This window comes from Oscillibacter sp. MSJ-31, from assembly GCF_018918025.1.
Lineage (GTDB): Bacteria > Bacillota > Clostridia > Oscillospirales > Oscillospiraceae > Hominicoprocola.
Map to the genome: position 1 here is coordinate 1 of NZ_JAHLPT010000021.1, position 40,435 is coordinate 40,435.

Consider the following 40,435-nt stretch of genomic DNA (forward strand, 5'->3'; position numbering starts at 1 on the left):
CATCCCCTCTGTCTCCGGCTTCGTGCCGGCCTTGGAAAAGTGGACGGGGCTGCTGTGCCATGTTCTGCCGCACTCCTGACAGCGAAGGAGAAATCGAAACTCCCCTATGGTAGAGCAATCTCCCATCGCCTCCTTTATGATCTGCTTCATGTGTAGTCCCTCCTCTCCGGCAGTTCTCCCGATTGCGGCTCTGTTGACTCTATCTCTACCAATTTTCGCAGGGAAAAAATATAGGCCTGAGTCCTGTTTTGGGGCAAAACCCGCAAAAGCAGGACTCAGTCATAGACGGAACGCACAAAAACCATCGGTATATGCTGGATATTTTCAACAAGGAAAAGACAGAGGACGGTTTTTCCGTCCTCCGTCTTTTGATAGAGATGTTCGCCCTTTGGACAGGCTCTGCGGCACGGGAAAAACACCCCCTGTCCGTTATTGATATGAAAAAGGCTGCCAACCGGCAGCCTTTTTCATCGGTACGATCATTTACCGCCGCCCTGCAGCAGCTCCTCCAGCCGCTCACAGCGCCGGAGAATATCCAGATAAGCTTTCAGGCTGTCGTAGGAATCCACTCCCAGCTTGCTGTAGATGTGGCTGTTGTGACCCTTCACCGTCCCCACGCTGATGAACAGCAGGCCGGAGATGTCCTTGACCGCATAGCCCTCGGCATAGTAGCGCAGGATCACGCGCTCCGTACCGGTCAGCCCCTTTGCCCGGTCGATCAGCTCGGACACAAGGCTTTCTACCTGCCGGGGCAGGGCGGCCTCGGGCTGGCTTTCCCGCAGACGGCTGTGGAAGTAGGCCGTCAGCTCGTCGATCTCCCGGATCCCCGTAGGCTGCCAGTCCTGCGCCTGGCTTCTGGCCGCCGCAAAGCCCTGGGCAATGGGCGTGGCAAAGCGGCGGGAAAGGGCGGCGGCCAGCACCAGCATCCCCGCAAGGAAGCCCAGGGAGCCAAGGATCCAGCCGATACGGGCGGTCTGGGCACGGTGGCGGTAGCCGCTCTCCGGTATCAGCGTCACCGCCGCCAGCGGATAGCCATCCGCCAGCCGTCCGGGGATGATCTGGTACTTTCCGAGATAGGTCATATCGTTCCAGATAAAGGTATCGTAGTCCCGGCCGCTTTGGATCCTCATCTCGCCGGAGGCCGACAGGTCCGTCCCCTCTGTGCTGCCCAGCATGGCCTTATCCAGAAGGAGGGTATCCCCGTTCATGGGAGCCAGCAGCATCAGAAAGCTGCCGTAGGAGCTGGGGACCGTGCTGTGGGACAGGCCGAAGTAGAGCTCGCTGAGCTCCATGCCGCAGACGCCCCGCACCGTTCCGCTCCCATCCCGCACGGGAACACACAGCAGTGTCACGCTCTCCCAGGTATCCGGCAGCGGCACCCGCCCCGTCCAGAGGCAGCCGCCGGAGAGCCGCTCGCCCTCCCACGCCATGACCTGCCGGTAGCCGGGGAGCAGGGACGTGTCCAGCTCCGGATTCCAGCGGTTGTGCAGCTGCAGGCCGTTTTTCCGGGCAGCATCCACCGTTCCCCGGAAATAGGCTGTGATGCCGCTGGGATGGGCAGAGCGCAGACCGGAATAGCGGAGATACACCCCCATGCGGGAGGTTTTGGATTCCGGCAGCGTTGTATTGGCTGTGGCATCCAGACAGAAATATACGCCGCTGCAGGTGCTGCCCGCCATGGTGGTTTCCAGAGCGGGGATCATCAGGGATTCCAGCTCTGCGATAAGCGCCGGATCGTCATTCAGCGCGTCAAAGGAGAGACCGCGGTGGGCAAGAAAGCTCTCCAGCTCTCCGCCGACCGTTTCGGAAAGCTCAATGCCCTGCGCAGCGAGGGCGTCCATCTGGGCAGTAAAAAGTGCGGCGGTGTTGCTCTGCTGCAAAGCCGCCGTCTCTCCAAATTGGCGTGCTGTACGGGAGAGGACCCCCGTCACGCTCAGCAGAAGCAGCGCGGCAGCCAGCATCGCCAGCACCATGCAGAGCCAGTACAGCACCAGACTGCCGCCAATGCTGCGGTTGCCCGCTGAACTGTCAGTTTTGGACAGACGCCCGCTCAAAAGCAGCACGGAGCTCCCTCCCTTCCCGTTTTTGTCACTTGCCATAGCTTTTTTGGAGCTCCTCCCGCACGGTACGAAGCAGCGGCTCCAGCGCGTCCGCGCCCTGCTCCAGGTACTGGGCCCGCCCGGCCGCCAGGCGCAGACGCACCGTCTTTTCAAAGTGGGTCTCAAGATTGAGATAATCCTCCCGCTGGGGCGGCACATAGAACGTGTAGTCCTGCCGCGTTTTCAGAAAGGCTTCATAGAGCGAAACATACATGGGATCGCTCAGCGTCTCGATGGCGGCAGGCAGGTAGCGGTCAAAGCCCTCCTTCGTCACCGGCATGTATCCAAGAGATGTAACGAAGTCCACGTTCCGCTCCGGCTCGGTCAGCCACTTCAGGAAGGTCATGCAGGCCTTTTCCCGCTCCGGCGTGGACTTTACCGTGCAGACTCCCACGCCCCGCTGCATGACCAGCTTTTCTCCGTCCTCAAAGATGGGGCAGGGCAGCGAGACGATCTCCACCTGCTCGGTGCGGTTGTCCTCATAGGTCACCACATCGGAATAGTACAGCACGCTGGCGGACGAGGCGACGGACGCGATCGCGTCGCCGGTGCGCAGCGGCTCGGTGGCATAGCCGCTGCCCAGCCAAAGCCCGCCGGTCAGCGCAGCTCTGGCGTAAGGCTCCCATGCGTAGGCGAATTTGGGGCCGAAGGCAATTCCGTTTTTGTCGAAAAAGTCCTCGCCCAGCGATTCCACCCCCACCTGGAAATAGTTGAAGTGGTAGTCGTGAACGAAGAAGCACTTGCCGCCCGACCAGTCCGCATACCGCTCCGCCATGGCGTACAGCCCCTCCCAGGTGGCCAGTTCGTCCAGGCTTGCGCCGGTTTCGGCGGCGAAACGGTCAAAGGCCGTTTTGTTCACAAAGAGGATCTCCGTGGATTTTGCCAGCGGCAGAATGACCAGCCGGTCATGGATCGTTCCTTCCTCAACAAATTCAGGGAGGTAGCGCTCCAGCTCTTCGTCGGTAAAATAGTCCCGGTAGTCCGCCAGAATGTCCTCATCCGGCAGCGCCAGCACGGTCTTTGGGTAAGACACGAACAGGTCCGGCAGCTCGGGCGCTCCGGGGTCCTTGTAGGCGGCGGCCAGCACGCTCTCGTGGATAACGCCGCTGTTGCTGACGCTGTCCACCCGCACTCGGATGCCCTGCTCCTGCCCGACGGTGCGGTTGAACTCATCCACCAGCGCGTTCATGGGTGAGTTCACCTCACCTCCGTAAACATGCCAGAGGGTGACGGTGACGGGGTCTCCGTTGGTTTCCCCGCAAGCGGCGAGGCACAGCACAAGGCCGGCGGCCAGCGCCGCCAAAAGGAAGATTCGTTTTTTCATGGATATGCCTCCTCGCTCAGTGGGAAAGGGTTCCGCCCGCCCGTTTTCGATCTTTGGGAAAAGGCGCGGCGGCATGGCCGCCGCGCCTTTCTGTGCTTTGCTTGCGCGTTATGTCCGGAGGATCACTTCACACTGCGATAGAGGAAGGTGACGATCTGGGCTCTCGTGCAGTCGTTGTCGGAGCCGAACAGACCGCCGCCGATGCCGCTGGTGATCTTGTTATTCTCCGCCCATGCAACTGCATCAGCGTAGTAGGCAGTTGCCGCCACATCACCGAACGCACAGCCGCCGCCGACTGCGGGGCTGCCGGAGGCACGATAGAGGAAGGTCACCGCCTGCGCACGGGTGCAGGTAGCGTCGGGGCTGAACTTACCGTCGCCGGTGCCGCCGGTGATGCCATTCTCCACGGCCCACGCAACTGCCTTGGCATAGAAGGCGTCAGCGGGAACATCCGCGAAGCTGCTCATGTGCTTGGGAGCGGGAGAACCGGCAGCACGCCACAGGAAGGTGACGATCTGCGCACGGGTGCAGGGCTGGTTGGGAGCGAACAGGCCGTTGCCGACGCCGCCCGTGATGCCCTTCTCTGCCGCCCACTTGACCGCTTCATAGTAGTAAGCGTCCACGGGAACATCCTTGAAAATCTGCACCGGAGCCTCTTCAACGAAGCTGCCCTTGACTGTGACCTTGCCCGTAGGCATGGTGAAGGTGTACTTGCCGTTCTTCTCGGTGAGCTTCAGGGCATACAAAGGTGGTGGTGTATGGCGTTTCCTTTTCGCCTTTGACGGTCTCGCTGCCAAAGACCACATCCACCGGCGTTTTTTCCGCCGCCTGGGCGGGCGCGGTCAGCGCCGGCAGGGCGGCCACCGCCAATACAAGGGTCAAAAGCCAGAGTGTCAGGCGTTTATTGATTGTTTGCTTCATGGTTGTTCCCCCTTTCTCAAATCCCTCTGGCGGCGTTCCTGCCGCCCCATCGCTTCTGAAGTTTCTGCGATCCACGCCCGCATCTGCCGGGCGGTCAGGTCGCCGATAAAATATCCGTGGATGAGCTTCAGCTCCACGGCCTTGTCTAAGGCGGGCAGCTTCTCCGGATGGCCCGCCGCACACACCAGGTAGACCCGGCACTCCGGCCGCAGCCGCCGCACCTCGATGGCGATGTCGCAGCGGGCGGAGATGTCCTTGTCCTCCACGCCCTCGGTGAAGTCGGTCTCCAGCAGCAGAAGGTCCGCCTGTTCAGCTACGCACTGCCACACCACATCGGCATAATCGTCTGAGAGAATGGCCATAGGCTTGCAATCCCCCAGCTTCCCCAGCCAGTCCACAGCATAGCGGGTCATGGCGGGCGAATTGAAGCACACCGCCGCTTTCAGCAGCAGGGGCGGCTCCCGTCTCCGGAAGAGGCTCATACCGCCGCCCCCTTTCTCCGCGTCACGCCTGCCTTCGGCAAGCGCGTCCCGCATTCGGGGCAGTACCGCGCCACGTTGGTGACGGCCACGCCGCAGCCGGGGCAGCAGCGGTGGCGGGAGAGGTAGAAGTCATAGAGGGTCTTTTCCGGCAGCGCCGCGCCGCAGTCGGTGCAGTCCGTCCGGTCGGCGCTGTTGGCCTTGCCGCAGCTGGGGCAGATCTTGCGCCGCCGCAGCGTCTCCGGCCCGCAGCCATACTCCAGCAGCGTCACCTGCCGCAGGGCTTTCCGGGTTCTCAGGTCATAGTTTGTCATTCGGCGGCTCCCTCCTTTCCGTCTGTGCCGCCCACCTGCAATCTTGCTCCACAGATGGGGCAGAAGCAGGCGTCCGGTTCCTGGAGGCGGACGCCGCAGTGATGACAGAACGAGGGGTACTCGTCCTCCCATGGCGCGCAGTCCAGACACAATCCCGCGTTGACATTGAACATAGCGGAGGACACATACTTCCCGCATTTGGGGCAGAGGTTGAACTCCCACTTGCCCTCCTGTTCCCACGCGATCTCCAGCGCCGCTTCCTCCGTGTCCGCCTGAACAGGCTTGGTCACGCAGCACAGCTCACCGGAGATGTCGCAGTAAAAACGGAAGACTCTGCTGCCTCCCGAGTCGGTGACGACACGAAAGGCTGCCGTTTTCTTCGCCTGCTCCATCCGTATTCCTCCTTTCTTTTTTTCATTTCGTCTTGTAAATCTGTCGTAGAATATGCTACAATGCCTAACGAGGCGGTCGGCTCGACAGGATATAGAGCGTCGAGCGATCTTTCGGTTGGAGCTTCGCTCCAACCGAAAGGGGTACCCCTTTCGCGATTCTCTGTTCATTTGACGGGGCCGAACGGCGATCTCGCCTCCCCGTCTGCCTGTTTTGTACCATAGATTTAAAATCTTGTCATACCCTAAAACCTCGATTTAGGGTAGACGGACGGAAAAAAATTTTCAAAAATCGCCGGAAAACAACGTTTTCGCGGACAAGTGTTTGTATGTGGAGGACATAGCGGTGAAAAAACAAGGTTACGCCATTCTCATGGCAGTTATCATGGTATTTGCCCTGACGGGCTGCGGAAACAAGTCCCTTCTCTCGGCCAAGGAGCCGGTGGAGCTGACGATGTGGCACGTATACGGCGAGCAAGCCGGTTCCCCGATGGACACGCTGGTGGAGGAATTCAACCGCACCGAGGGGAAGGAGAAGGGCGTCCGCGTCAAGGTGACGGAACTGAGCAGCGCCGCGAAGATCGGCGGCTTTCTGTTAGAGACGCAGAGGGATTCCGCGCAGGAGATGCCGGACCTCTTTACCTGCCACATCGTGGACGCCATCGCCCTGGGCGAGGATAATCTGCTGGACTGGAATGACTGGTTCACGGAGCAGGAGCAGAGCGAGTTTGTGTCCGGCTTCCTGGCGGACGGTAAAGCAGATGATGGCAGGCTGCTTGTATTTCCCCTGTCCAAATCCACGCAGCTGCTCATGCTCAACGGCACGGGCTTTGCCCGCTTTTCCGCCGCCACCGGCGTGACCTATGACGATCTCTCCACCTGGGAGGGATTCTATGACGCTGCCGGGCGGTTCTATGACTGGACGAACGGCACGGAACCCTTCTGCGCCATGGACTATCCCATCCGCGCCGTGGAGCTGAACGCGCTGGAGCATGGGGCAGAGGATTTTTACACGGAAGACGGCTGGTACGATTTTGACAACGCCGTTTTCAAGGAGAGCTGGATGCAGTTTGCCCGTGCGCTGGCGCAGGGGCATATCGTGGTGTCCGACCTCTATTCCAATACGCAGGTGATGACCGGCGAGGTTCTGTCCGGCCTTGGCTCCTCCGCGGCGATCCTTTATTATAATGATACCGTCACCTATGAGGACGGCCGCAGCGAGCCGATGGACCTGCAGGTGGTCCCCCTGCCCATGACAGCGGGGGCGGAGCCGTTGATGACGCAGGCGGGCGTGGGCCTGTGCGCCTATAAGACCACCGAACAGAAGGCGGAGGCTGCCAGCCTGTTCGCCCATTGGCTGACGGAGAAACAGCGCAATCTGGACTTTGTGACCTCCACTGGCTATATGCCCGTGCGGAACGGGGCCTTCGATTCCATCGATGAAGTAGAATTTGCCGATCAGGGCTATGCCAATCTCTACGCCGCCCTCAAGACCATGCAGGAAACCTATACCCCGCTGGCCGAAGTGCGCTTCACGGACTACTATCCCAAAGTCCATACCCTGTATGACGACCTGCGGCAAATGCAGCAGGAGCTGCCCTGGCGGGCCGCTGCCGGTGAGGATGTGGAGGCGCTGGCGGAGGAGACATGGGCGCTGTTCCGCTCCATCCAGTAAATCACTTTTCCGTAACTTTCCATCAAGGCAGGTGAAGGCCTCATGCAGGTATCATCCTATCTGAAAAACGCGCGGCGCTCCATGCGGCATAAGCTCATCGGCTACATGATCGTGCTGGCGGTGCTGCTGGTTGCGGCGCTTTATGCGGGACTCACCCTGTTTGGCCGGTTGAGCAGTCCCAAGGCCGAGATTAAAAAGGCGCTGGATCTCCAAATGGAGATCTTTCAGAACGATATGGAATCCCTGTGGCACAATGTCTCCGTTATGAGCATCCTTCTTTCCGAGGATATGACCGCGCTGCTGGAGGACACGCTGCAGCAGCAGGGCATCTCCTTTGAGGAGTTGGACGGGAATGTGGAGGCGACCAAAGCGGTAGAGGACGCTATGCTGGAGCCGCTGAGCCAGTACGTCCGGCAGGCGGACTGCTCCGGCGCGTTCGTCGTTTTGGAGAGCTCCATGAGCGACGGGGATACGCCAGACGCCCGCAGCGGCCTCTATGTGCAAAGGGCAAACGCGGGGCGTGTGACCAATAACCTACTGCTGTTCCGGGGCATCGCCAGCGTGGGCAAAGCGCACAATGTCATGCCGCACCGGAAGTGGGCGCAGGAGTTTCATATTGCGCAGTTCCCCAATTACGCGGAGCATACCGTACAGGCTGCCGCCCCGATTGCCGATTCCCGCCGCACCACAGACCCGCTCACGCTGCCGGGGACCTCGGAAAAGGCAATCCTGCTGACGATCCCCATGATCGGGGCAGACGGCACGGTCTATGGAATGTGCGGCTTCTCCATCAATCAGTCCTACTTTTCCGCGTGCTATGACCAGCCCTCCAACCTCAGCCGCCTCGCCTGCCTGCTGACCACGGAGAGCGGTGATACCTTGGATGCGGGAGCGGCCCTGATGACCTATACGGAGGAAGGCTTCTGCTATGTTCCTCCGGAAACACTCACCGTTAAACCCATGAGCGACGGTCTTGTATCCTTGAACGGCGACGGTTTTTCCTTTGTCGGCATGGTAGAAAATCTTTCCACGGCAAAGGGCGATGGAGCGCCCCACACGCTGGCGGTGCTGATCCCGAAGGAGGATTACAATCTCGCTGTAGCCAAAAATATTATGCAGACGGTGTTGCTTTCGGCGCTGCTGCTGTTCTGCGCCATCGTTTGCTGTCTGTATCTGGCGCGCCGGTATCTTGCTCCGGTGCATCGGGATCTGGAGCGGCTGCGGGACGAGGACCGCGGCGGCGAGCAGATGGCGTTTGCTGATTTTGAACCGATCTCCGCCACACTGCAGGCGCAGGATCGGGAACATGAGAAGATCATCACCACGCTGGAGCAAGAAAAGCAGACCGTGCAGGAGCAGGCCGTGCAGCTTTTGGATAAGAATGAGGCGCTGCAAGGGCAGTTTGAAGCGGCCCAGGCCGACGCCCAGCGGCTGGCCTACTCCCGAAAATCTGAAATTGATCCGGCGACCTATGAGATGTTCCTGGTCGGCTATGATATGCTGACGCCGACGGAACGGGAGATTTTGGACGCCCTGGCCGATGGCAGCAGCCCCCGCGAGCTTTCCGAACAAAGAAACTGCTCGGAGAGCACCATCGCCACACACCGCAAAAACATTTACAGAAAGCTGGACATCCACAAAGCCTATCAGCTCAAGATCTGCATCGCGCTTCTGCGTCAGGAGCGAGAAGCACAAAACTGAACAAGAAACAAGCCGCCCCTGTCAAGCGTTGAGCCTGACGGGGGCGGCTTCAGATGTCAGCCGCTCCAGTTGTTTTTCTCCAGTGCCTCAAAGTAGGCCCAGGTCTGCGGTGCGGCATTCCGAAAGGTTTCCATGCGTTTTTCGCTGCCGCTGTATGCGATCCAGTAGTCAAAGCTGTCTGCGAAGTATTCCCTGGCGTTGGTTTTGGCGTAATCCCGCAGCCCGGAGTTCTGCGCCTCCGCCAGATATAGCTGCTCATGCTCCGTAGGGATTCCCAGCGTCCAATCCAGATAATGTCCGAATTCATGGAGCGCCGCACTGGCTTCCGAGATGTAGATGGTTTTCTGGCTGTAGTCGGTGGCTCCAATGCGGCTCATGTTCAGTTTCTTGCTGAGGCCGCCCATGTAGTCGAAGTCGATGCAATATGCCCAGCCGGCGGCGTTGAAGGCGGCAAGCACCGGCTCCGGCACCTGCCGCAGCGCCAGCAGGTAGTCATTGATGTTGACGCCTGCCGCGTTCACTAACGTCACCGGAGCTGCCGGGGCTGTCACGGCGAAGGCTCTGGTCAGGATTGCGTGAAGGAGCATGGCAGCGTCCCTGCGGGTGATGATCTCGTTTGCATCATCCTCCTCGCCGCAGAGTTGAAGCTCTTTCCCGATGCGGATTCGAAAACCGAAAATCAAGACTTTCGAAAATCGAAAGTCACAGAAGCGCAGACTCCGGCCACATCTATGATTTTCGAAAATCGAAAGTCTGGACTTTCGATTTGTTCAGGATATATCGCCAGCAAAGTCTTTCACATAAATGATAGCCAGTTTTCCAAGTCCTTGCCGCTTTCGTTCAATCAAACCAATACCTTTCTCGCTGTCCAATTCTGCGAATAGGCGCACCGCCTTTTCAGAGCGACAGCGCAAGGTTTCCATGACTTCTTCTACCGTAAAAATGATAAAGACACGATTTTGGTCGTCAACCCAACCGTTCCGATAGGACAACTCCATGCGATCAAGCAGCAGTCCATACAATAGCTTTGCATCAGAGGAAACGCCATCAAACCGACTATCGGTGATTAGCAGTTTTGGAATGCGAAAGAAAGCGTATTGTTCACTGGCGCGACCGTAGTAATAGGGAAAACTCAATGGCATTAGATTCACCACCTCTTCCTACATAAGCAAATGGAGCATACATGATGTATGCTCCATTTGCTTATGTAGGCAACAGAATATGTGTGTTATACAATATACCCAAGTGACGATTATAGCTGTCGATCCGCATATTACCAGACAGGGTTTCTTCACTATCTTTTGGATTAATATTTAGGGAAGATATGGGGCAGAGAAAAGCTCCTTGTGCCTTTGAACCACACGTTAAAGAAATACTACACCCAGTCCGAGGAGCAGGACGATCTCATCTCCATCGGCACCATCGGGCTCATCAAGGGCATTTCGACCTTCAAGCCCGAGAAGGGCGCGCGCCTTGCGACCTACGCCGCCCGCTGCGTAGAGAATGCTATGCTAGCATAGCGGAACAATCGGCGTTTGAAGTAGCGGAACAGACTCCTTTTGATGCAAAATGGCGTCTGCTAGCGCAAGTAGAAGTCCGCTGCTTCATTCTGATTTCCAATATATCAGGTTCAGTAAAAGTAGCCCCGCTGCAAATTCTTCAATTTCCGGTGATACTGCCGCACAAGTTTCAGGATGCAGAAAAGTTCAATCTTCAGTTCTCGGACTTCTCAGAAATTAGCGAAACGGCGGACAAGCTCCGCTGGCTTCGATATCAGAAAGGACTGCGGCAGAGAGACGTTGCAGACTACGCCGGGATAGACCGGAGCACCTATGTCCACTATGAAGAATACGGCAAAGACCTCTATCCGCCAGAGCACATGGAGAAAATTGCACAGCTTTTTGATGCCCCGGTTGAAAGATTTCTGGATGACTACAATCTCTTTCTGAGAAATGACCAGGGAGCGAAGATCAAGACAATTCGAATGAAACTGGGACTGACGCAGAGAGAATATGCGGACAAGCTGGGAGTCAGCCTTAGCAGTCTCAAGCAGTGGGAACAAAACCGCGAGCAGATATTCAAATCCACGTGGGAGAAATATTTCAAGCAGAGCCTTGAAAGCTGCAAATAAGTCCGATAGAATTATTACAGAATCATTCAGGCGACGCTGACACATGATTATTAAATCTTCAACCGCGTTGCGCAACAACTACGGCATGATCTCTGATCTGGCGCATAAAGAAGCTGAACAGCGTGAGGAAACCTTGAAGCTGCGCGCAAAGCTGGAGGCAGCAGAGGCCGCCCGGCTTTCCGGTGCGCCCGCCTACACACTGGAGGAATCCAGAAAGCGGATGGAGGCGATCTATCAGCGTGACTGACCTTGCGCTCAGCGGGAGCTTGAAGCAATCGCGTAGCTCTATATGACCCTTGTAGGGTCAAACTCAGCAATAAGCATATGCAAAACGTGCAGACCGGCGTTCAATGCCGGTCTGCACGTTTGCGTATGTATCATTTCTGCGCCTTCAGGTGCTTTGACGCTGCGTCCACCAGTTCCAGCTTCTGCTCCGTGGAACAGGGCAGCTTCTGGACATTTTTCAGCACCTGCTCGGACTGAAACTTTGCCAGCTCCTGTGCCAGCTCCTGCTTTGCCTGCTGTGACTTAGGAAAAATCAGAAATACTTCCATCGCTGCCCTCCTTTCCAGAGCATTTGCCGCTTCAATCTATGCGTGATTTCCAATGCGTATGTAGACGGTTTGCACACTGCACACGGTCTCAAGTCTGCGCATCGGGCACTTCTTCCTTGACGATCAGTTTGGCGTCCGCTGGGTAATTCAGCGTGATGAGGGCAGGCTTGCCCAAACCCTGCTCGCGGCGGATAATCAGACCGCTGTATGGCAAATGCCGGAATGAACCCAAAAGCATTACAGTACATTATGGGACATTCCAACATTACTATGACGCTGAACTATTACGCACACTCTACTTTTGATAGCGCAAAAGCTGAAATGCTGCGGATAGCAGCTTAGTAGTAAATCAAGGTTTTACTACTTCTTTACTACTTTTGAAAGCAAAAACCTAAGCGGATATAAAAATATATGTGAGTTTCTTCTGATACGAAAAATGCCGGAAAAGCCTGTAAATACGGGCTATACCGGCATATAAGAACTTCTAAAAAGATAATCAAAATTCATATCTAATTTTAAGAATAAAATTTGTGATGCTCATTCCGTTATTGACGAATAGGAAAATATCAAATACATTTTGTATTATAAAACAAACGTAAAATATACAGGGAGACAACAAACGAAATTAGGCGAGCAATCTATAGTATACATTGACAATAGCTGGAAGTCAGTCTATACTCAAAACTAAGGAACTAAGGATGCAAAAAAGAAAAAAACTATGGGTGGGCTCTTGACAGCGCGCGGAAAAATCCTTATAATAGCCGTGTTGCACATCCGGGTGTAGCGCAGTTGGTAGCGCGCATGGTTCGGGACCATGAGGCCGTGGGTTCAAATCCCGCCACTCGGACCATGCGGAGTATCATTAAAGGATCTGAAAAGTTCTTTTGATGATACTCCGCATTTTTTATGCTCAATTCTATATGGCAATCTGTGCGGGGGCGTAGCTGAGTGCTACGCCTTTTCTCGTTTCCATGATAATGTCGGCCTCCGGAATCTTCCGGCGATCCGGCGCATCAAAGGCACCGATGCAGTTATAGTGAATGCTCCTTTCTCGGGTGCAGGCGCTCGCCCTCCAAGGATGAACGGTCTATGATCTCCTTGTAGGCCGCCATCTGCTCCCGGATATTCAATTTGGGATACGCAAAAATGCGGTATTCGGCAGGAATGTCCTCGATCCCGTGATAAACCTCCTTGAAGTCGCCGCTGCGGGTCAGATAGCCCGTGGGGGCGAAATGGCCGCCCTCGTTGATCCGCATATCCCGCCCGTAGGCTTCAAAATCGAAGTAGGGCAGCACATTATCCGGCACATCCAGCATTTCCATGGCCTCCACATAGATGCGCCCCAGCATTTCATCGTCGGTCACGCCGGGGTGCAGATCGTAGCAGTCCAGATGCGAAAGCTCCTCCATCGGAAGCTCAGATATATCGGCATATTTGCATACCGCTAAAAAACTTGTGCGGTAAGTCCTCAGTGTGACCTCTTTTGCACCAAGAGCCTTTCTTGAGTGCAGAAATGCTTCATAAACCTGTGAAACCGTGCTTAATCTAATCTTTTTCATGCGCGCATAGCTCCTTTGTTTTTTTCAAGAAACTAAGCGTGCAAAAAAAAGAATCCATAAGCCAAAACTTAAGGATTCTAAGGAATTTGAAATTGGGCCGCTCCCGAACCATGCGCGCTACCAACTGCGCTACATCCGGATGTGCAACACAGCTGTTATAAGGATTTTTCCGCGCGCTGTCAAGAGTGAGAGCGGGAGATTTTTGAAGAATTTTCTTCTTTTGCGCCGCGCCGCTGATTTTACCTCGATTTTACATGACCCGGCTTTTGCATTTTACAGCGCTCCGTTATGCTTTGCGTTGTGGAACGAAGAAAGTCCAAAATCAACATGTGAAATGAGGAATGAAAGATGAAAAAGACACTTGCATTTGTGCTCACCGCTGTGATGAGCCTCTCGCTGCTCGCGGGCTGCGGCAACAAGACCGCTGCCCCCGACAGCACCAACAACGACCAGCCGCAGCAGCAGACTGAGGAAAAGCTCAGCGGCAGCGTCTCGACCAACGGCTCGACCTCGATGGAAAAGGTCATCGGCGCGCTGAGCGAGCAGTTCATGGCCGACAACAGCGGCGTGAGCGTCACCTACGATCCCACCGGCTCCGGCGCCGGCATTGAGGCCGCCAGCAACGGCAGCGCGGACATCGGTCTTGCCTCCCGTGCCCTCAAGGACGAGGAGAAGGCCGGCGGCCTGACCGAGACCGTTGTCGCCCTCGACGGCATCGCCGTCATCGTCAATGCGGGCAGCAAGGTCGAGGATCTCTCCGTCGAGCAGATCGCAAAGATCTTCACCGGTGAGATCACCGACTGGAGCGAGGTCGGCGGCGAAGCGGGCAAGATCTCCTGCATCGGCCGTGAGGCCGGCAGCGGCACGCGCGACGGCTTCGAATCCATCACCGGCACCAAGGATGCCTGCAAGCTCGATCAGGAGCTGACCTCCACCGGCGGCGTCATCGAGGCGGTCGCGGGCAACGCCAATGCCATCGGCTATGCCTCCCTCTCCGCAGTCGAGGGCAAGGACACCGTCAAGGCTGTGACGGTCGGCGGCGTCGCCTGCACCGAGGAGACCGTCCTCGACGGCAGCTACGCCATCCAGCGTCCCTTCGTCCTCGTGACGAAGACCGACGCTCCCCTCTCCACCGCCGCGCAGGCCTTCTTTGACTACGCCACCTCCACCGCCGCGAACGACCTCATCAAGGCCGCCGGCGCGGTGCCGGTCGCAAAGTAAGCGCCATGGCGGCTGCATACATCTCTCCGGCGGCAGAGGGCGCAAAGCCCTCCGCCGCCCGGCCGCGTCACAGCGGCGTGCGCAAGATGCTGGAAAACCTCATCCACCTCATTTTCCTGCTCTGCGGCGTGGTCGCCGTTGCGTTTGTACTGTTCATCAGCGTGCACCTGATCCTCTCGGGTATTCCCGCCATCCGCGAGATTGGCCTGTTTCAATTCCTGCTGGGCAAGGTCTGGGACCCGACGAACACCACCACCGGCGCGCAGTACGGCATCCTCGCCTTCATTCTTACGAGCATCTACGGCACGGCGGGCGCCATTCTCATCGGCGTGCCGGTGGGACTTCTGACCGCCGTGTTCCTCGCCCGCGTCGCTCCGCCAAGGCTTGCGGCAGTCATCCGCACGGCGGTGCAGCTGCTCGCGGGCATCCCCTCGGTGGTCTACGGTCTGGTCGGCATGATCGTGCTCGTACCCGCCATCCAGCGGACCTTTGACCTCAGCTCGGGCGCGTGCCTGCTCGCCGCCGTCATCGTGCTGGCCATCATGATCCTGCCGTCCATCATCAACGTGTCGGAAACGGCGCTACGTGCTGTGCCGCACGAGCATGAGGAGGCCTCGCTCGCGCTCGGCGCGACGGAGATGGAGACGAGCTTCCGCGTTGTTCTGCCCGCCGCGCGCAGTGGCGTGGTGACGGCTGTGGTGCTCGGCGTGGGGCGTGCCATTGGCGAAGCCATGGCGATCATCATGGTGGCGGGCAACGTCTCCAATATGCCCGGACTCTTTACCCCCGTTCGCTTCCTCACCACCGGCATCGTCTCCGGCATGGCCTATGCCGCTGTCGGCAGCCTGTATCAGCAGGCGCTCTACTCCATCGCGCTGGTGCTGTTTCTGTTCATCATGCTCATCAATGTGGTGCTGAACCTCTTCATCAAGAAGCGGAAGGGGGACTGACATGGAACGGAACCTTTCTCCGCGCCGCCGCGCCTATGATCTTGCCATGCGCTCTCTCGTGTGGCTGAGTGCGTTGCTCACCTGTGCCCTGCTGGTGTTTCTCATCGGCTATATCTTTTATCGCGGCTTCCCCGGCGTAACGCGGGATTTCCTCTCCGGCACAAGCAGCTACATCAAGGACACCATCGGCATCCTGCCGAACATCCTCAATACGCTCTACATCATTCTCTTTGCCATGGCCATCGTCCTGCCGCTCGGCGTGGGCGCCGCCATCTATCTCACGGAGTACGCCGCAAACCGCAGGGTCGTAGAGCTCATTGAATTTGCGACTGAGACGCTCACCGGCATCCCGTCCATCATCTTCGGCCTCGTCGGTATGCTCTTTTTCGTGCAGAAAATGGATCTGCAGGCGGGCGTGCTCGCAGGCAGCCTGACGCTCGTCGTGATGATCCTGCCCACCATCGTGCGCACGACGCAGGAGAGCCTGAAGACCGTGCCGCAGTCCTACCGCGAGGGTGCGCTGGCGCTCGGCGCAGGCAAGTGGCGTATGGTGCGCACCGTTGTGCTGCCCAACGCCGTAGACGGCATCGTGACCGGCTGCATTCTGGCGGTCGGGCGCATCGTGGGCGAAAGCGCGGCGCTGCTCTACACCGCCGGCTTCGGGCTGGTGCTCAACGATTTTCTCACCGCGCTGCACTCGTCCTCCGCCACGCTGACGGTCGCGCTCTATGTCTACGCCAACGACCGCGGGCGCACGGACGTCGCTTTTTCCATCGCAAGCGTGCTGATGCTGCTCACGCTCGTCATCAATCTCACCGCGGCGCTCACCGGCCGCAAGCTCAAAAAGAACGGAGGGACACAGTAAAATGTCTGACGCTCCCATCATCGAAGCCAGGGGTCTGAACCTCTGGTACGGGCCGAACCACGCGCTCAAGGATATTTCCGTCGCCATTCCCGCGCACGAGATCACGGCGTTCATCGGGCCGTCCGGCTGCGGCAAATCGACCTTCCTGCGCACGCTTGACCGCATGAACGACCTCATTCCCAATGTGAAGATCACCGGCGAGGTGGACTTCAACGGCGAGAACATCTACGCGCCGAGCGTCGATGTGACCTGGCTGCGCAGCCGCATCGGCATGGTCTTTCAGAAGGCCAACCCCTTCCCCATGAGCATTTACGACAACATCGCCTACGGTCCCCGCACGCACGGCGTGCGCAATCGCGCGAAGCTCGACGAGATCGTGGAGCGCTCGCTGCGCTCCGCCGCCATCTGGGACGAGGTGAAGGACAGGCTCAAAAAGAGCGCGCTCGGCCTTTCCGGCGGACAGCAGCAGAGGCTCTGCATCGCCCGCGCGCTTGCCGTCGAGCCGGAGGTGCTGCTCATGGACGAGTCCACGAGCGCGCTCGACCCCATCTCGACGTCAAAGATCGAAGACCTCGCGTGCGAGCTCAAGGACCGCTACACCGTCGTCATGGTGACGCACAATATGCAGCAGGCGGCGCGCATTTCGGACAACACCGCCTTCTTCCTGCTCGGCGAGCTGGTGGAGTTCGGCAAGACGGAGCAGGTCTTTTCCACGCCCGCCGACAAGCGGACGGAGGACTACATCACGGGGAGGTTCGGCTGATGCGAAACAAATTTGACGAGCAGCTCTCGCAGCTCAATCACGAAATGATCGAAATGGGTGCGCTGTGCGAGGAGGTCATCGCGCTCGCCAGCCGTGCGCTGACCGAAAACGACAAGAGTCTTGCCGCGAGGGTCGCGCCGCTCGACAGCGAGATCGACCGGAAGGAGCGCGACATCGAAAACCTCTGTCTCAAGCTGCTGCTTCAGCAGCAGCCGGTCGCGCGCGACCTGCGCCAGATCTCCGCGGCGCTCAAGATGATTACGGACATGGAGCGCATCGGCGATCAGGCCGAGGACATCGCCGAGATCATCAGCTTTCTCCACGGCCATCAGGCCGAGGACAATGACCTCCTGCGCGAGATGGCGAAGGCCGCCATCCGCATGGTGACGGAAAGCGTTGACGCGTATGTAAAATGTGATACAATGTTAGCGGAGCAGGTCATCGCGGAGGATGACACCGTGGACGGCTATTTCACACAGGTCAAGGAGCGTCTGATCGGCAAGATCGCGCAGGACCCCGCGGACGGCGAATACGCGCTCGACCTGCTGATGATCGCAAAATATTTTGAACGCATCGGAGACCACGCGACGAACATCGCCGAGTGGGTCATTTTCTCCGTCACCGGCGTTCACAAGGGGGAATAAGGATGATCTGGTGCGTGGAGGACGACGCGAGCATCCGTGACATTGAGGTGTACGCGCTCACATCCACCGGCTTTGAGGCCCGGGGCTTCGCCGACGGCGACACGTTCTGGGACGCCCTGCAAAAGGAAACGCCGCCCGAGCTGGTCGTGCTCGACGTGATGCTCCCCGGCACGGACGGCATCGAGCTGCTGCGCCGGCTGCGGGCGAGCGCGCGCTTTGCCGAACTCCCCATCGTGATGGCGACCGCCAAGGGCGCGGAGTACGATAAGATCCAGGGGCTCGACCTCGGCGCGGACTACTACCTCACGAAGCCCTTCGGCGTGATGGAGTTCGTCTCCTGCGTCAAGGCGGTGCTGCGCCGCAGCCGTCCGAAAACGGCGCAGGCGCTTCTGCGCAGCGGCATGCTCACGCTCGATCCCGCCGAGCACACCGTCACGGTGGAGGGCGCGCGCGTGGAGCTGACGTACAAGGAATTTGAGCTGCTGCGGCTCTTCCTCTCCCACCCCGGCATGGCCTTCACGCGGGATCAGCTGATGGAAAAGGTCTGGGACGTGGACTACTGCGGCGAGACGCGCACGGTGGATATGCACATCCGCACCCTGCGCCAGAAGCTCGGCGAAAACGGCGAGCACATTGAGACCGTGCGCGGCGTGGGCTACCGATGGGAGGCGGAGAAGAATTGACCAAAAAGATCTTCCGCTCCATCCTCACCGTCGGCGTCGCGGTGCTCGCGTGCAGCCTGCTGCTCGTCATGGGCTGCTTCTACAGCTTCTATGAGGGGATGCAGGAGCACCAGCTCGGCGACGAGCTGCGCATCGCTGCGGCAGCCGTGGAGACCAACGGCTCGACCTATCTGGAGAAAATCAAGTCCGACCGCTTCCGCGTCACCTGGATCGCCTCCGACGGCACGGTGCTCTACGACACGCAGGCAGACGCCGCGCAGATGGAGAACCATCTTGAGCGCGAGGAGGTCCGCGAGGCGCTGGAGACCGGCACGGGCAGCTCGAGCCGCTACAGCGCGACGCTGCTGCAAAAGACCGTTTACAGCGCGAGCCGTCTCACGGACGGCACCGTGCTGCGCCTGTCCGCCAGCCGCGCCACGATGGGCGCGCTGCTGCTCGGAGCGTTCCAGCCCATTCTGCTCGTCGTGATCGTGCTGCTCGTGCTCTCGAGCCTGCTCGCGAGCCGTCTGGCCAAGCGCATCGTCGAGCCGCTCAACGCGCTCGACCTCGAGCATCCGCTGGAAAACGACGCCTATGAGGAGCTCTCTCCGCTCCTGCGGCGCATCGACCGCCAGCGCAGACAGATCGACGCCCAGCTCGCCGAGCTGCGGCAGAAAACGGACGAATTCACACAGATCACCACCGGCATGAACGAGGGGCTCGTGCTGCTCGACGAAAAGGGCGCGGTGCTGAACATCAATCCCGCCGCGCAGACGCTCTTCGGCGTGACGGGCGCGTGCGTCGGGCAGGATTTCCTGACCGTGGACCGTGAGCACTCCATGAGCCTCGCGCTCCGCACGGCGATGACCGACGGGCACAGCGAGGTCCGCGCCGAGCGCGGCGGGCGCGAGTACCAGTTCGACCTCAGCCGCATCGAGTCCGATGGCAAGGTGGTCGGCGCGGTGCTGCTGGCCTTCGACATGACCGCGCAGGCCTTCGCCGAGCGCAGCCGCCGCGAGTTCACGGCGAACGTCTCGCACGAGCTGAAAACGCCGCTTCAGGGCATCATCGGCAGCGCCGAGCTGCTGGAGAACGGCATGGTCAAGCCGGAGGATATGCCCCGCTTCGTCGGTCACATCCGCGCCGAGGCGCAGCGTCTCGTGACGCTCATCGGCGACATCATCCGCCTCTCCGAGCTCGACGAGGGCGGCGAGCTGCCGACCGAAACGGTCGACCTTCTCCCGCTCGCGCAGGAGGCCGCGGAAAATCTCCGCGCCGCGGCGGAGGCAAAGGGCGTGACCGTCACCGTCTCGGGCGAGAACGCTCCGGTCACCGGCGTGCGGCGGCTCCTCTATGAGATCGCTTACAACCTCTGCGACAACGCGATCAAGTACAACGTGGACGGCGGCAGCGTGGATGTGCGCGTCGGCGCCGAGGGCGGCAGCGCCTGTCTCACCGTGTGCGACACGGGCATCGGCATCCCGCCGGAGCATCAAAGCCGCATCTTCGAGCGCTTCTACCGCGTGGACAAGAGCCACTCCAAGGCGAGCGGCGGCACGGGTCTGGGACTGTCCATCGTCAAGCACGCCGTGGCGTACCACCATGGCACGATCGCGCTCAAAAGCGAGGTCGGCAAGGGCACGGAGATCACCGTCCGCTTCCCGCAGGAAAAATAACGGCAGCAAAATGGGAAAGGGCCGACGCTCTTTCCCGTTTTTGTTCCTTTCATTCCTGTCATGCGGCACAAAGATCACGGCATGAAACTGTCTCTTTTCACGAAATCGGCGCAGCGGACGCCGGCAAGCCTTGTACCGGCTTTCGCGCTGTGATAGGATAAAGCCATCCAAAACCACCCGCGTCGGCTACTCCACCCAATAGCCGCCGTGAGGAACATGAAAGGATCGTTCCCGCCCTGACCGGCGGTGCGGCAGTGTGGAGACCTGCCGTAAAGCGCCCGAGCGGCGCGAGGCCCTGCGCGCGGAGGCGGCAGAGCCGCGGTCAGAGAATATGGCAGAGGTCATTCTGAAAAACATCAAGAAGGTCTACCCCAACAGCGAGCCGAAAAAGAGGAGCAAGGACAGCGGCGAGAAGAAGCACAACCTGCAGATCACCGACGAGGGCGTGGTCGCCGTGCAGGAATTCAACCTCGACATTGCCGACCGCGAGTTCATCGTCCTCGTCGGCCCGTCGGGCTGCGGCAAGTCCACCACGCTGCGCATGGTGGCGGGTCTGGAGGAGATCAGCGCGGGCGAGCTGTACATCGACGGCAAGCTGATGAACGACGTGGCCCCCAAGGACCGCGACATCGCGATGGTCTTCCAGAACTACGCGCTCTACCCGCACATGACGGTGTATGAGAACATGGCGTTCTCGCTCAAGCTCAAGAAGGTCCCCAAGGACGAGATCGACCGCAAGGTGCGCGAGGCCGCGGAGATCCTGGACATCACCCAGTACCTCGACCGCAAGCCCAAGGCGCTCTCCGGCGGTCAGCGCCAGCGCGTCGCCATCGGCCGCGCCATCGTGCGTGACCCGAAGGTGTTCCTGATGGACGAGCCGCTGTCGAACCTTGACGCAAAGCTGCGCAACCAGATGCGCGCGGAGATCATCAAGCTGCGCGAGAAGATCGACACGACCTTTATCTACGTCACGCACGATCAGGTCGAGGCCATGACGCTCGGCGACCGCATCGTCATCATGCGCGACGGCTTCATTCAGCAGATCGGCACCCCACAGGAGGTGTTCAACCACCCCGCGAACCTGTTCGTCGCCGGCTTCATCGGCACACCGCAGATGAACTTCTTCGAGGACTGCCGGCTTACCAAGAATGGTGACGCCTACTCCGTCACCGTCATGGGCCACACGCTGCCGCTGACGGCGGAGCAGAACGCGAAGCTCGCCGCGGCGGGCGCGGAGAGCCGTACCGTGACCGTCGGCGTGCGTCCGGTCCACGTCACCGTCGGCGACAAGGGCATCGACGCGCAGATCGACGTGAGCGAGCTGATGGGCAGCGAGCTGCATCTGCACATGACCGCCGACGGCAAGGACGTGGTGGCCGTGGTGCAGACCGCGAACCTCGACCCCAACGCCTACGCCCGCCACACGGCGGTGAGGTTCAGCTTTGAGCCGCGGCTCATCCATCTCTTCGACCCCGAGACGGAGAAAAACCTCATCTGATTTTCCGATGATATTCATCGGTGTGCCCGTTCCTTTTGGAACGGGCACTTTTTTTGTCACCGCTTGTCGCCGGGCCGGAAGAGCAGCGCCATCACGACCGCGAAGCAGACCGCCGCGGCGATGCCGCCCGCAGTGGCGGAGAGCCCGCCGGTCATCACGCCGAGCCAGCCCTGCTCCGCGACGGCCTTCTTCACGCCGCTCGCAAGCGAGTAGCCAAAGCCCATGAGCGGCACGGTCGCGCCCGCGCCGCCCCATTCGACGATGGGCTCGTAGATGCCGACGGCTGTGAGCAGCACGCCCGCGACGACGTAGCCCGTCAGGATACGGGCCGGCGTGAGCGGCGTTTTGTCAATGAGGATCTGTCCCACGGCGCAGAGGATGCCGCCGCAGAGAAAGGCGTTGAGATAGTCCATCAGCTTTCCTCCCCGATGTTTTCCAGAATGACGGCGTGGCACACGCCCGGGATGCTCTCGCCCTGCATGGTGGAGGTCGGCGAGAGCAGCGCGCCCGTCGGCGCGAAGACGATCCTATTCCACTTGCCCTCGCGCATCCCGCGCAGAAGATAGCCGTTGAGCACGGCGGCGGAGCAGCCGCAGCCGCTGCCGCCCATGTGCATATCCTGCCGCTCCAGATCGTAGAGCAGCAGCCCGCAGTCCTTGTAGTTCTTCGTCATGTCCACGCCGTCGCGCGTAAAGAGGTCCGTGACGACCTCGTGCCCGAGCCGGCCGAGATCGCCGGTGACGATGAGATCGTAGTCCGCGGGTGAGGTCCGCGTGTCGGAAAAGAGCGCGCGGAGCGTGTCATACGCCGCGGGCGCCATCGCTGCGCCCATGTTGTTCGCGTCCGTGATGCCGCGGTCCACGATCCTCCCGATGGCCGCGTGCGTAACGGCAGGGCCCCTTCCCTCGTTCGACAGGATGCAGCAGCCCGCCGCCGTGGCCGTCCATTGGGCGGTCGGCGTGCGCTGCGAGCCGTAGGGCACGGGCATCCGGTACTGCCGCTCGGCGGTGCAGAAGTGCGAGGAGGTCATCGCCGCAGCGCGGCGGGCAAAGCCGCCGTCGATGCTCATGGCGGCAAGCGCCAGGCTCTCCCCCATCGTCGAGCACGCGCCGTACACGCCGCACAGCGGCACGCCGAACTCCCGCAGGGCGAAGGAGGTGCCAATGCACTGGTTCAGAAGGTCGCCGGCAAAGATGAGGTCCAGCTCCTCCGGCCTGCGCGTCGCCTTCTCCAGTGCGCGGGAAAGCACGCGCTTCTGCATACAGGCTTCGCCCTTCTCCCAGGTCTTTTCGCCGAAGAAGGAATCCTCGCTCAGCTCGTCAAAATAGTCCGCCAGCGGGCCCTGTCCCTCCAGCTTCGCGCCGATGTTGGCAAAGCTCTCCACGCGCGGCGGACGTGAAAAGCGCAGCGTCTGTGCGCCGATCCGTTTGGTCTCCATACCATTTCCCCTTGTGCTTGTAGTTTGTCTTAGTATGCCAAGGCCGGGAAATTTTATGAATTTCAGGTAAAACAAAGAGGGATGCGCCGTGTGTGCCGGCACATCCCTCTTTGCAGAGGAGGCAAATATTTCAGGTCTGATAGCTGCGCAGGAAGCGCCGCGTGCGCTCCTGCGCCGGGTCGCCGAGCACCTGCTCGGGATCGCCCTGCTCGACGATGACGCCGCCGTCCATGAAGATCACGCGGTCGCTCACGGCGCGGGCAAAGGCCATCTCGTGCGTGACGATGACCATGGTCATTTTTTCCTCCGCGAGATCACGGATGACCTTGAGCACCTCGCCGGTCAGCTCGGGGTCGAGCGCGCTGGTCGGCTCGTCAAAAAAGAGGATGTCGGGCCGCAGCGCCAGCGCGCGGGCGATGGCGACGCGCTGCTGCTGTCCGCCGGAGAGCTGGCAGGGATAGGCGTCCGCCTTGTCCGCAAGGCCCATCTTTTCGAGCAGGGAGAGCGCCAGCTCACGCACCTCGCCGCGCTCGCGCCTCTGCACAGTAAGCGGCGCGTCCGTCACGTTTTTGAGCACCGTGTAATGCGGGAAAAGGTTGAACTGCTGGAACACCAGCCCGAAGCGGCTTTTGATCCGCCGCAGCGCAGCCTTGTCCGCGTAGACGCTCTTTCCCTCCGCGTCCATCGTCGCGGCGAAGTCGTTCCCGTAGGCGAGCAAGCCGCCGTCCATCGTTTCAAGCAGCGTCGCGCAGCGCAGGAGCGTCGATTTGCCGCTGCCGCTGGGGCCGATGACCGAGACGGCCTCGCCCTCGCCCACGGTGAGGGAAATGCCCTTGAGCACCTCCAGCGAGCCGAAGGACTTGCGGACGTCCTGCATGGTCAATACGTTCATGTCCGGTCCCTCCCTCACTGGTAGTAGGCGAGCGAGCGCTCCGCACGCTCCATCGCAAAGGCGACGATGTAGTTGAAGACGTAGTAAAAGAGTCCTGCCGCCGCGAGCGCCAGCATACCGGGCGTATTGGGCGAGGCGACGATCTGCTTGGCGCGGGTGAACATCTCCACCGTGCCGATGACGGAGGCGAGCGAGGTGTCCTTCACGAGCGTGATGACCTCGTTCGTCACGGGCGGCAGCACGCGCCGGATCATCTGGGGAAGAAGGATGCGCCCGAAGGACTGCGCGCCGGTGTAGCCGAGCACCTGCGCCGCCTCGAACTGCCCGACCGGGATGGACTCGTAGCCCGCGCGGTAGATCTCCGCGAAGTAGGCCGCGTAGTTGATGACGAAGCCGACGATGACCGCGCCGAAGCGCCAGTTGCCCGGCGGCGTGAAGTCGAAGAGCAGGAACGGTCCGTAGTAGACGACCATGAGCTGGAGCATCAGGGGCGTGCCGCGCATGACGGAGATGAACAGCTTCACGAGCCAGCGCAGCGGGGCCACGCGGCTGCGCCGGCCGAACATCACAAGAAGCCCGAGCGGCAGCGAGCCGAGCAGCGTTAAGGTAAAAATTTCCAGCGATTTCCCGAAGCCCTGCACCAGCAGGGTCAGCATGGCGGAAACGGTCATGTTACTTGACGAGGCAGAGGCTGTCGATCACAAGGCCCTGATCGACGTACTTCTCCGCGATGGAGAGCATCGTGCCGTCCTCGGCCATTTTGAGGAGCTCGGCGTTCACGGCGTCGCGCAGCTCGGTGTTGCCCTTGAGGAAGCCGATGGCGTACTGCTCGGTGGAGATGGGCTCATCCAGGATCACATAGTCGCCCTCATTGCTGGCGATCTGGAACTTGGCAACGCCGAGGTCGGCGGCGATGGCGTCCACGCTGCCCTGCTTGAGCTCCATGAAGCCGGTGTTATAGTCCGCCAGCTCCACGACCTCCTTGAGGGAGGACTTGAGCGACTCATTGGCGTTGATAGCGTCCACGGCGGAGGAGGCGGCCTGCGCCATTACGCTCTTGCCGGCAAGGTCGGCGAGGGCGGAAATGCCGCTGTCGGCCTTGACGACCATGACGATGGAGTTATCGACGTAGGGGTCGGACCAGGTGTAGTCGTTCTCGCGTCCGGTGTAGGTGAAGCCGTTCCAGATGCAGTTGATGGTGCCGGCGGCGAGCTCGGCGTCCTTGCTGTCCCATACGATGGGAACGGCCTCGAAGTCCCAGCCGAGGCGGGAGCACAGCTCCTCGGCCATCGCAAGGTCAAAGCCGTCGTAGCTGCCGTCGGCGGCGATGAAGCCGAACGGCGGGAACTCGGCGTCGAAGCCGACGATGAGCTTCTGCTTTTCGGCGGTCTGGGTGGTGTCCGGCGTGTCGGCGCCGGTCTGGGGGGTATCGTCCTGCTTGGCGCCGCAGGCGATGAGGGACAGGCTCAGCACGAGGGCGAGCGCAAGAGAGATGAGCTTTTTCATGGTTTGGATTCCTCCACGTTTCGATTTAGTGTGATGCTATGATAGCACAGCATTTTGTAAATGCAAGCCCTATTTTTGCCCGTTCGGTAATCTTTGGCGTACTGACCGAAGCGCCCTCGGAGTTCTCCTTTTATGTTTATGCACTATCACGATGTTGCGGTAGTGCGCAAAAGCATTTACGACACTGTTCCGTCCTGTACCCCGCGCAAAGAAAAAGGATTGGCTTTTTCCTTGTGCCGATGTATAATGAAGACAAATATAAGCTTCTTCCGGGAGGATACGATATGAAAGAAAAAATGCGCACCATCGGCTACCTGTGCCCGAGGTGCAGAAAGCCCGTTATACAGCAGCGTTCCCGCTTCGCCCTTGCCGCCTCGGGCGCGATCGTGCAGTGCGAATGCGGCAAGAGCGAGCTGCAGATCGACTTCGACGGCGAAAAATTCCGCATCAGCGTGCCCTGCGGCGTGTGCGGCGGCGAGCATCTGGCGGAGTGCGGCGCGGACCGGCTGCTCGACGGCGAGGGCATCGGCCTCGCCTGCCCCGAGACCTCCGAGCTTTGCTGCTTCATTGGGGAGGAGTACGCCGTCAAGCGTGCGCTCGAGCAGCTGCAGATCACGGCGGAAAAGCAGTCCGCGCAGGGCGACGCGCCCGAGGCCTTCACCGACACGGTCATCATGTACGAGGTGCTGAGCGAATTGAAGGAGATCGCCGCGCGCCCGCGCGGCATCACCTGCGCCTGCGGCAGCGAGCGCTACCGTATGCAGGTGCGTCCCGCCGCCGTCGACCTCATCTGCGAGGACTGCGGCGCGAAGCTGCGCATCGGCGCAGCGACCGATGAGGACCTCGACCGCCTGTGCTGCCGCATGACGCTGCAAATTCCCGGGAAAAAGGAGTAAGGGAGCATGGATATCGTCGTCTGCTTTGCGCTCTTTCTCGCGGCGATGCTCTTTTGCCTCGTCAAGGGCTTCTCCCTCGCGTGGGCGCTGCTGTTCGCGCTCGTGCTGTTCTTCGCCCTCGGCCTCAGGCGCGGCTACGGCGCAAAGGCGCTTGTCAAAATGGCGTGGAGCAAGATGCCCAAGAGCATGATCGTGCTGCGCATCCTGTTTTTCATCGGTCTGCTCACGGGGCTCTGGCGCTCGTGCGGCACCATCGCCTTTTTCATCTACCACGGCATCCGCGTCATCACGCCCTCGCTCTTTATCCTCGTCGCCTTCCTGCTGACGGTGCTGCTCAGCTACGCGCTCGGCACGTCGTTCGGCGTGGCGAGCACGGCGGGCGTGGTGCTAATGGCGCTCGCGCGCTCCGGCGGCGTGAGCGAGGCCGTCACCGCCGGCGTCATCCTCTCCGGCATCTACTTCGGCGACCGCGGCGCGCCGACCTCGTCCTGTGCGAGCCTCGTCGCCGCGCTGACGGAGACCGATCTCTACGGCAACGTCAGGCGGATGTTCCAGACCGCCGCGCTGCCCTATGCGCTCTGCCTGATCGCCTACACCGTGCTCTCCTTCCGCAACCCCATCGTCACGGTCGATGAGACCATGCTGGGCGCTCTCGCCGAGAGCTTTGTCATCTCCCCGTGGGCGCTCGTGCCCGCGCTCATCATGCTCATCCTGCCGCTCCTCCGCGTGCCCATCCGCCGCGCCATGGCGATCTCCGCCGCCGCGGCCTTCGTCATCACCGTCACGGTGCAGGGCGGCAGCGTGGCTGACGCGCTCCGGATCATGGTCGTCGGCTATCACCCGACCGAGGGGCTGCTGGCCTCCGTCGTCTCCGGCGGCGGGCTGGTGAGTATGCTCACGCCGTTTCTGATGATCCCGCTCGCCGCGCTCTACACCGGCATTTTAGAGGGCACGGGCGCACTCACGCAGGCGCAGAGCGTTCTGAATCGGTCCGCCGAGCACATCGGGCGCTTCCCGACGATGATCCTGCTGAGCCTCCTCGCCGCGATGGTGCTGTGCAACCAGACCATCGTTGTGATGATGGAGCATCAGCTCATCGGCGCGGTCTACGCCAAGGACGGCGCGGAGCACGAGGAGCTGGCGATGGACATCGCCAACTCCGGCGTCACCATCGCGGGTCTTATCCCGTGGTGCATCGCCTGCGCCGTGCCGCTGAGTATGCTCGGCGTCGGCGTCGAGGCCCTGCCCTACGCCTGCCTGCTCTATCTCATTCCGCTCTGCTACCTCTTCACCAAGCGCTTTTTCTTCCCCGCAAAATCCAAAGGAAGCGAGACACCGGTATGATCTCTCTGTTGGCCAAAAAATTCATCAAAAACCGCGAGGACGTCACCTCGCCTGCCGTGCGGCAGGCCTACGGGATGCTCTGCGGCATCGTGGGCATCGGCTTCAATGTGCTGCTCTTCGCGCTCAAGCTGCTTGCCGGCACGCTCTCCGGCTCCATCGCCATCACGGCGGACGCCTTCAACAACCTCTCCGATGCGGGCGCGAGCATTGTGACGCTGCTCGGCTTCAAGCTCGCAGGACAGAAGCCCGACCCCGAGCATCCCTTCGGTCACGGGCGGCTGGAGTACATCTCGGGTCTGATCGTCTCCATGGTCATTCTCCTCATGGGCATCGAGCTTGCCAAGAGCGCGGTGGAGAAGATCCTGCACCCCGAGGCGGTGGAGTTCACGCTCCTCACCGGCGGCATCCTGCTCGCCTCCATCCTCGTCAAGCTCTATATGTATCTCTATAACCGCGCGGTCGGCAAGAAGATCGGCTCCGCCGCGATGGAGGCGACCGCGATGGACAGTCTCTCCGACTGCGCGGCGACCGCCGCCGTCCTCGCCGCGACGCTCATCGGGCACTTCACCTCGCTTCAGATCGACGGCTGGTGCGGTATCGTCGTCGCAGCGCTCGTGCTCTGGGCAGGCATTCAGGCCGCGCGGGACACCATCTCTCCCCTGCTCGGTCAGCCGCCCGCGCCGGAATTTGTCCAGAGGATCGAGGAGATCGTTCTCTCCTCTCCCGTCGTGCAGGGCATCCACGACCTCATCGTGCACGACTACGGCCCCGGCCGCGTGATGATCTCGCTCCACGCCGAGGTCCCCGCGCACGGCGACATCATGGCGCTGCACGACGAGATCGACAACATCGAGCAGCGGCTGCGCCGCGAGCTCGGCTGCGCCGCCACCATCCACATGGACCCCATCGTGACCGACGATAAGCTCACCGCCGAAACGCGCGAGCGCGTGGCGCAGCTCGTGCGCGGCATCGACGAGCACATCACCATCCACGATTTCCGCATGGTCACCGGCCCCACGCACACCAACGTCATTTTCGACGCGGTGGTGCCGTTCAAATTTCGCCTGAGCGACCATGAGGTCGAGCAGGAGATCCGGGCTGCCGTGAAGCGGCTCGACAGCAGCTATTTTGCCGTCGTGCAGATCGACAGAGACTACACCAAGTAAAGGAGCAGACGCTATGACAGAGGAGATCCGAAAGCTCAAGGAGATCATCGACGGCAGCGACAACATCGTCTTCTTCGGTGGAGCAGGCGTCTCGACCGAGAGCGGCATCCCCGACTTCCGCAGCGTGGACGGACTCTACCACCAGCAGTGGAGCGACCCGCCCGAAACGATCCTGAGCCACACCTACTACGAGCGCTATCCCGAGAAATTCTTCGCCTTCTACCGCGCAAAGCTCCTCTGCCCCGACGCGAAGCCCAACGCCGCGCATCGTAAGCTCGCCGAGTGGGAGCGCGCGGGCAAGCTGAAGGCCGTCATCACGCAGAACATCGACGGACTCCATCAGGCCGCCGGCAGCAAGGAGGTCCTTGAGCTCCACGGCAGCACCCTGCGCAATTACTGCGAGAGGTGCGGCAAATTCTACGGCGTGGAGGCGATCGCGCACTCCGCCGGCGTGCCGACGTGCTCCTGCGGCGGGCGCGTCAAGCCCGACGTCGTGCTCTATGAGGAGGGGCTCAACGAGGATACGCTCTACAAGGCCGTGCGCTATATCGCCGAGGCCGACGTGCTCATCATCGCCGGCACCTCGCTCGCAGTCTACCCCGCGGCAGGACTGGTAAACTACTACCGCGGCCACAAGCTCGTCGTCATCAACAAGACGCCGCTGGGCGATAAGACCCGTGCAGATCTGGTCATCACGGGCGCGGTCGGCGAGACGCTCGCGCAGGTATAAGCCCATCTTTTGGCGGCAGGAAAAAGCGGTGCAAAAACTTTTTCTTTTCCCGCAAAAAAAGGTTGACATTTGGCGTACAACAGGCTTATAATAGCGGAGCGGTCGTTTGAAAGACTGATGAAAATGCGGGTGTGCTGGAATTGGCAGACAGGCTAGCTTGAGGTGCTAGTGTTCGTATGGACGTGCGGGTTCAAGTCCCGCCATCCGCACCATCTTTTCTTCTGAGACTGCTTACGCGCGAGTGGTGGAATTGGCAGACTCGCTAGATTCAGGTTCTAGTGTCCTTCACGGACGTGCGGGTTCAAGTCCCGCCTCGCGCACCATGATCGATCCTTGAAAGCATTGAGCTTTCAAGGATTTTTTCTTTTCTTATCCGCCTCTACCCTTATTTTTACCCTTTATACCTTGGTCACACTATGGATATTATGTATGTACTCCGTGCGTATTATCGGTCAGCACCCACTTGACTTGCCCAATCCGCCGCCGTATAATCAGGACAAATTTCAACTGCAAAGGAGCAAGCGCATGAATAAGACCAACACTCCGTTCCGTTACGACTACGTCGGCAGCTTCCTGCGCCCCGCGGCACTCAAGCAGGCGCGCGCCGACTTTCAGAGCGGCAGGATCGACGCCGCAGCGCTCAAAGCCGTGGAGGACGACGCCATCCGCGATCTCGTCGCCAAGCAGAAAGCGGCGGGTTACCACGTCATCACCGATGGTGAGTTCCGCCGCGCAACTTGGCACCTCGATTTCATGTGGGGCTTCCACGGCGTCGGCCACACACCGACCAAGACTGGCCTTCCGTTCCAGGGCGAGGCCGCGATGCTTGACGACACCTATCTTACGGGAAAGGTGAGCGTGGACGAGCATCCCTTTGTCGAACACTTCCGATTTGTCAAGGCGCTCGAAGATGAGAACACCGTCGCCAAGCTGACCATCCCCGCGCCCGCGCAGTTTCTGGAGCAGATGGTCATGCCCTTTGCGATGGAGAATACAAAGAGGTTCTACCCCTCCGTGCAGGAGCTGATGGATGACCTCGCCGCGGGCTACCGCAAGGTCATTGCAGACGTGTACGCCGCAGGCTGCCGCAATCTCCAACTTGACGATTGCAGCTGGGGGATGCTGGTCGATCCGCGCGCCTGCATGATCTTCGACACCGATGCCAAGGGCCTCGAGGAAATCAAGGAGCAGATGCTGACCGTCAACAACATGGCGATCAGCGGTAAGCCGGACGACCTTGTTATCAATACGCACGTCTGCCGCGGCAACTTCCACTCGACCTATGCCAGCTCCGGCGCATATGACAGCGTGGCGAAAACGCTGCTTGCGCGTGAGAATGTCAATGCCTATTACCTCGAGTTTGACGACGCGCGCAGCGGCGGCTTCGAGCCGTTGGCCTCTGTGAGTGGAGAGAAGAAGGTCGTGCTCGGTCTTGTGACGACCAAACGCCCCGAGCTGGAAAGCAAGGACGCGGTCATCGCGCGCATCCACGAGGCGGCAAAGTACCTGCCGCTCGACCGCCTGTGCCTGAGTCCGCAGTGCGGCTTCGCCAGCTGCGAGATCGGCAACAAGCTGACGGAAGCGCAGCAGTGGGCCAAGCTCACGCTGGTCAAGGAGATCGCCGAGGAGGTCTGGGTTTGAGCAAAATACCGTTGGGCAGGCCGCGCGGGCAGATGTCGGAATCCATGCTGACGGCGGCGTTCATCATTCTCTCCGGCGGCCTGCAGGACGCCTATACCTATCTCTGCCGCGGCAAGGTGTTTGCCAACGCGCAGACAGGCAACATCGTGCTCTTCAGCGCCTATCTTTTCGATGGTGACTGGACGCACAGCCGGCGCTATCTTGTGCCGGTGCTCTCGTTCATGCTGGGTATTTTCGTGGCTGAGTGTATTCATCGGCATTTCAAGCACATGGAGAGGGTACACTGGCGGCAGCTCATTCTTTTGGCGGAGATCGTGCTGCTGTTCCTTGTCGGCTTTCTGCCGCAGGAGGGCAACACGGCTGCCAACGCGCTCGTTTCGTTCGTCTGCGCCATGCAGGTGCAGACCTTCCGCAAGGTGCGAGGCCACGCCTACGCGAGCACGATGTGCATCGGCAATATGCGCAGCGGCACGGAGGCGCTGTGCGTTTACTTCCACACGCGCGACCGCGAGGTGCTGCACAAAGCGCTGACCTACTTCGGCGTGATCGGACTTTTTGCCGTGGGCGCGGGTCTCGGCGCGCTGCTGACGAGGGCCTTTGCCGAGCGCGGCATCTGGGTGTCCTGCGCACTGCTGGCGGTCAGCTTTCTCATCATGTTTATCCGCGAGGAGGAAGCAAAATGAGCCGTATGTTCCCGCCTATCGGCGACGCGGACAACGCGTTATAGCCTGTGATCAAAGAAAACGACTTACAAAAAACTCCCGACGCTTACTGCGTCGGGAGTTTTTTTACCTCGCGGGAACGATTGCCCAGCAGCATTTGCCGCAGGTGCTTGGCAGCGATGCTCAACGGCTGATTTTTTCGCTGGAACAGATAGATGCTGCGCGGTGCGATCGGCTCGTCCAGCGTGAGCGGATAGACGCCGGTGAGTTCCGGCACCGCCACGAGCATTTCGCGCGGGACAAACCCAATGCCGAGGTTGCAGCGCACAGCAGGAAGGACTTGATCGATGGTCTCTACCTCCACGTCAGGACTGAGCGGCAGGTCGTGCCGCAGAAAGAGGTCGGAATAGAAATCGGGGGACGATGTTCCCTCGGTGAGACTGACGATGGGATACGGAGAGCTTTTGCATAAGAGCGAGCAGCGCACGATCTCGCCCGCTATCTGCGTTTACATCGACGCAAACGGTCTGCATGAGCTCAACAACGAGCGCGGGCACGAGGCGGGAGACCTGATGCTGCGCTTCGTCGCGGAGAGCCTGATGGAGCAGTTTCCGAAGGGCTCCCTTTACCGCATCGGCGGAGACGAATTTGTCGTATTCCCCGCCCCGGCGGAGGGGCAGACCTGCGAGGACCGTATGCGCTCGGCCTCCGTGAGCATCACCGCGCAGGGCTACAGCATCTCTTACGGCATTGCCGCGCATGAGTCGGTGGTCGGACTGAGAGAACTTGTCCGCGAGGCGGACGAGAAGATGCTTGAGAGCGAGCGCGCCTACTACGCCGAGCACGACCGCAGAGTACGGAAATAAAAAAGAGAAAAGGAGTAGTGGAGATCTTCACTACTCCTTTTGTTGTGTGCCGGCAGCGCCGCTTTCCGACCGACCGTATGCTTATTCGGCCGCCGGCGCTTCGCTATCCTCCCACCTCCAGTTGCGCACCTCGGGCAGGTCGATGCCGTTGTCGCGGATGTACTGGCGGTGCTCGACGAGCTTATCCTGCATCTTCTGCACGAGGTAGGCGCCGCGGTTGCCGAGCTGCGGCAGGCGGCGGACCGTGTCGATGACGAGGTCAAAGCGGTCGATGTCGTTCAAAACGCGCATATCGAAGGGCGTGGTGATGGTGCCCTCCTCCTTGTAGCCGCGCACATGGAGGTTGCGGTTGTGGCGGCGGTAGGTCAGCTCGTGGACGAGTGTGGGGTAGCCGTGGTAGGCGAAGATGATGGGCTTATCCTTGGTGAACAGGCCGTCGTACTCCTCGTCGGTCAGGCCGTGGGGATGCTCGGTGTGCGGCTGGAGCTTCATCAGGTCCACCACGTTCACCACGCGGAGCTTCAGCTCCGGCAGCTCACGGCGCAGGATGCTCACGGCGGCGAGCGTTTCGAGCGTGGGTGTGTCGCCGCAGCAGGCCATGACGACATCCGGCTCCTGCCCCTGGTCGTTCGAGGCCCAGCTCCAGATGCCGATGCCCTGCGTGCAGTGCTTGACCGCCTGCTCCATCGTCAGCCACTGGGGGCGCGGGTGCTTGCTCGCCACAATGATGTTCACATAGTTGCGGCTCTTGATGCAGTGGTCAAAGCAGGAGAGCAGGCAGTTGGCGTCCGGCGGCAGATACATGCGCACGACATCGGCCTTCTTGTTGGCCGCATGGTCGAGGAAGCCGGGGTCCTGATGCGTAAAGCCGTTGTGGTCCTGCTGCCAGACATTTGAGGCGAGGATGTAGTTGAGCGAGGCGATGTCCTGCCGCCACGGCAGCTCGCTGCACATCTTGAGCCACTTGGCGTGCTGGGCGAACATGGAGTCCACGATGCGGATGAACGCCTCATAGCTGTCAAAAAAGCCGTGGCGTCCCGTGAGCAGGTAGCCCTCCAAAAAGCCCTCGCAGAAGTGCTCGGAGAGCATGGAGTCCATCACGCGGCCGTCGGGGTCAAGATGGTCGTCGATGCCGGGAAGCTGCTCGTCGAGGAAGCGGCGGCCCGTGACCTCAAAGACCGCCTGTAAGCGGTTTGACGCGGTTTCGTCCGGCGCGAAAATGCGGAAGTTGCGCGCGTCCATGTTGAGCTTCATCACGTCGCGCACATAGGTGCCGAGGACATACATATCCTGCGCCTCGACCGCGCCGGGGGCCTTGACCTCCACGGCATAGTCGCGAAAATCGGGCGTGCGCAGGTCGCGCAGGAGCAGACCGCCGTTCGCATGAGGATTTGCGCCCATGCGTCGCTTGCCCGTCGGCGGGAAGGACGCGACCTCCTCGACGGGCGTGCCGTCCGCGTTGAAAAGCTCCTCGGGCCTGTAGCTGCGCAGCCACTCCTCCAGCTCGGCAAGGTGACGGTCCGCGTCCGCGCCCATGGAGATGGGCACCTGATGGGCGCGCCAGCAGCCCTCGACGGGCAGGCCGTCGACCTCCTTCGGCCCCGTCCAGCCCTTAGGGGTACGCAACACGAGCATCGGCCAGCGCGGGCGCTTCGCCTCGCCGCTCTTGCGCGCGGTGCGCTGGATGCGCCTGATCTCGCGGATCGCCCAGTCGAGCGCCGCAGCCATCTGCTGGTGCATTGCCATGGGCTCATCGCCCTCGACGAAGCGCGGCTCCCAGCCGCAGCCGCGGAAGAAGCTCTCGACCTCCCCGTGGCTCATGCGGGAGAAGATGGTGGGGTTGGCGATCTTGAAGCCGTTGAGGTGCAAAATCGGCAACACCGCGCCGTCGGTGATGGGGTTCATGAACTTGTTTCCGTGCCACGAGGTCGCAAGCGGTCCTGTCTCCGCCTCGCCGTCGCCGACCACGCAGGCGGCGATCAGATTGGGATTGTCCGCCACCGCGCCAAAGGCGTGGGCGAGGGAGTAGCCCAGCTCGCCGCCCTCGTGAATGGAGCCGGGGGTCTCGGGCGCGACATGGCTCGGGATGCCGCCGGGGAAAGAAAAGCGCTTGAAGAGCTTCTGCATGCCCTCCTTATCGCGGGTGATGTTGGGGTAGACCTCGGTGTAGCTGCCGTCGAGCCAGTCCTGCGCGACCATGGCGTTGCCGCCGTGGCCGGGACCGGAGAGGTAGATCATATCGAGGTCGTCGCGCTTGATGACGCGGTTCAAGTGCGTGTAGATGAAGTTCTGGCCCGGGCAGGTGCCCCAGTGGCCGACGATGGTCTGCTTGAGGTCGCTCTTTTTGAGCGGGCGCTCGAGCAGGGGGTTATCGAGCAGGTAGAGCTGGCAGGCGGTCAGGTAGTTCGCGGCGCGCCAGTAGGCATCGAGCTGCCAGAGCTCCTGCCGGTTCAGCGGCGGCTTTTTGGAAAGCCGCGCGGCCTTCAGTACGGACATAAAATACTTACCTCCTTTATCATTGCGCCGCCGCGAAAGGATGATAGGTCTCCGCGGCAGCTTGTTTCCGCTTGGTTTCACAGTGACAGGATACCACAAAAGACGCCGTCTGTAAAGCAGACTCTTTCCGCATCTGGCCGCGCCGCCTATACCGCGCCGCACAAGCAGGGAAACAGGAATTTAGGCTGCCGAAGGCAAGAGCCTCCGGCAGCCTAAAGGGAGCAATCAATTTGGTTCAAATGGCGCGGGCGCACCCTCTATGCAAAGGCGGCAGCCCCGCTCACCAGACTCCGTAGACCAGCGTCGTGCTGCGCTGCCCCTCTCTGCGCCCCGCACATACAGCATCGCCAGCGTCACGCCGATGACGATGGGCGGCAGGGTCAAAATGCGCACCGTAAGGTGCAGCAGCTCCGCTGCGCGCCCCTTCTCTTCTTTTTTCATGTCTCGAAGCCCATCATGATGCCGCCGCGCTCGGCATAGTAGCTGCACAGGCCCCTGAGCGGATACCGCCGCACATCGGCATTGGGAAAGCGGCGGCGGAGCTCCGTATACAGCTCCAGCGAAAACGCGGCGTTCCCGCAATGCCCGATGCGCACGCTGCCGCCCTTGTAGCCGAGCCGCTCCATCTCCTGCAATAAAAATTCCTGCGTTTTCCTCTCGCCGCGGCACTTGCCGAGCATCTCGAGCGTTCCCTCCGCGCTCGCCTGTCCGACGGCGCGGATGCCAAGCACGCCCGCCGCCGTCGCCGCGAGCTTGCTGACGCGCCCGTTTTGCGCGAGATTATGCATCGACTCCAAGGAAAAGAGCAGGTGTGTGCGCCGCCGCAGCTCCTCCACAACGCGGTACACTTCGTCAAACGATGCGCCGCCGCGCTGCGCGGAGGCAGCCTTTTCCAGCAGCAGCATCGTCTCCGGCCCCGCCGAGAGCGTATCCACGATGCGGATGCGGCGGGAGGGGTCGCGCTCCTCGCAGCTCTGCTTTGCCACGCACGCGGCGCTGTAGCTGCCGGAGAGTCTGCTCGTGATCGTAAAGGCGAGAACATCCCCGCTCTCGCCGAAGGCTTTTTCCCAGTCGGCAACATTCGGGCAAGCGCTGTAGGAGCGCCCCTTGGTCGCGCGGAGCGTCGAGACCATCGCATCGACATCGAGCCGGGCGTCATCGCGAAATTCCTCCGTCTCAGTGCGAAGGGTGAGCGGAACGCTGACAAAATCAGCCCCATCCAATGAAAGAAGGTCGCAGCTCGAGTCTGCGACAAGGCGAATCTGACTCATAGTTATCCTCCAAAAAAGAAAACTGCTGTTGCCGGCACCGTCTGCCGGCAACGACAGTCTAACAGTTTTCCACTATTGCGTCAACCGTTTTTAAAAAACTGATTGAATTATTTTGCAAAGCCGTTGAACTTTGTGCAGAAAGCCGCTATAATGGCGTCATGGATAATAATTTACAAAGCAAAATGGCGGCGGATATCGCCCCCTTCCGCCTGCCGCGCTACGCGCAGATCCCCGACATTGGGCTGTATCTGGAGCAGGTGGTGCGTTATGTCAACGCCTATCTCGCGCCGCTCGGCGAGCCGGAGCTGTCACCCTCGATGGTGAGCAACTACGTCAAGCAGCGCTTGATCCCCGCGCCCCAAAAAAAGGTCTACACGGCCGAGCAGCTCGCACGGCTGATGTTCATTGCCGCGGTCAAGCCTGTCGTCCCCCTCGAGGGACTTCGCCTGATGTTTGGCATACAGGAGGGCAGCTATGCCCTCTGCACGGCGTATGACTACTTCTGCGACGAATTTGAGAATATGCTCTTTGCAGCCTTCGGCGTCGCTCCCGCGGCGCAGGGGCTTGGCGAGACGCGCTCGGCCGCGAAGGACCTTCTTCGCAACACCGTCTCAGCCATCGTCAACAAGATCTACCTCGACCGCTACCTGAGCGACTATCAAGATCGGCTCGCGCAGGAGCGCTCCTCCTCGGAGGCTGTTCCCCAAGAAACGGAGCGCTTGTGCGCAGAGAAAAAATAACACCTCAGCTAAAAAATTCCGGAAAGGAAAATGCAATGAACAACGAAATCCGAAACGAAAGTCAAGCCCTGCCGGAGTCCATCCGCTGCGTGGGCGCGGACGACCTCACCCTCAGCCTCTTTGAAAACCAATACCCCGTCCAGCCGATGGGGGTGAGCTACAACTCTTACCTTATTTTAGACGAAAAGATCGCCGTCATGGACAGCGTGGACGCCCGCGCGGCGGACGAATGGCTCGCCAAGCTCGCACACGAACTGGATGGGCGCAGACCGGACTACCTTGTGATCTCCCACATGGAGCCGGATCACTCCGGCAGCATCCTGCGCCTTGTGGAGCGGTATCCTGAAATGCAGCTTGTCGGCAACGCCAAAACCTTCGCGATGCTTCGTCAATTCTTCGGCGCGAAAGCACCGGCAGACGACCGCCTGCTGGAGGTCGGCGAGGGTGAAACGCTCCCCCTCGGCACACACACGCTTCATTTTATGCTCGCCCCGATGGTCCACTGGCCCGAGGTGATGGTCGCCTACGAGGAAACAGAGAAGATACTCTTCTCCGCCGACGCCTTCGGGCGCTTCGGCTCGCTGGGGCGCACCGCCAACGCGCCGTGGGCACCGCAGGCACGACGCTACTACTACAACATCGTCGGCAAGTACGGCGCGCAGGTGCAGGCGCTGCTGAAAAAGGCCGCCGCGCTGGAGATCGAAACGATCTGCCCGCTCCACGGTCCCGTGCTGACAGGCGGCGCGCTCGCCGAGGCCCTGCGGCTCTACGATCTGTGGTCACGCTGGCAAAGCGAGTCGCCGGATGATATTCTTCTCGCCCACGCCTCCATTCACGGCAACACCGCCCGCGCGGCGGAGCTGCTCAAGCAAAAGCTGGAAGCGAAAGGCGCGCGGGTCACGCTCTGCGACCTGACGACGACCGAAGTCTCCTACGCGGTGGCGAACGCCTTCTACTGCGGTAAGCTCGTACTGGCCTGCTCGACCTATGACGGCGGACTGTTCCCTCCCATGGAGGAATTTCTGACCCACCTGCAAGCCAAGGGCTTCCGCAGCCGCACGGTGGGCCTGATCGAAAACGGCTCGTGGGCGCCCGCTGCTGCGCGGCTGATGCGCGCGAGGCTCGAGGAAATGAAGGACCTGCGCGTGTGCGACGCCGTGGTGTCGCTGCGCAGCGCGCTCAGTCCCGCAAGCGAGGCGCAGATGGAAGCGCTGTCCGCGGAGCTGTGCGCGAAATAAACATATAGGAGCGGTGATCTGATGATGCACTACCTACTGATCCTGCTGATCGGCTATCTGCTCGGCTGCTCGAACATGGCGGTTTACCTCGCCGCCGCACAGAACGTCGATCTGCGCTCCGGCGGCAGCGGAAACCCCGGCGCCTCCAACGCGCTGATCCTAATGGGCTGGCGCGCGGGGCTGCTCGTAGGTGCGCATGACATTGCCAAGGCGGTCCTCGCCGTGCTGCTGTGCCGCCTGCTTTTTCCCGCCGTTCCGCTCGCGGGCGCTCTATCGGGCGCCGCCTGCGTCGCCGGGCACATGTTCCCGTTCTATATGCGCTTTCACGGGGGAAAGGGCTTTGCCGCCTATCTCGGCATGACGCTCGCCTTAAACTGGCGCTTTGCGCTCCTGCTGCTTCTTGCCGTCTCGCTCATCACGCTTGTGACCGATTACGTCGTCCTTGGGACAATGACGACCGTCATCAGCGTCCCGCTCTACAGCGCATGGAGCGGCAGCGGGACCACCGCGCTGCTCCTCCTGCCCCTTTCGGCGATCATCATTTATAAGCACAGGGATAATCTTGTGCGCATCTGTCGGGGGACAGAGATCGGGCTGCGCAGCGCCCACCGCGGAGACCACTGCAAAAGCACGCAGAGCGGACCACCGCGCCCGTAGGCGCTTTCGCGCGGTGGAGCGCAGCCGCCATACAAAAAGCATCGGAAAAAGGGAGCGAGTGCCCTTTTTCCGATGCCTTTTTCGTCTCCTCCCGCGCCGCCGTGAGCTTGTCCCGCACGCCGGGTGCAGCGTCCCGCGGACGACGCGCCCGCCGTCTTACCCTGTGTACAGGAGCAGTCCGATGGAGTCCGTGCCGTCCGGCAGGAAGGGGATCCCCGCGCCCGTGCGCGAGCGCTGGAAATAAAGATCCTCGCCGGAGGGGGAAATGAGGATCGGGAAGCTCGCGTCGATCTCGTCGCCGCTGTCGGCGGAGAGCTTCAGATACAGGCAGTCGTCCTCCATGCGCCACACGCCGAGGTAGTCCTGCTTGATGTAGCCAGCGGGAGCGTAGTATAGGTCGGCTGTTCCCGCATACTCGGGGCCGGCATCGCCGCCGCGCAGCTCCAGCACCCAGCTGTCGCAGAGCCACGAGGTGTCGGCCAGTCCAAGCTCCGTGGGAGGCCACCACCAATCATCGCCGGACGGCTCCCAGCCCTCGGGATAGTCAAGACCGGTCGTGTAGCCGTAGATCGCAAAGTCATACAGCATCGGCGCCCCGGCCTCGTCTGTCGGCAGGATGAGATTGCCGTAGCCGTCCTCCTGCGGGTACCAAATCGCCGCTACGCCGTCGTTGGTCACAAGGTTGACCTCCCTGTCCGGCTCCTCGGGATTGACGAACACCAGCACGGGCTCGGCGTATTCCTCGCGGTAGAGCACTTCATCCGCCACAGGATGCAGGCCGTTGCCCATCATCTGCCAAGTCACATGGTTTACGGCAAGGCTGGTGTTCTCGTCGCGCGGGACGATGCAGAAGAGCTTGCCGTAGCCCGCGCCGAGGACGCGCTCGGACGGGATCTCCAGCAGAAACGGCAGCTCAGAGGTCAAATCCGCGCAGTTTTCGCGCAGCCAGTCCGTCAGCTCGGTTTGGTCGCCCTTCTCGCGGAGGCCGAGATAGGCCGCCGCGCCGGTGAGCCGGCCGTCGTATTCCAGATCGCCGCGCACCCGCGCGAGCGACTCCGCTCCGTCTACCGTTTCCTCGCTGTCCGCGGCGGGCTGCCCCTGCTTCAGAGCGTCGACCGACGCCTTGACGGGCGGATCGCCCCCGTCATTCGGCTTTGCTTTGTTGGCTTTGCCGCAGCCGGCAAGGCCGAACAGCAGGATGTGGCACAGGATCGCCGCGCAAATGCGGCGCTTCAGTGTTTGCTTCACAGTAATTCCTCCTCAGAACGATCCGCTGCGGCCGTGGCCGCCGCCCCCGCTGCAGCTCGAGGTGCTTCCTCCGCCGCCGCCGTCGGAGCTCTCGCTCTTGATCTTCGTTCGTGTTTCGGTCGTGTACATAAAGCGGTCGCTGCTTTCCGTCAGCGCCAGCCCCTCGCCGGTGACGTATTCATCCGCCGCCGCGCCGCGCCGGACGGTCTTCATGTTCAT

At 60.8% G+C, this 40,435-nt stretch carries 44 protein-coding genes, 3 tRNA genes and 3 pseudogenes; 27 read left to right on the forward strand and 23 right to left on the reverse strand.

Features of this window, described 5'->3' with window-relative positions; all coding sequences use genetic code 11:
- Positions 1–479 precede the first annotated feature (479 nt).
- From KQI17_RS11100 to KQI17_RS11130, 7 genes are all read right to left on the reverse strand, one after another.
- The gene (locus KQI17_RS11100) at positions 480–2,099 is read right to left on the reverse strand and encodes a LuxR C-terminal-related transcriptional regulator (protein ID WP_216496293.1); all 1,620 of its coding nucleotides are present in this window, start codon (positions 2,097–2,099) and stop codon (positions 480–482) included.
- The gene (locus KQI17_RS11105; RefSeq protein WP_216496294.1) at positions 2,089–3,423 is read right to left on the reverse strand and encodes an ABC transporter substrate-binding protein; all 1,335 of its coding nucleotides are present in this window, start codon (positions 3,421–3,423) and stop codon (positions 2,089–2,091) included. Before KQI17_RS11105 ends, KQI17_RS11100 begins: the two co-directional genes overlap by 11 nt.
- A gap of 122 nt (positions 3,424–3,545) precedes the next feature.
- Positions 3,546–4,169 carry an S-layer homology domain-containing protein gene (locus tag KQI17_RS11110; protein WP_216496295.1) on the reverse strand — a complete coding sequence of 208 codons (624 nt, stop codon included), beginning with the start codon at positions 4,167–4,169 and terminating at the stop codon, positions 3,546–3,548.
- A complete protein-coding gene (locus tag KQI17_RS11115; RefSeq protein WP_216496296.1) occupies positions 4,081–4,344 on the reverse strand; it encodes a hypothetical protein in 264 nt (87 codons plus the stop codon). Before KQI17_RS11115 ends, KQI17_RS11110 begins: the two co-directional genes overlap by 89 nt.
- Positions 4,341–4,826 carry a hypothetical protein gene (locus KQI17_RS11120; protein ID WP_216496297.1) on the reverse strand — a complete coding sequence of 162 codons (486 nt, stop codon included), beginning with the start codon at positions 4,824–4,826 and terminating at the stop codon, positions 4,341–4,343. The genes KQI17_RS11115 and KQI17_RS11120 overlap by 4 nt, the downstream gene beginning before the upstream one ends.
- Positions 4,823–5,137 carry a zinc ribbon domain-containing protein gene (locus KQI17_RS11125; RefSeq protein ID WP_216496298.1) on the reverse strand — a complete coding sequence of 105 codons (315 nt, stop codon included), beginning with the start codon at positions 5,135–5,137 and terminating at the stop codon, positions 4,823–4,825. Before KQI17_RS11125 ends, KQI17_RS11120 begins: the two co-directional genes overlap by 4 nt.
- The gene (locus KQI17_RS11130; RefSeq protein ID WP_216496299.1) at positions 5,134–5,529 is read right to left on the reverse strand and encodes a hypothetical protein; all 396 of its coding nucleotides are present in this window, start codon (positions 5,527–5,529) and stop codon (positions 5,134–5,136) included. The genes KQI17_RS11125 and KQI17_RS11130 overlap by 4 nt, the downstream gene beginning before the upstream one ends.
- A 343-nt stretch (positions 5,530–5,872) precedes the next feature.
- Here KQI17_RS11130 and KQI17_RS11135 point away from each other — a divergent pair, with 343 nt between their 5' ends.
- Both KQI17_RS11135 and KQI17_RS11140 read left to right on the forward strand, forming a co-directional pair.
- Positions 5,873–7,201, forward strand: coding sequence for an ABC transporter substrate-binding protein (locus KQI17_RS11135; protein ID WP_216496300.1), 1,329 nt, complete (start codon positions 5,873–5,875; stop codon positions 7,199–7,201).
- Between the two features lie 42 nt (positions 7,202–7,243).
- Positions 7,244–8,902 (forward strand): helix-turn-helix transcriptional regulator, encoded by a 1,659-nt coding sequence (locus KQI17_RS11140; RefSeq protein WP_216496301.1) that lies wholly within the window; start codon positions 7,244–7,246, stop codon positions 8,900–8,902.
- Between the two features lie 56 nt (positions 8,903–8,958).
- On the opposite strand, the gene KQI17_RS11145 is transcribed toward KQI17_RS11140, so the two are convergent.
- A complete protein-coding gene (locus KQI17_RS11145; RefSeq protein ID WP_216496302.1) occupies positions 8,959–9,585 on the reverse strand; it encodes a hypothetical protein in 627 nt (208 codons plus the stop codon).
- A gap of 87 nt (positions 9,586–9,672) precedes the next feature.
- The gene (locus KQI17_RS11150; RefSeq protein ID WP_216496303.1) at positions 9,673–10,044 is read right to left on the reverse strand and encodes a replication initiator protein A; all 372 of its coding nucleotides are present in this window, start codon (positions 10,042–10,044) and stop codon (positions 9,673–9,675) included.
- A gap of 210 nt (positions 10,045–10,254) precedes the next feature.
- Between KQI17_RS11150 and KQI17_RS11155 the strand changes: the two are divergent.
- The 3 genes and pseudogenes from KQI17_RS11155 to KQI17_RS11165 all read left to right on the forward strand — a co-directional run.
- Positions 10,255–10,416 (forward strand): annotated as a pseudogene (locus KQI17_RS11155) (sigma factor); the annotation flags it as partial.
- A gap of 155 nt (positions 10,417–10,571) precedes the next feature.
- Entirely contained in the window at positions 10,572–11,033 is a 462-nt protein-coding gene (locus KQI17_RS11160) for a helix-turn-helix domain-containing protein (RefSeq protein WP_216496305.1), read from the forward strand.
- Positions 11,034–11,076: 43 nt separating this feature from the next.
- Positions 11,077–11,280 (forward strand): type II toxin-antitoxin system Phd/YefM family antitoxin, encoded by a 204-nt coding sequence (locus KQI17_RS11165; protein WP_216496306.1) that lies wholly within the window; start codon positions 11,077–11,079, stop codon positions 11,278–11,280.
- Positions 11,281–11,410: 130 nt separating this feature from the next.
- Here the strand turns inward: KQI17_RS11165 and KQI17_RS11170 are convergent, their stop codons facing one another.
- Positions 11,411–11,587: a hypothetical protein gene (locus tag KQI17_RS11170; protein ID WP_216496307.1), complete on the reverse strand. Its 177-nt coding sequence runs from the start codon at positions 11,585–11,587 to the stop codon at positions 11,411–11,413.
- A gap of 88 nt (positions 11,588–11,675) precedes the next feature.
- Positions 11,676–11,825 carry a hypothetical protein gene (locus tag KQI17_RS11175; RefSeq protein ID WP_216496337.1) on the reverse strand — a complete coding sequence of 50 codons (150 nt, stop codon included), beginning with the start codon at positions 11,823–11,825 and terminating at the stop codon, positions 11,676–11,678.
- On the opposite strand from KQI17_RS11175, the pseudogene KQI17_RS11180 reads away from it, so the two are divergent.
- Both KQI17_RS11180 and KQI17_RS11185 read left to right on the forward strand, forming a co-directional pair.
- Positions 11,798–11,929 (forward strand): annotated as a pseudogene (locus tag KQI17_RS11180) (tyrosine-type recombinase/integrase); the annotation flags it as partial. The gene KQI17_RS11175 and the pseudogene KQI17_RS11180 overlap by 28 nt on opposite strands.
- A 432-nt stretch (positions 11,930–12,361) precedes the next feature.
- Positions 12,362–12,437: transfer RNA gene (locus KQI17_RS11185), tRNA-Pro, on the forward strand.
- 181 nt (positions 12,438–12,618) lie between these two features.
- Here KQI17_RS11185 and KQI17_RS11190 read toward each other — a convergent pair.
- On the reverse strand, positions 12,619–12,996 hold the full coding sequence (locus KQI17_RS11190; RefSeq protein ID WP_253285802.1) for an antirestriction protein ArdA: 378 nt from the start codon (positions 12,994–12,996) through the stop codon (positions 12,619–12,621).
- A 498-nt stretch (positions 12,997–13,494) separates the two neighbouring features.
- Here KQI17_RS11190 and KQI17_RS11195 point away from each other — a divergent pair, with 498 nt between their 5' ends.
- The 8 genes from KQI17_RS11195 to KQI17_RS11230 all read left to right on the forward strand — a co-directional run bounded on the left by KQI17_RS11195 (position 13,495) and on the right by KQI17_RS11230 (position 21,425).
- Positions 13,495–14,367 carry a phosphate ABC transporter substrate-binding protein gene (locus tag KQI17_RS11195; RefSeq protein WP_216496309.1) on the forward strand — a complete coding sequence of 291 codons (873 nt, stop codon included), beginning with the start codon at positions 13,495–13,497 and terminating at the stop codon, positions 14,365–14,367.
- Between the two features lie 86 nt (positions 14,368–14,453).
- Entirely contained in the window at positions 14,454–15,317 is an 864-nt protein-coding gene (pstC, locus tag KQI17_RS11200; protein ID WP_253285807.1) for a phosphate ABC transporter permease subunit PstC, read from the forward strand.
- 1 nt (position 15,318) lies between these two features.
- Positions 15,319–16,182 carry a phosphate ABC transporter permease PstA gene (gene pstA / locus KQI17_RS11205; protein ID WP_216496311.1) on the forward strand — a complete coding sequence of 288 codons (864 nt, stop codon included), beginning with the start codon at positions 15,319–15,321 and terminating at the stop codon, positions 16,180–16,182.
- A gap of 1 nt (position 16,183) precedes the next feature.
- On the forward strand, positions 16,184–16,945 hold the full coding sequence (pstB, locus tag KQI17_RS11210) for a phosphate ABC transporter ATP-binding protein PstB (protein ID WP_216496312.1): 762 nt from the start codon (positions 16,184–16,186) through the stop codon (positions 16,943–16,945).
- Complete coding sequence (gene phoU, locus KQI17_RS11215; RefSeq protein ID WP_216496313.1) at positions 16,945–17,589, forward strand: phosphate signaling complex protein PhoU; 645 nt, start codon at positions 16,945–16,947, stop codon at positions 17,587–17,589. Before pstB ends, phoU begins: the two co-directional genes overlap by 1 nt.
- 2 nt (positions 17,590–17,591) lie before the next feature.
- Positions 17,592–18,272: a response regulator transcription factor gene (locus KQI17_RS11220; RefSeq protein WP_216496314.1), complete on the forward strand. Its 681-nt coding sequence runs from the start codon at positions 17,592–17,594 to the stop codon at positions 18,270–18,272.
- Positions 18,269–19,927: an ATP-binding protein gene (locus KQI17_RS11225; protein WP_216496315.1), complete on the forward strand. Its 1,659-nt coding sequence runs from the start codon at positions 18,269–18,271 to the stop codon at positions 19,925–19,927. The genes KQI17_RS11220 and KQI17_RS11225 overlap by 4 nt, the downstream gene beginning before the upstream one ends.
- Positions 19,928–20,258: 331 nt before the next feature.
- A complete protein-coding gene (locus KQI17_RS11230; protein ID WP_216496335.1) occupies positions 20,259–21,425 on the forward strand; it encodes an ABC transporter ATP-binding protein in 1,167 nt (388 codons plus the stop codon).
- A gap of 56 nt (positions 21,426–21,481) precedes the next feature.
- On the opposite strand, the gene spoVAE is transcribed toward KQI17_RS11230, so the two are convergent.
- The 5 genes from spoVAE to KQI17_RS11255 form a co-directional block, all read right to left on the reverse strand.
- Positions 21,482–21,838: a stage V sporulation protein AE gene (gene spoVAE, locus KQI17_RS11235; protein ID WP_216496316.1), complete on the reverse strand. Its 357-nt coding sequence runs from the start codon at positions 21,836–21,838 to the stop codon at positions 21,482–21,484.
- On the reverse strand, positions 21,838–22,863 hold the full coding sequence (spoVAD, locus tag KQI17_RS11240; RefSeq protein WP_216496317.1) for a stage V sporulation protein AD: 1,026 nt from the start codon (positions 22,861–22,863) through the stop codon (positions 21,838–21,840). The genes spoVAE and spoVAD overlap by 1 nt, the downstream gene beginning before the upstream one ends.
- Before the next feature lie 130 nt (positions 22,864–22,993).
- Positions 22,994–23,755 carry an amino acid ABC transporter ATP-binding protein gene (locus KQI17_RS11245; protein WP_216496318.1) on the reverse strand — a complete coding sequence of 254 codons (762 nt, stop codon included), beginning with the start codon at positions 23,753–23,755 and terminating at the stop codon, positions 22,994–22,996.
- Between the two features lie 14 nt (positions 23,756–23,769).
- Complete coding sequence (locus KQI17_RS11250) at positions 23,770–24,426, reverse strand: amino acid ABC transporter permease (RefSeq protein WP_216496319.1); 657 nt, start codon at positions 24,424–24,426, stop codon at positions 23,770–23,772.
- Position 24,427: 1 nt separating this feature from the next.
- Positions 24,428–25,261, reverse strand: coding sequence for a transporter substrate-binding domain-containing protein (locus KQI17_RS11255; RefSeq protein WP_216496320.1), 834 nt, complete (start codon positions 25,259–25,261; stop codon positions 24,428–24,430).
- 284 nt (positions 25,262–25,545) lie between these two features.
- On the opposite strand from KQI17_RS11255, the gene KQI17_RS11260 reads away from it, so the two are divergent.
- The 8 genes from KQI17_RS11260 to KQI17_RS11295 all read left to right on the forward strand — a co-directional run bounded on the left by KQI17_RS11260 (position 25,546) and on the right by KQI17_RS11295 (position 31,721).
- Entirely contained in the window at positions 25,546–26,157 is a 612-nt protein-coding gene (locus KQI17_RS11260) for a hypothetical protein (RefSeq protein WP_216496321.1), read from the forward strand.
- Positions 26,158–26,163: 6 nt separating this feature from the next.
- Positions 26,164–27,501 (forward strand): Na+/H+ antiporter NhaC family protein, encoded by a 1,338-nt coding sequence (locus tag KQI17_RS11265; protein WP_216496322.1) that lies wholly within the window; start codon positions 26,164–26,166, stop codon positions 27,499–27,501.
- A complete protein-coding gene (locus tag KQI17_RS11270; protein ID WP_216496323.1) occupies positions 27,498–28,667 on the forward strand; it encodes a cation diffusion facilitator family transporter in 1,170 nt (389 codons plus the stop codon). The genes KQI17_RS11265 and KQI17_RS11270 overlap by 4 nt, the downstream gene beginning before the upstream one ends.
- A gap of 13 nt (positions 28,668–28,680) precedes the next feature.
- Positions 28,681–29,397 (forward strand): NAD-dependent protein deacylase, encoded by a 717-nt coding sequence (locus KQI17_RS11275; protein WP_216496324.1) that lies wholly within the window; start codon positions 28,681–28,683, stop codon positions 29,395–29,397.
- Positions 29,398–29,522: 125 nt separating this feature from the next.
- A tRNA-Leu gene (locus KQI17_RS11280) sits at positions 29,523–29,609 on the forward strand.
- A 23-nt stretch (positions 29,610–29,632) separates the two neighbouring features.
- Positions 29,633–29,720: transfer RNA gene (locus KQI17_RS11285), tRNA-Leu, on the forward strand.
- A gap of 202 nt (positions 29,721–29,922) precedes the next feature.
- Positions 29,923–31,038, forward strand: coding sequence for a 5-methyltetrahydropteroyltriglutamate--homocysteine S-methyltransferase (locus tag KQI17_RS11290; protein ID WP_216496325.1), 1,116 nt, complete (start codon positions 29,923–29,925; stop codon positions 31,036–31,038).
- A gap of 32 nt (positions 31,039–31,070) precedes the next feature.
- A complete protein-coding gene (locus KQI17_RS11295) occupies positions 31,071–31,721 on the forward strand; it encodes a YoaK family protein (protein ID WP_216496336.1) in 651 nt (216 codons plus the stop codon).
- Positions 31,722–31,806: 85 nt separating this feature from the next.
- Here the strand turns inward: KQI17_RS11295 and KQI17_RS11300 are convergent, their stop codons facing one another.
- On the reverse strand, positions 31,807–32,187 hold the full coding sequence (locus KQI17_RS11300; protein ID WP_216496326.1) for a LysR family transcriptional regulator substrate-binding protein: 381 nt from the start codon (positions 32,185–32,187) through the stop codon (positions 31,807–31,809).
- Here KQI17_RS11300 and KQI17_RS11305 point away from each other — a divergent pair.
- Entirely contained in the window at positions 32,165–32,566 is a 402-nt protein-coding gene (locus KQI17_RS11305) for a diguanylate cyclase domain-containing protein (RefSeq protein WP_253285804.1), read from the forward strand. The two genes, KQI17_RS11300 and KQI17_RS11305, sit on opposite strands and share 23 nt — an antisense overlap.
- Positions 32,567–32,647: 81 nt before the next feature.
- Here the strand turns inward: KQI17_RS11305 and KQI17_RS11310 are convergent, their stop codons facing one another.
- From KQI17_RS11310 to KQI17_RS11320, 3 genes are all read right to left on the reverse strand, one after another.
- Positions 32,648–35,062: a phosphoketolase gene (locus KQI17_RS11310; protein ID WP_216496328.1), complete on the reverse strand. Its 2,415-nt coding sequence runs from the start codon at positions 35,060–35,062 to the stop codon at positions 32,648–32,650.
- 225 nt (positions 35,063–35,287) lie between these two features.
- Positions 35,288–35,503, reverse strand: coding sequence for a hypothetical protein (locus tag KQI17_RS11315; protein ID WP_216496329.1), 216 nt, complete (start codon positions 35,501–35,503; stop codon positions 35,288–35,290).
- Positions 35,500–36,333, reverse strand: a complete 834-nt coding sequence (locus KQI17_RS11320; protein WP_216496330.1) for a DegV family protein — start codon at positions 36,331–36,333, stop codon at positions 35,500–35,502. Before KQI17_RS11320 ends, KQI17_RS11315 begins: the two co-directional genes overlap by 4 nt.
- Before the next feature lie 158 nt (positions 36,334–36,491).
- Here KQI17_RS11320 and KQI17_RS11325 point away from each other — a divergent pair, with 158 nt between their 5' ends.
- Genes KQI17_RS11325 through KQI17_RS11335 form a run of 3 tightly spaced genes read left to right on the forward strand, consistent with a single transcriptional unit; the run spans position 36,492 to position 38,968 of the window.
- Positions 36,492–37,073 (forward strand): DUF1836 domain-containing protein, encoded by a 582-nt coding sequence (locus tag KQI17_RS11325; protein WP_216496331.1) that lies wholly within the window; start codon positions 36,492–36,494, stop codon positions 37,071–37,073.
- A 35-nt stretch (positions 37,074–37,108) separates the two neighbouring features.
- Positions 37,109–38,311, forward strand: coding sequence for an FprA family A-type flavoprotein (locus KQI17_RS11330; protein ID WP_216496332.1), 1,203 nt, complete (start codon positions 37,109–37,111; stop codon positions 38,309–38,311).
- 21 nt (positions 38,312–38,332) lie between these two features.
- Positions 38,333–38,968, forward strand: a complete 636-nt coding sequence (locus tag KQI17_RS11335; protein WP_216496333.1) for a glycerol-3-phosphate acyltransferase — start codon at positions 38,333–38,335, stop codon at positions 38,966–38,968.
- A gap of 156 nt (positions 38,969–39,124) precedes the next feature.
- Here the strand turns inward: KQI17_RS11335 and KQI17_RS11340 are convergent, their stop codons facing one another.
- Positions 39,125–40,216 (reverse strand): hypothetical protein, encoded by a 1,092-nt coding sequence (locus KQI17_RS11340; RefSeq protein ID WP_216496334.1) that lies wholly within the window; start codon positions 40,214–40,216, stop codon positions 39,125–39,127.
- Between the two features lie 12 nt (positions 40,217–40,228).
- Positions 40,229–40,435 (reverse strand): annotated as a pseudogene (locus KQI17_RS11345) (hypothetical protein); the annotation flags it as partial.

Coding starts and splice junctions, on each gene's coding strand:
- KQI17_RS11260 (WP_216496321.1), top strand. CDS start 25,546: ATGAAAGAAAAAATGCGCACCATCGGCTACCTGTGCCCGAGGTGCAGA.
- KQI17_RS11175 (WP_216496337.1), bottom strand. CDS start 11,825: ATGCTTTTGGGTTCATTCCGGCATTTGCCATACAGCGGTCTGATTATC.
- KQI17_RS11105 (WP_216496294.1), bottom strand. CDS start 3,423: ATGAAAAAACGAATCTTCCTTTTGGCGGCGCTGGCCGCCGGCCTTGTG.
- KQI17_RS11295 (WP_216496336.1), top strand. CDS start 31,071: ATGTCGGAATCCATGCTGACGGCGGCGTTCATCATTCTCTCCGGCGGC.
- KQI17_RS11275 (WP_216496324.1), top strand. CDS start 28,681: ATGACAGAGGAGATCCGAAAGCTCAAGGAGATCATCGACGGCAGCGAC.
- KQI17_RS11255 (WP_216496320.1), bottom strand. CDS start 25,261: ATGAAAAAGCTCATCTCTCTTGCGCTCGCCCTCGTGCTGAGCCTGTCC.
- KQI17_RS11130 (WP_216496299.1), bottom strand. CDS start 5,529: ATGGAGCAGGCGAAGAAAACGGCAGCCTTTCGTGTCGTCACCGACTCG.
- spoVAE (WP_216496316.1), bottom strand. CDS start 21,838: ATGGACTATCTCAACGCCTTTCTCTGCGGCGGCATCCTCTGCGCCGTG.
- pstC (WP_253285807.1), top strand. CDS start 14,454: ATGCTGGAAAACCTCATCCACCTCATTTTCCTGCTCTGCGGCGTGGTC.
- KQI17_RS11325 (WP_216496331.1), top strand. CDS start 36,492: ATGGATAATAATTTACAAAGCAAAATGGCGGCGGATATCGCCCCCTTC.
- KQI17_RS11330 (WP_216496332.1), top strand. CDS start 37,109: ATGAACAACGAAATCCGAAACGAAAGTCAAGCCCTGCCGGAGTCCATC.
- KQI17_RS11195 (WP_216496309.1), top strand. CDS start 13,495: ATGAAAAAGACACTTGCATTTGTGCTCACCGCTGTGATGAGCCTCTCG.
- KQI17_RS11100 (WP_216496293.1), bottom strand. CDS start 2,099: ATGGCAAGTGACAAAAACGGGAAGGGAGGGAGCTCCGTGCTGCTTTTG.
- KQI17_RS11315 (WP_216496329.1), bottom strand. CDS start 35,503: ATGAAAAAAGAAGAGAAGGGGCGCGCAGCGGAGCTGCTGCACCTTACG.
- pstB (WP_216496312.1), top strand. CDS start 16,184: ATGTCTGACGCTCCCATCATCGAAGCCAGGGGTCTGAACCTCTGGTAC.
- KQI17_RS11170 (WP_216496307.1), bottom strand. CDS start 11,587: ATGGAAGTATTTCTGATTTTTCCTAAGTCACAGCAGGCAAAGCAGGAG.
- KQI17_RS11245 (WP_216496318.1), bottom strand. CDS start 23,755: ATGAACGTATTGACCATGCAGGACGTCCGCAAGTCCTTCGGCTCGCTG.
- KQI17_RS11220 (WP_216496314.1), top strand. CDS start 17,592: ATGATCTGGTGCGTGGAGGACGACGCGAGCATCCGTGACATTGAGGTG.
- KQI17_RS11190 (WP_253285802.1), bottom strand. CDS start 12,996: ATGGAGGAGCTTTCGCATCTGGACTGCTACGATCTGCACCCCGGCGTG.
- KQI17_RS11115 (WP_216496296.1), bottom strand. CDS start 4,344: ATGAAGCAAACAATCAATAAACGCCTGACACTCTGGCTTTTGACCCTT.
- pstA (WP_216496311.1), top strand. CDS start 15,319: ATGGAACGGAACCTTTCTCCGCGCCGCCGCGCCTATGATCTTGCCATG.
- KQI17_RS11310 (WP_216496328.1), bottom strand. CDS start 35,062: ATGTCCGTACTGAAGGCCGCGCGGCTTTCCAAAAAGCCGCCGCTGAAC.
- KQI17_RS11150 (WP_216496303.1), bottom strand. CDS start 10,044: ATGCCATTGAGTTTTCCCTATTACTACGGTCGCGCCAGTGAACAATAC.
- spoVAD (WP_216496317.1), bottom strand. CDS start 22,863: ATGGAGACCAAACGGATCGGCGCACAGACGCTGCGCTTTTCACGTCCG.
- KQI17_RS11120 (WP_216496297.1), bottom strand. CDS start 4,826: ATGAGCCTCTTCCGGAGACGGGAGCCGCCCCTGCTGCTGAAAGCGGCG.
- KQI17_RS11290 (WP_216496325.1), top strand. CDS start 29,923: ATGAATAAGACCAACACTCCGTTCCGTTACGACTACGTCGGCAGCTTC.
- KQI17_RS11320 (WP_216496330.1), bottom strand. CDS start 36,333: ATGAGTCAGATTCGCCTTGTCGCAGACTCGAGCTGCGACCTTCTTTCA.
- KQI17_RS11165 (WP_216496306.1), top strand. CDS start 11,077: ATGATTATTAAATCTTCAACCGCGTTGCGCAACAACTACGGCATGATC.
- KQI17_RS11250 (WP_216496319.1), bottom strand. CDS start 24,426: ATGACCGTTTCCGCCATGCTGACCCTGCTGGTGCAGGGCTTCGGGAAA.
- KQI17_RS11335 (WP_216496333.1), top strand. CDS start 38,333: ATGATGCACTACCTACTGATCCTGCTGATCGGCTATCTGCTCGGCTGC.
- KQI17_RS11230 (WP_216496335.1), top strand. CDS start 20,259: ATGGCAGAGGTCATTCTGAAAAACATCAAGAAGGTCTACCCCAACAGC.
- KQI17_RS11270 (WP_216496323.1), top strand. CDS start 27,498: ATGATCTCTCTGTTGGCCAAAAAATTCATCAAAAACCGCGAGGACGTC.
- KQI17_RS11265 (WP_216496322.1), top strand. CDS start 26,164: ATGGATATCGTCGTCTGCTTTGCGCTCTTTCTCGCGGCGATGCTCTTT.
- KQI17_RS11140 (WP_216496301.1), top strand. CDS start 7,244: ATGCAGGTATCATCCTATCTGAAAAACGCGCGGCGCTCCATGCGGCAT.
- phoU (WP_216496313.1), top strand. CDS start 16,945: ATGCGAAACAAATTTGACGAGCAGCTCTCGCAGCTCAATCACGAAATG.
- KQI17_RS11125 (WP_216496298.1), bottom strand. CDS start 5,137: ATGACAAACTATGACCTGAGAACCCGGAAAGCCCTGCGGCAGGTGACG.